The following is a 55,455-nucleotide window of genomic DNA, read 5'->3' as shown; positions in this document are numbered from 1 at the left end:
GGCTCCGCGGTCACGACGGCGTTGAGCATCGTGCTCGGACTGCTGCCCGCGGTGCTGCTGAGCCCGGTCGCGGGGATCGTCGCCGACCGGTGGGACCGCCGGGTCGTGCTGGCGGCGGTGTGCGCCGGGCAGGCGGTCGTGGTGCTGCCGTTGCTGGTCGGTTCCGAGCTGCCGGTCGCGGCGGTCTACGCGGTGATGGCGGCGCAAGCGGGGCTGGCGTCGGTGTTCGAACCGGCGCGCAGTGCGCTGGTGCCGGAGCTGGTGGGCGTCGAGGACGTCACGCCGGCGAACGGGCTGATGAGCGTGAACGGCAGCGTCGCGCGGCTCGCGGGCGGCTGGGCCGGGGGAGCGTTGCTGGGCTGGGGCGGGCTGGACCGCGTGATCGTCGGCTACCTCGTCGCGCTCGCGGTCGCGGGGATGCTGCTCGCGTTCCCCTTCCGCCGGGTGGCGGTGCGCGAGACCGCGCCCGAACAGGCGGACTGGCTCGCGGGCGTCCGGGATCTGGCGGGCAAGCGGCTCCGGGCGACGAGCGTGTCGGCGCTGCTGACCTCGCTCGCGCAGGGCATGTTCCTGGTGCTGTTCGTGGTGTTCGTGCTCGACATCCTGCGCGGCAGCGAGGCCGACGCCGGGCTGTTGCGCGGCGTGCAGGCGATCGGCGGCCTGGCCGCCGGGTTCGCGGTGGCGACGCTGGCGCGCCGGGTCGCGCCGGTGCTGCTGCAGGGCTGGGGGCTGGTCGCCGCGGGGCTGATGTCGGTGGCGATCTGGAATCTGCCGGGCGCGACCACGGCGCTCGGGGTGTACGCCGGGCTGTTCATGGCGGTCGGCGCGCCCGCCGTGGTGGCCGGGGCCGGGCTGCTGTCGCACGTGCAGGCGGAGACCGGCCCGGACCGGGCGGGACGGGTGCTGAGCACGGTGTACGCGCTGATGGCCGCGGGGACGGCGGCCGGTTCGCTGCTGGCCGGCGCGCTCGTCGCGGTGACCGGGCCGACAGTGCTGCTGAACGTGCAGGCAGGCCTCCACGTGAGCGCCGGGCTGGTCGTTCTGGGGTGGGGGAATGGGCGGTTCCGGCGCTCCCGGGCGCGGAAAGTCGTTACGGTGGACAAGTGCCGTCTCTCTTCGCCACCAGCGACCTCCACGTGACCCACGAGGGCAACGGCCCGATCGTCGACCAGGTCGTGCCCGACGATCCCGGCGACTGGCTGCTCGTCGCCGGCGACGTCGCCGAGTCCGCCAAGGTCATCCGCGAAACGCTCGCGAGACTGCGCGAGCGGTTCGCGAAAGTCGTGTGGGTCCCGGGCAACCACGAGCTGTGGACCACGCCGAACGACGCGTGCCAGCTGCGCGGCCAGGCGCGGTACGAATTCCTCGTGGAGCAGTGCCGCGAGATCGACGTTCTCACGCCCGAGGACGAGTTCCCGGTATGGGACTTCGGCCCGGAGCCGCTGACCGTCGCACCGCTGTTCGTGTTCTACGACTACAGCTGGCGCACCCCGGCGACCGAGGGCAAGACCCGCGAAGAGGCGCTCGCGCACGCTCGCGAGATCGGCGTCGTGTGCACCGACGAGTACTACTTGCATCCGGACCCGTACGCATCGCGCGCGGCCTGGTGCGAGCAGCGTTTGAAGATCAGCCGCGACCGGCTGGACGCGCTCCCGGCCGGCCGCCGCACGATCCTGATGTCGCACTGGCCGCTGCACCGGCATCCGACAAACCCGTTGTACTACCCTGATTTCGCGCTCTGGTGCGGCACCACGCAGACCGAGGACTGGCACCTGCGCTACCGAGCCGAGCTGGCCGTGTACGGGCACCTGCACATCCCGCGCACGACCTCCGCGGACGGCGTGCGGTTCGAGGAAGTCTCGCTCGGCTACCCGCGCGAGTGGCGGAAGCGGGAGCGCGGCGCGGTTCCGGTGCGGAAGCTGCTCACCGCCTGAGCGCGACCGGCTCGCCCGTCAGGGGATCAGCCGAACGAGAGGCGCTCGCCGCGACCTGCGCCGGGACACCGCGTAGTCCATGCAGACGCCAAACCATCCGCGTTCACCGGCGAGACCGAGGCCGCCGCCGCCGCGGTGGTCGCGGCGAGCACTGCCGCCACGAGAGCCTTGCCGAACACCTGGTCCGCGCGACGTCGCTCGCGCCAGGCCGGTCGACGAGACGGGCTCGGCACGGCACGGCACCAGAGCGGCGCGATCGGCGCCGTCATTCGGGCGAGCGGCCCGGTGCGTCCGCTCGCGGGGGTGGCTCGTGAGCGGGTCAGCGGAGGCCGAACCCGCCGTCCTGCCCTGGCCGGCGGCGGCGCAGGTAGCGCTCGAACTCGGCGGCGATCTTGTCGCCCGAGACCTCCTCCATGGTGAAGTCGGTCTCGGCGTCGCCGCGTTCCTCAAGGCCGCGCACGTACTCGCTGATTTCCTCGTCCTCGTCGGCCATCTCGCTGACCGTCTGCTGCCATTCCTCGGCCTGCTCCGGCAGCGCGCCCAGCGGGATCTCGACGTCGAGGACGTCCTCCAGCTTGTGCAGCAGCGCCAGCGTGGCCTTCGGCGACGGCGGGTGCGAGACGTAGTGCGGGACCGCGGCCCAGATCGACACCGCCGGAATGCCGGCCTGGACGCAGTAGTCCTGGAGGATCCCGACGATCCCGGTCGGGCCCTGGTAGTTGTTCACCTCGAGCCGGTACTTGCTCGCGGTGTCCTTGTCGTAGGCCGTTCCGGTGACCGGGACCGGCCGGGTGTGCGCGGTGTCGGCCAGCAGGGCGCCGAGCGCGACCACCATCGCCACGTCCAGCTCCTGCACGTGCTCGACGATCTCCGCGCAGAACTTCCGCCAGCGCATGTTCGGCTCCGGGCCCTGCACCAGCACCAGGTCGCGGTCGAAGCCCTCGGGACGGCACACCGACAGCCGGGTGGTCGGCCATTCGACCCGCCGGGTGATGCCGTCGACCATCTTCACCATGGGGCGGCTGACCTGGAAGTCGTAGTAGTCGTCCGGCTCGAGCTCGGCCAGCGGGGTCGCGTCCCAGGAAAGCTGGAGGTGTTCGATCGCCTGGCTGGCCGCGTCGCCCGCGTCGTTCCAGCCCTCGAAGGCCAGGATCATGATCGGGCGCTGGGCATCGGTGCGGTCCTGCTCCGGGTCGCCGGGCCGCGGGGTGTCGTCGACAGGCTCACTCACCTGACCAGCCTACGGCCTCGGCCGCCTACGCTGCGCGGCGTGTCCGCCCCCGCGTGTCACGGGACGGGTGTGGCCCCGCTCACGGCGGTCGGCGTGGGACGCTGGAGGCGAGCGCGCCCGGCCGGGGCGCCGCACCGGACAAGGAGAAACTGTGACTGCACCGTCCTCTTCGGACGGACTGGCGGCTGTCCTCTGGGACATGGACGGCACCCTCGTCGATTCCGAGAAACTGTGGGACGTCGCGCTGTACGAGGCCGCCGAGGCGCTCGGCGGCACGCTTTCGGAGGAAGTCCGGATGACGCTCGTGGGGTCCAACATGGACGCCACCGCCACCGTGCTGCTGGAGCAGACCGGCCGCCCGGTCACCCCGGAAGCGGTCGCGGAAACGGGGGAGTGGATCCGCCGCCGCACCGCCGGGCTGTTCGACGACGCGCTGCCCTGGCGGCCGGGCGCGCGCGAGGCGCTGGCCGCGGTCCGCGCGGCCGGGCTCAAGTCCGCCCTGGTCACCTCCACCGAACGGGCGCTGACCGAACTCGCGCTCGACACGATCGGGCGGGATTTCTTCGACGTCACGGTCTGCGGCGACGAGGTCGGCGGCCAGAACAAACCCCTCCCGCGGCCGTACCTGAAGGCCGCCGAACTGCTCGGCGTGGCACCGGACCGGTGCGTCGCGGTCGAGGACTCGCCGCCGGGCGCGGAATCGGCCGAAAGCGCTGGCTGCGCGGTGCTCGTCGTGCCCAACGACGTGGCCGTCCCGGACGGTCCGCGCCGGGTGTTCCGCACGTCCCTGGCCGGAGTCGGCGTGCCCGAACTGGCGGCGCTGCTGCCGTCGCTGTGACCTCGGCGGCTTCCGGGTCACCCGGAACGGCGCGGACGAGCGCGGGATGAAAGGATCCGGCCCCGTGAAGACCTTCGATGAGCTGTTCGCGGAGCTTGCCGAGCGCGCGCGTACCCGTCCCGACGGGTCCGGCACCGTCGCCGCACTGGACGCCGGAGTGCACGCACAGGGCAAGAAGGTGCTCGAAGAGGCGGGCGAGGTGTGGATCGCCGCCGAGCACGAATCCGACGACCGGCTGTCGGAGGAGATCTCGCAACTGCTGTACCGGGTGCAGGTGCTCATGCTCGGCCGGGGAATCTCGACCGAGGACGTGTACCGCTACCTGTGACGCGCTCGCGCACCGGAGACCGAGGAGAAGAGCGAATGCTGCGTGTTGCCGTGCCGAACAAGGGAGCCCTCGCCGCCGCGTCGGCGGAGATGCTTTCCGAGGCGGGCTACCGCAAGCGACATGACGGCAAGGACCTGACCGTGCTCGACCCGGTCAACGAGGTCGAGTTCTTCTTCCTCCGGCCGAAGGACATCGCCATCTACGTCGGTTCCGGCGACCTCGACCTCGGCATCACCGGCCGCGACCTCGCGCTCGATTCGGGAGCGCCGGTCGACGAGGTGCTCGCGCTCGGGTTCGGCGCCTCGACGTTCCGCTACGCCGCACCGGCCGGACGGGACTGGAAACCGGCTGACCTGCACGGCAAGCGGCTCGCGACGTCGTACCCTCGGCTGGTCCGCGACGATCTCGCGCGCCACGGGGTCGAGGCCGAGGTCATCCGGCTCGACGGCGCGGTGGAGATCTCGATCCAGCTCGGGGTCGCGGACGCGATCGCGGACGTCGTCGAGTCCGGACGATCGTTGCGGCAGCACAATCTCGTCGCGTTCGGGGAGCCGATCTGCAGGTCCGAGGCGGTCTTGCTGCAGCGGGCCGGCAGCGAAGGCTCCCGGGCCAAGGCGCAGCTCGCGGCCCGGCTGCAGGGCGTGGTTTTCGCGCAGCACTACATGATGCTCGACTACGACTGCCCGCGCGACATCCTGGAGCAGGCCATTTCGATCACGCCGGGCCTGGAGTCGCCGACGGTGGCGCCGCTGGCGGACGAGAAGTGGGTCGCGGTGCGGGCGATGGTGCCGCGCAAGGAAGTCAACCGGATCATGGACGAGCTGGCCGAAACCGGCGCGAAAGCCGTGCTGGCCTCCGACATCCGGTCCTGCCGACTCTGATAGCGGCGGCTCCGCCGCGGCGGAGCCGCCTCCGGCCCGATCCCGCGTTGGTGTTGAGTCCGAAGTGGACAGTCTTCAGCGCGGGCGGTTCGGGCGCTTCGGCATCAGGTCGTACAGCTTCTTGCGCGCGCCGTTGTCGTTGACGTTGCGGGCTACCGCGACCTCGGAGATGAAGTCCTCGAAGACGAACTCGTCGTCGGCGGGAACCTCGGTGGGGCCGGGGTTTTGCGCCAGGTAGCCGTCCAGGGTTTCGGCGATTTCCCGGAACGACACCGCCTGGATGGTTTCCGGGGCGAACGTCGTGACCGGGACGCCGTGGGCCGCTGCCTCGTTCATCACGACGCCCAGCGGGACGTGCGAGAGCATGGGGACGCCGAAGGAGTACATCTCCTGAAGCGCGGCCGCGGCGTAGTGCGAAATGGGCCGCCGGTAGAGGCCGGGGACGATGCCGAACCACGAGATCGGGGCGCGGCCGGTGGTTTGTTCGACGTAGCGGACCTGTTCCGACAGCAGGCGCAGGGCCCGGATGCTCGTTTTGTCCGGCTGGACCGGCACCAGGATCCCGTGCGAGGCCGCCAGCGCGTTGTTCGTCAGCACGTCCTGGGCGGGCGGGCAGTCGATGATCACGTGGTCGTAGTGCGCGAACTGGATCACCCGCGCCAGCTGCCAGCCGGGCACCCGGAACTGGTCCAGCCTGCGGATCAGGTCGAACATCCCCGGCGACGTCGGGATCACGTCGAGCGCGCCGCCGCGGCCCAGGTTGCTGCGCGGATGCGGCACGGCCAGCTGCTCGATCGGGCCCTTCCACAGCTTGGTCAGCGCCTTCGCCAGGCTCGGCGCGTCCGCCGGGACCTCGTCCAGGCCGAGCATCTCGGTCGTCGCGTGCCCCTGCGGGTCGAGGTCGACGAGCAGCACCCGCCTGCCGCGTTCGGCGAGGGCCGCCGCCGCGCCCACGCTCAGCGAGGTTTTGCCCACCCCGCCCTTCTGGTTGACCACCGAGGTGATCTGCATGCCGGAGCGCTCCCTTGTCGGTCGTTCCGCGAAGGCTATCGGACTTGCCCGCCGCGGCGCGCTCATCCGCCCCCGGCCTGTCGCGGACGCACCAGCAAAGCCTGCGCGCCGGTGCCGACCGGACCGGAACGATCGTGCAGCGTACTGCTCGCCGTGCCGATCCCGTGCGGCCCGACCAGCGTGACCGCGTCAAGCCCGATCCACTCGCCCTCGGGGATCCGGCGCAGGTGCACGGTGAGTTCCGAGTTGATGAACCACCACTGCGCCGCCGGCAGGAAGTGCGACACCCCGTTGCCGGAGTCGGCGATGGCGAACAGCCGCTGCAGGCCCGTCGGCTCCTCACCGTCGACCAGCGGATACCGCTGCCGCGCCCACACCGCGGCCGGGCCCGGAGCGGAGATCGCGCCGCGGACCGAACGCCATTCGATCGCGTGCAGGTAACCGCCCTGCCAGTCCTCCGGGAAGGCCGCTTCGCTGCCCGCGTCGGCCGCGGGCAGCAGCGGACCGCCGTCGGTGGCGATCTCGGCGGTGTCGGACGTCGCGATCCGCCACCCGGACGCCCGCGCGACCGCCCGGCCGTTCGCGGACAGCTCGGACTGGACCAATTCGACCGTCCGGCCCGGCCGCTCGATCCACGACCGCTGCTCCAGCTCGCCCACCGGAGCCGGGCCGAGGATTTCGACCGTGACCCGGGCCAGCTGCGCCGGACGCGTCGACTCCAGCCGTTCGAGCCCGCGCACCAGCAGCGCCGAGGGCGGGCCGAAATGCTGCGCGCCGGGACTCCACGGGCCGCTGGTGTGTTCAGTCGCCTCGTACCGCTCGCCGCCGAGCGGGAGGAAGAACGCGTCGCCCATCAGTCGGCCCGGTCCAGGGCCGTCTCCTCGCCCGGATCCGGCTCGGGCCAGCCCGGATACTCCGGCGGCGTCCCGCCGAACTCCGGGCAATGCGCCTGGTGGTCGCACCACGAGCACAGCCTGCCCTTGTTCGGCCGGAAATCGCCGGTCTTGCCCGCCTTCAGGATCGCCTGCCAGATCGCCTCCAGCGTGCGCTCGAACCGGACCAGCTCGGCCTCGTCCGGCGTGTAGGCCAGCGACTGGCCGTCGGTCAGGTACATCAGCTTCAGCTGCCGCGGGACGACCCCGCGCAACCGCCACAGCACCAGCGCGTAGAACTTCATCTGGAACAGTGCTTTGGCCTCGCCGATTTCCCGCGGGGCAGCGCCGGTTTTGTAGTCCACGACCCGGATTTCGCCGGTCGGCGCGACGTCCACCCGGTCGATGTACCCGCGCAGCAGCACACCCGAGCCCAGCTCGATCTCGACGTGCAGCTCGCACGCCTCCGGCTCCAGCCGTCGCGGATCTTCCAGCTCGAAGTACGAATCAAGCAGCTTTTCGGCCGAGGCCAGCCACTTGTCGGTCTCCCCGGGTTCGCCGCCCGCGAACAGCTCCGTCCACTCCGGACTGTCGCCGGACAGCTCGGTCCAGGTCGGCGCGAGCAGCTCTTTCGCCCGCGGCGCGACGCGTTCGGCGGCGGGCAGCGCGAAAAGCCGCTCCAGAACCGCGTGGACGAGCGTGCCGCGCAGCTGCGCCCGGGTGGGCGCCTCCGGCAGCCGGTCGACCGCGCGGAACCGGTAGAGCAGCGGGCACTGCTTGAAGTCGCTCGCCCGGGACGGCGACAACGCGGGCCGCCTCCTGGCAGGCGCGTCGGCCCCGGGAGGGGTGGTGACCGTGGCGGTGTCGGACATGGGGCAGAGCGTAACGCCGGGCACCGACAATTGTGTCGGCCCCGCCTTCGGCGGGGCGGCGGGATCGCCTTCAAGTCGGCGTGCGGAGGGGCAGCGCGCCCGGCCTGGGGGCCGGGCACGCTGCCCCTCCGCACGCCGACGCGATCCCGCGTTGGGGTCGGGTCGGGGGGTGGCTGGGTGCGGGTGGCTGGGCGGGCGGGGGGCGTGTCGTGCGTGGGTAGGGTTGGTTGGGTGGGGGAGCCGGGCGGGATGACGCCGCAGGGGGCGGGGTGGCTGCCGGGCGGGTTCCGGATGGGGAGTCATTCCCATCCGGGCGGGCAGCTGGTTTACGCGGCCAGCGGGGTGTTCGCCACCACCACCGAGTTCGGGACCTGGGTCGCGCCTGCCGACCGCGTCACGTGGACTCCGCCGGGGTTCGAGCATTCCCACCGGTTCTACGGGCGCACCGACACGCGGATCCTCGCCGTTCCCTTCGAGGAGTGCGGGGCGTTGGCCCGGCAGCCTTGCGTGTTCGCGGTGTCGCCGTTGTCGCGGGCCGGCATTCTGGCGTTGACCGGCGAAAAGGAGCGGTCGGCCGAGGCGGCGCGGCGGGTGCGGGCGGTGGTGCTCGACGAGCTGAGGGAGGTTCCGGGGGAGCCGCTGCATCTTCCGGAGCCGCGGGACGACCGGTTGCGGGCCGTCACCGAGCTGCTGCACGAGGATCCCGGGCGGGAGGAGACCCTGGCCGGGCTGGGGCGGGCGGCGGGGGCCAGCGAGCGGACGCTCAGCCGGTTGTTCCATGCCGATCTCGGCATGAGTTTTCAGCGGTGGCGCACGGTGCTGCGGATCCACCACGCGTTGTTCCGGCTCGCCGAAGGCGAATCGGTGACGGACACGGCGATCGCGTGCGGGTGGTCGAATCCGTCGGCGTTCATCGGCGCGTTCACGGCGGTGGTCGGGCAGACGCCGGGGCGATACCAGGCGGGACTGCGCGGCCGCGGCGAGTAGCGGGCGCAAGTTGGCGGGTTTTCGTGATCGGGCGCCCGATGCCTGGTGGCCGCCGCTGCGGGACCGGGAAGAAAGTGGTGATCATCCAGTTCACCAGCACTCTTTCCGGGGAAGGAAACATGACACAGGCAGACGGGAAAACCACCGTGGTCATCGTGGGCGGCGGGGTGGCCGGGCTCGCGCTCGGCACGTTTCTTCTCCGCAGCGGGATCCCTTGCACGGTCTTGGAAAAGAACAGCCGCGAGTACGTCGAGCAGCGGCAGAGAGCCGGATCCCTCGACGGCCGCGGCGTGCGGACGCTGCACGACTGGGGAGTCGGCGAGGCCGTCGAGGGACACGGCGGCGGGCCGTCCGACGTCGTCCTGCCGCTGATCGTCCACGGCGAGAAGCGCGCCTGGCGGATGGACTCCGGCGAGGACGGCGCGGGCGCGTTCGTCCCGCAGCAGGTGCTCGTCCGGAACCTCGTCCGGATCTTCCTCCGCGACGGCGGCGACCTCAGGTTCGAGGCGGCGGACGTCACGCTGGAAAAGCTCGGCACCGAACAACCCAGGGTGCGCTACCGGGACGGCGAGGGTGCCAAGGCGATCGACTGCGCGTTCGTCGCCGGCGCCGACGGCTTCCACGGCGTCAGCCGGACGGCGATCCCGGACGGATTCCTGACGTGCCACAGCCACGAGTTCGGATACGCCTGGCTGACTGTCATGGCGGAAGTGCCCGCCGATCCGCTGGCCGTGATGGCAGTGCATGCCCGGGGCTTCGCTGCGCAGATCACCCGCGGGCCGGACGCGAGCCGGATCTATCTGCAGTGTCCGGTCGACGACACCGCCGGTGACTGGCCGGACGAGCGTGTCTGGGACGAACTCGGCACCCGGCTCGCCGCGCCGGTGCCGCGCGGGCCGATCGCGACGAAGCAGGTGGTGCCGCTGCGCGGGGTCGTGTTCAGCCCGATGCGCTACGGCAGGCTGTGCCTTCTCGGGGACGCGGCGCACCTCATTTCGCCGATGAGCGCGGAGGGAATGAGCCTCGCGCTGCACGACGCGGAGGTGCTCGCGCACGCGCTCGTCCATCAGGTGGCGAAGGACGATCCGAGCTTGCTGGAGAGCTACTCGGACACCTGTCTGGCGCATGTCTGGGAACGGCAGGCGTCGGCGGTCTGGATGACTGACGCGATGCACGACTCGGGCGACGCGTCCTATCGCGGGGAGTTCCGGAAGCAGGTAGCGCTGGCGAATCTGGAAAACCTCGTCCAGCCGCGATCCGCCTGACCCGGCTGGGTCCGTGAAGGAGGCCTTGAGGGAACCTGATTCCCCGAAGGAGTCCTTCACGGACGTTCGCGGACCGAGGCCGGGGCGAGACCGACACCACCCGTCCGGGGGGACCGGGTCACCGGCTTCCCACACGCGGCCCCCTACGCTGTCCGGCATGGCCGCGACCCGTCAGCACGGCGCCGGGCCCGCCCGGCGCGCCGGCGGGGACGGCGGCCTGCTGCTGTTCCGGGTCGGCGGGGTGCCCGTTTTGCTCGCCCCGTCGTGGTGGATCGGCTCGCTGATCATCGTGGTGCTCTACGCGCCGCTGGTCGGGCGGCTCCTGCCGGACGTTTCGACGCCGACGGCGTGGCTGCTCGCCGCCGCGTTCGCGGTGCTGCTCGGGCTTTCCGTGCTCGCGCACGAACTCGGGCACTGCCTCGTCGCGCTGCGGCTGGGGATCCCGGTCCGGCGGCTGCGGCTGTTCCTTCTCGGCGGACTGTCCGAAGTGGCCCGTACGCCGCGCCGGCCGGGTCAGGAAGGGCTCGTCGCCGCGGCGGGGCCCGCGGTTTCGCTGGTGCTGGGCGGGTTCTGTTCGCTGCTGCTGTTCGCGGTGCCGCCCGACGGTGCGGTGTGGCTGCTCGTCGCGGAGTGCGCGGTGGCCAACTTCGCGGTCGGCTTCTTCAACCTGCTGCCGGGATTGCCGCTGGACGGCGGACGGCTCGTGCGCGCCGGGGTCTGGGCGATGACCGGGTTGCGGGCCAAGGGGACCCGGGCCGCGGTCGCGGGCGGGGCGCTGGTCGCGACCGGGCTGATCGTCTGGGCGCTGCTCGGGTTGGCGATGCAGAGCCCGGACCGCTGGCTCCGGCTCGGGGTGTGCGTGGTGACGGCGTGGTTCGTGATCCTCGGTGCCCGCTCCGNGCGCGGCTGGCCTGCCGGGCTGGAACTGTCCGATTTGGTGCGTCCGGTCTTGCAGCTGCCCGCGGAAAGCCCGGTATCGGACGCGTTGGCGGCCTCGGCGGGACGTGGCGTCGTGCTGGTGCGCGCGGACGGCGTCGCGGCGGGCTTGCTCGACGAGCAAGCCGCGCACCAGCTGGCGAGCGTCAGCCCGCACGCGCCCGCCGAGCAAGCGGCCGAGCCGATCCGGGCGGAGACTGTGCTGCTGGCGTCGGAGCCGGGGGAGGAGATCGCCGAGCGCGTGCGCGAGACGCCTGCCTGGCAGTTCCTCGTGGTCGACGACGAAGGCCGTCCCGCGGGCGTGTTGCGCCGGGAAGACCTGCGGACCGCGCTGATGCAGGGCCGTCGCGCTCAGTGACGGGCACCCGCGCACGACGGGCGCGGGACGACCTGCGAGGATTCGACGTCGGCGTTCCGGGTTTCGCAGTGGAGGAAGAAGTTGTCGGTCAGCGGACCGTTTCGTGCAGGTGACCGGGTTCAGCTGACGGACTCGAAAGGCAGGCACTACACCCTTACGCTCGCCGACGGCGGCGAGTACCACACGCATCGCGGCGCCCTCGCGCACGACGACCTCATCGGCCGTCCCGAGGGCAGCGTGGTCACTTCGGCCGGCGGCAGCACGTATCTCGCGCTGCGGCCGCTGCTGCCGGACTACGTGCTGTCGATGCCGCGCGGCGCGCAGGTGATCTATCCCAAGGACGCCGCGCAGATCGTGATGTGGGGCGACATTTTCCCCGGCGCCCGCGTCCTGGAAGCCGGTGCCGGTTCGGGTGCGCTCACCTGCTCGCTGCTGCGCGCGGTCGGCTCGGCGGGGCAGGTGTTCTCCTACGAAATCCGCGACGACCACGCGGAGCACGCCGAGCGCAACGTCGTGAAGTTCTTCGGCGAGAAGCCGGGCAACTGGACGCTCACCGTCGCGGATCTGGCCACGCACACCGGCGAGGTCGACCGGGTCGTGCTGGACATGCTCGCGCCGTGGGACCAGTTGCCGAACGTCGCCGAGCACCTGGTGCCCGGCGGGGTGCTGACCGTCTACGTCGCCACCGTGACCCAGCTGTCGCGCGTCACGGAATCGCTGCGGGAACAGCAGTGCTGGACCGAGCCGGAGTCGTGGGAGACGCTGATGCGGCCCTGGCACGTCGTCGGCCTCGCGGTGCGGCCGGACCACCGGATGGTCGCGCACACCGCTTTCCTGCTCACTGCCCGTCGTCTGGCGGACGGCACAGTGTCGCCGCGCGTTTCACGACGGCCCAGCAAGGGCAAAGGCTAACCAGGGACGCACCAACGGCCGTTCTCGCGCCGCAGCGGGAACGGCGTCTCCTTGTGCCCGCCGGTGCCTTCGACTCGGACGGTCACTGTGGCGTCGTCGCCCGCGATCGCCGGTTGTCCGGCCAGTGAGACGCGAAGCGGGCCGGCGGCGTCCCATGTGGCCTGGAGTTCCTTCAACGCGGCGGCAGTCTGCGGTTGGCAGGTGAGAGTGCCGAACGCGGCCGAGTCGGCGCGCGCTATCGCGTCGGCGAGAGTGCGCGCCAGCGTCGCGATCGCGGCCTGATCCGCCGCGGGCGCGGGAGCCGAGGACGTGCTGCTTCGCGACGGAGGCGGGGGAGCGGGCGGTTCCGAGGCGGTGCGGGCGGGCCCCGGCAGGCCGATCGAGACCAAGCCGAGGACGCCGCCCGCGACAACGACTGCGAGCAGGCCGAGTGCCGTGCCGAGCCGGCGTCTCACCTAGTGGTCCGTGCTGACCTTCCCGAGGCACCAGGCCCCGCCCTGGCGCAGGGCGGTCAGGGTGCCGTCGGCGGTCTTGCTGGACATGGTGACGTGGTACTTCACCGTCGCCTGGTCGCCGTTCTCCTGCGGGCTGCTGGTCAGCTCGAAGTGGATGCCCGAGGGCATCTTCTCGGTCGGTTTCTGGCCCTTGGTGAGGCTGGTGCAGAGCATCGAGTACAGCCCGTCGGTGTCGGAGCTGTTGTACGCCTCGGACGCGGCCTGGAACAGCTCGCCCGAGCTCGCCTTCGCACCGGACGCGGCCGGGTAGTCGCCGCTGCCCGAACCCGACGACGAGGTCGACGGGGACGACGACGAACTGTCGCCCGGGCCGCTGGACTGGGGGCCCGCGGCCGGAGCCGAGGACGATGCGGGCGGAGCGGCCGTCTTGTCGTCCTTCTTGCTGTCTCCGGTCAGCCAGATGACCAGGCCGGTCGCGCCGCCGAGGACGACCACCGCGGCGATCGCGATGCCGACGATCAGGCCGGTCTTCTTCTTTGTGGGCGGCTCCTCGCCGAACCCGCCGAACTGCCCGCCCGGCTGCTGCCCGAACGGCCCGCCGGGCTGGCCAGGCTGCCCGAACTGGCCGGGCTGCTGTCCGAACTGCCCGAACTGGCCCGGCTGCTGCCCGTACTGCTGGGGACCGCCCTGCTGCGGGTATCCGCCCTGGTAGGGGCCGCCCTGGCCGGGCGTGCCGGGGCCGGGCGCGGCCGGGAACCCGCCGGACTGCGGGCCCTGCGGCGGCTGCCCGCCCTGGTTCCATCCGCCCTGCTGAGGCTGCCCGTACTGCGGCTGGCCCCCGTACGGGTTCGGCTGCTGTCCGCCCTGGTCCCAGCCGCCGGGCTGCTGCGGCGGATAAGTCATCTCGGTTCCCCCTGCCGTGCTCGCGAAAGTCCAGGCCGCGCCGGAGCGCGGCCACCCGGGGATGCTAGCCAGCCGCGCGCCTTTCCGCGCAGTCAACCCGCAACTCGGGTTCGCGGACCGGCCGCGGCGGCATCCGCGGTGCGTCCAGTTCCGCGTTGCGGAAACCTGTGCGGAACGGATTCCCGTCCGCGGCACCGAATCGGCCGCTTGCGCTGCGCTCGCGGCCGTGCTTCGCCGGAAGAAAAAGCGCGACGCGCCGGTCTTGTGATGCGGAAAGGCCTTTTCTTGTCGGTGATCGCCGGTACCGTGGAATGAAAAGCACTCCGAGGAGGTGCCCGATGCATCATGACCTTCCCGGAGGTCGGCGCGAGGAGGCCGACCCTTCAGCAACCGGCGGAGCAGGGCAGACATCAGAGGAACAAGCCCGGCAGATCCGTTTTCTCGAGGAAGAAGTGGCGCTGCTGCGCCGCAGGCTCACCGATTCCCCGCGACAGAACCGCGTTCTCGAACAACGTCTCGCCGAGGCGTCGGAACGGGTGAGCCAGCTCACCGAGCGGAACACGAAACTCGTCGAAACCCTGCGCGAGGCGCGGGGTCAGCTGCTCGCCCTCCGCGAGGAGGTCGACCGGCTGGCCCAGCCGCCGAGCGGATACGGGGTGTTCGTCGAGGCGTACGAGGACAACACGGTGGACGTCTACACCGCGGGCCGCAAGATGCGCGTCTCGGTGTCGCCCGCGGTGGAGGTCTCGTCGCTGCGGCGCGGGCAGGCGTTGCGGCTCAACGAGGCGCTCACGGTCGTCGAAGGCGGCGATTTCGAGCGCACCGGCGAGGTGTGCGCGCTGCGCGAAGTGCTCGCACCGGAGGCCGAGGGCGGCGTCACGCGCGCCCTCGTGGTCGGGCACGCCGACGAGGAGCGGGTCGTCCTGCTGTCGGACCCGCTCGCCGAGCAGCCGCTCAAACCGGGCGATTCGCTCCTGGTGGACTCCAAGGCCGGCTACGCCTACGAGCGGGTGCCGAAGGCGGAGGTCGAGGACCTCGTGCTGGAGGAGGTGCCGGACGTCCGCTACGAGGACATCGGCGGCCTGACCCGGCAGATCGAGCAGATCCGCGACGCCGTGGAGCTGCCGTTCCTGCACGCGGACCTGTACGAGCAGTACCAGCTGCGCCCGCCGAAGGGCGTGCTGCTCTACGGCCCGCCGGGCTGCGGGAAGACGCTCATCGCGAAGGCGGTGGCGAACTCCCTGGCCAAGAAGGTGGCCGAGGCTCGCGGGGACAACGCGGACGGCAAGTCCTACTTCCTCAACATCAAGGGCCCGGAGCTGCTGAACAAGTTCGTCGGCGAGACCGAGCGGTCGATCCGGCTGATCTTCCAGCGGGCGCGGGAAAAGGCCTCCGAGGGCACCCCGGTCATCGTGTTCTTCGACGAGATGGACTCGATCTTCCGCACCCGCGGCTCGGGCGTGTCCTCCGACGTGGAGACCACGATCGTGCCGCAGCTGCTGTCGGAGATCGACGGCGTCGAGGGGCTGGAGAACGTCATCGTCATCGGCGCCTCCAACCGCGAGGACATGATCGACCCGGCGATCCTGCGGCCGGGGCGGCTCGACGTGAAGATCAAGATCGAGCGTCCGGACGCCGAGGGCGCGAAGGACATCTTCTCGAAGTACCTCGCCGAGGGCCTGCCGATCCACGCCGACGACCTGGCGGAGTTCGGCGGGGACCAGAAGGCGACCTTCGACGCGATGATCCAGCACACCGTCGAGCGGATGTACGAGGAGAGCGACGAGAACCGGTTCCTGGAGGTCACCTACGCCAACGGGGACAAGGAAATCCTGTACTTCCGCGACTTCAACTCGGGCGCGATGATCCAGAACATCGTGGACCGGGCGAAGAAGTCGGCGATCAAGTCGGTGCTGGAGACCCAGCAGCCCGGCCTGCGCGTGCAGCACCTGCTGGACGCGATCGTCGACGAGTTCGCGGAGAACGAGGACCTGCCCAACACCACCAACCCGGACGACTGGGCCCGGATCTCCGGCAAGAAGGGCGAGCGGATCGTCTACATCCGCACGCTCGTCACCGGCAAGAACCAGGAATCGGGGCGGGCGATCGACACCGCCACGAACACCGGTCAGTACCTGTAGGACAGTGCGAACACCGCGGGGCCGCCGGGATTCCTCCGGCGGCCCCGCGGCGCGTCTCAGACGCGTTCCAGGACCGGTTGCCGCGCCCGGGAAAGCCGACCGTGCGACGCCAGGATCCCGAGCACCACGAGCAGCGCTCCGACGGGTTCGTTCCAGTGCACCGGTTCGTCGAGGACCAGCACGCCGAGCAGCACCCCGACCACGGGAGTGAGGTAGGTCACAGCGGACGCGTTGGCGGCGCCCCAGGCGGCGGCGATGGCGGTGTTCCAGGTGTAGGCCACCCCGGTGCCGAGCACGCCGAGCGCCAGCATGGACAGCACCACGGCGAGGTTCAGGTGCACCGGTTGTGCCGCGATCACCGGCGCCGCGGCCAGCAGGACGACCGTGGCGAAACCGGTTTGCCCGAACGCGACGACGACCGGGTCCGGATCGCGGGGCGACACGAACTTCCGCAGATACACGAAAGCCAGGCCGTAGCAGGTGGTCGCGCCGAGGCAGGCCAGCTGGGCGAGGACCTCGTGACTGAGGTCGATGCCGCGCCAGACGCCGACCAGCGTGAGCACGCCGGCGAAGCCGATCAGCAGCCCGGCGGTTTTCGGCCGGGTGAGCCGTTCCGCGGGCAGGGCGGCCGCGGCGAACAGCATGGTCAGCAGGGGAGTGGTGGCGTTGAAGATGCTGGCGAGCCCGGAGGCCACGTACTGTTCGGCCCACGAGTACAACAGGAACGGGCCCACGCAGAACAGCAGCGAAACCACCGCGAGATGCGCCCACAACGCGGGATCGCGGGGGAGCGACCGTCTGCGCAGCACCAGGAACGCGCCGAGCGTCAACGCGCCCAGCGCGACCCGCGCGAGCGACACCTGAGCCGGCGACAGCCCCTCCAGGCCCACCTTGATGAACAGGAAACTCGCGCCCCACACGACGGCGAGCGCGACGAACCGGACGGCGATGCCGAACCTCACTGAACCTCCGAAACGACCAGCGGACTGCTCCGGCCAGTCAACTTTCACGCCACGCCCGGAGTCCAGCGGTTTTCGGACATCGCGTTCGACGTCGATGTATAACGCCCTATACTGCGCCGCGTGAGCACAGACACCACCCGCCCGCGCCCCCCGATCACCGAAGCCGACATCCTGGCCTGGCTCGAAACGACCGCGGCCGCCGTCCACGCCGGCGACCTCGACGCCAACGACCTGATCGACCTCCTGGGAGAACTGCGCCGCGCCTCCGCGGCCTGCGCCGACGCCTCCGACTGGGCACTCCTGGCCGCCCGCGAAGAAGGAGCCAGCCTCCGCCAGATCGCCCCGGTCTTCGGCAAAGGCTACGTCCGCGCACCCGCCGCCCGCCTCGAAAAACTCCACCGCCAAGCCCAAAACGCCAGCCAATGGCTCGCCATCCTCCGGCACAAACAAAGTGTATAACGACCTATACATCTGGCGAGGGGAAAGCACTCCACGCGGATTCGCCTGAGCTTTTCCGCTCAATTCCCGAACCCGGCACAGACAAGGGGATCCCGATGGACCGCATCGCGGTGGGGCTGGCCGCGCTCGGCCGTCCGGCATACATCAATCTGGGGCGCGACTTGCCCGCAGTGCGGGATGTGCCGTCGATGCGAGCCGCGACGCACGAGGTGCTCGACGCGGCGTACGCGGCGGGCGTCCGATGGGTCGACGTCGCGCGGTCTTACGGCCGTTCGGAGGAGTTTCTCGGCGGCTGGCTGACCGAACGCGGACACCGGGATGTCACTGTGTCCAGCAAGTGGGGTTACCGCTACGTGGGCGAGTGGCGGCTCGACGCGGACGTCCACGAGGTGAAGGAACACACGCTGCCGCGGTTTCGCGAACAGTGGGCGCAGACGCGGGACCTCCTGGCCGGGCACGTGCACCTGTACCAGGTCCATTCGCTCACTGTGGACAGTCCACTTTTCACTGATCCGGCGCTGATCGACGCGCTGGCCGGGCTTTCCGGCGACGGCGTCGAGGTCGGCTTCTCCACATCCGGACCGGCGCAGGCGGACGTGGTGCGCAGGGCGTTCGAGCTGGAATCGGCCGGGCAGCCGGTGTTCGCGTCGGTTCAGTCCACTTGGAACGTCTTCGAGCCGTCGGCGGGCCCGGCGCTGGCCGAAGCCAAAGCGGCCGGGAAACGGGTGCTGGTCAAGGAAACTCTCGCGAACGGACGGCTCGTCGCGGAGGCTCCGGAGCCGCTGCGGCGGATCGCCGGAGCACACGGTGCCGGCCCGGACGCGATCGCGGTGGCCGCGGTGCTCGGGCAGGAGTGGGCTCCGACTGCGGTGCTGGGTCCGTCGAGCCCGGTGCAGCTGGCGGCGAACCTTGCCGCGACGCGAGTGCGCCTCAGCGACGAGGACCGCGCTGTGCTGGGACAACTCGCGCAGGACGCGCGCGAGTACTGGGCGCATCGATCCCACCTCGGGTGGAGCTGAGCGATTGCATTACCCTCGGGGCCCAGCATGGCCCGGGGCGGACGGGCAACACTGAGCGCGGAGGGGCAACGTGCGTCGTCGGCAGGTGCCAGCAGTCGCGGTGCTGGTCGGGCTGGGCGCGCTGGCCGGGCTCGCCGGATGCGGCAACCGGCCCAACAATCTTGAGACCTACTACGACGATCCGGCTCCGGGCACGAGCGCTCCGGTCGCTCCGCCGGTGTCGCGGGCGGTCGCTCCGCCGGTCGTTTCCTCTTCGGCGGCACCGGACCCGCGGCGCGCGGAGGCGGCTTTGCTGTCCGATCCAGACGTTGCCGAGGAGGGTGTGGCTCCGGGTTCGGGCCGGGTTTCGGGGTGTCTGAGCGGGTTGGCCGCGGGCGAGCGCACGTCGGTGAGCTGGGTGTATCCGAGCGGTTCGGCGTTGACGCACGAGGTCACGGCGTACGCGGACCGCTCGGGCGAGGATGTCGTGGCGGGCACGCAGTGCGCGGGCGCTGAGGTGTCGCTGCCGCCGCAGCCGGGGATCGCCGTGCAGCGGGCATGGTGCGAGGGCTCGACGTGCGCGGTGCTGGTGGCAAAGGGGAATCTGGTGTCGGCGCTGAGCGTTGCGGCGAGCACGCCGGCGCGCGCACAGGACGCCGCGAAACGGTTGCTGCCGAAGGTGGTCGCGAAGCTGACCGCTCAGCCGTAGCGACGGCTTGCCTCTACTTCTTTTTGGGCACTGGACCGAAACGCGGGATCGCGTCGGCGTGCCGAGGAGCAGCGTGCCCGGCCCCCAGGCCGGGTGCGCTGCTCCTCGACACGCCGACTTAAAGGCGATCCCGCCGCGACGGCGAAGCCGACGCCATCAAACACCGTAACGCCGGAACCATTCCTGGACGCCCGCGCGGCCGTCGGGGATGAAGGGCGGTTCGGGTTCGGGAGCGAAGACCCAGGCGCGGAGTTCGTCGAGCGGGATCCAGCGTCCTTCGACGATTTCCTCGGCCTGCAGCCGGACCGGGCCGTCCCAGCGGACTTCGAAGGCGAAGTTGTGGCAGCGGATCGAGCCGTCGTCGTAGATTTTGGCGAACAGCGGTTCCGGTTCCACTCCGTGGACGCCGAGTTCTTCGGCGAGTTCGCGGCGCGCGCAGTCGGCGGGGGTTTCGCCCGCGGCGACGACTCCGCCCGCCCAGCAGTCCCAGGTGGAGGGGAAGGTGTCCTTGTCCGCCGTGCGGAGGTGCACGTAGACCGACCGGCCGTCGCCCGATCGGACGAGAACGACGCCGGCGGCGTGCCAGAGTCCCTCCGCCCGGACCCGGGAGCGGAGCGCCTCGCCGGTCGCGCGGCCCGCGTCGTCATAGAGGGCAACGAGTTCGTCACTGCCTGGCATGGGGGCATCCTCGCACGCGCCGAACCCGTAGGGTGGTGGCATGCGTCGGATCATGGGAACCGAAGTCGAGTACGGCATCGCCGTGCCCGGGGACGCCACGGCGAACCCGGTGCTCACCTCGACTCAGGTGGTGCTGGCCTACGCCGCGGCTGCGGACATCCCGAGGGCGCGCCGGGCGCGCTGGGACTACGAGGTGGAGTCGCCGTTGCGCGACGCGCGCGGGTTCGATCTCACCGGGCCGGGCGGGCCAGGGCACGACCCGGACGTCGAGGACCTCGGGGCGGCGAACGTCATCCTCACCAACGGTGCGCGGCTGTACGTGGACCACGCGCATCCGGAGTACTCCGCGCCGGAGGTCACGAACGCGCGGGATGCGGTGATCTGGGACAAAGCGGGCGAACGGGTGATGGAGGAGGCCGCGCTGAAGGCGGCCACCGTGCCGGGGCAGCCGCCGTTGCAGCTGTACAAGAACAACGTGGACGGCAAGGGCGCGAGCTACGGCACGCACGAGAACTACCTGATGCAGCGGTCGACGCCGTTCACCGCGGTGATCGGCGGGCTGACGCCGTTTTTCGCTTCGCGGCAGGTGATGTGCGGTTCGGGCCGGGTGGGGGTCGGGCAGCAGAGCGAGGAGGCGGGTTTCCAGCTTTCGCAGCGCTCGGACTACATCGAGGTCGAGGTCGGGCTGGAGACCACGCTCAAGCGCGGGATCATCAACACGCGCGACGAGCCGCACGCGGACGCGGACAAGTACCGGCGGCTGCACGTGATCATCGGGGACGCGAACCTGTCGGAGTACTCGACGTATCTGAAGGTCGGGACGACGGCGCTGGTGCTGGACCTGATCGAGGCCGGCGTGCGGTTCGACGACCTGAAGCTGGACGAGCCGGTGCGGGCGGTGCACAAGATCAGCCACGACCCGACGCTGAAGACGAAGGTCGAGCTGGCGAACGGGAAGAAGTTCACCGGGCTGGACCTGCAGTTCGCCTATCACGAGCTGGCGGCGGCGAACCTCGAGCGCACGGGCGCGGACGAGGCGTCGAAGGAAGTGCTGCGGGTGTGGGGCGAGGTGCTGGACGCGCTGGCGCGGGATCCGCAGGAGTGCGCGGACCGGCTGGACTGGCCCGCGAAGCTGCGGCTGCTGGAGGGGTACCGGGAGCGGGACCAGCTGGCCTGGGGCGCGCCGCGGCTGCGGCTGGTGGACCTGCAGTATTCGGACGTGCGGCTGGGGAAGGGCCTGTACAACCGGCTGGTGACGCGGGGTTCGATGAAGCGGCTGGTCACCGAGGAGGAGGTGCAGGCGGCGATCACGAATCCGCCGTCGGACACGCGCGCCTACTTCCGGGGCCGGGCGCTGGAGAAGTACGCGTCGTCGATCGCGGCGGCGTCGTGGGATTCGGTGATTTTCGACGTGGGCCGGGAGTCGCTGGTGCGGATCCCGACGCTGGAGCCGTTGCGGGGGACGAAGGCGCACGTCGGGAAGCTGCTGGACGCGGCGGCGACGGCGGAGGAGCTGGTGGAGGCGATCACCGGTTCGGACTAGCGCGATCCCGGCGTTTCGGGTCGAGGGAAGGCCCTTTTCGTCGGTACCGCTGGGTAGGCTAGGGAGCATCGGCCAGACCGGGAGGCGAGATGGCGCAGGAGAAGATCGAGAAGCACGGCGGCGGCGATTCCGACGAGGAGTTCGACGACGCCGGCGGGGCGGGCCAGGAGCGGCGGGAGAAGCTCGGCGAGGACGTGGACACGATCCTCGACGAGATCGACGACGTGCTGGAAGAGAACGCCGAGGACTTCGTCCGCGCTTACGTGCAGAAGGGCGGCGAGTAGCCGCCTGCCCGTCGCGGCCGCCCCGGGTGCGGGGCGGCGCGGCGGGCGCGCTGGGCCGGAGGTTTCGCGCGGTGGCGCCGGGGGCAGGTTGTGCTCGGCGTTGCCGGGCACGGGATGAGATGGGAACCGAGAGCACGTATGGACAACACCTCCTCTGGGGCGGGTTTTTCCGGGCCCGGACTGCCGTCGGCCTACTTTTCGCCGACGACGTCGTCGTTCGCGGATTTCGTGCGCGCGACCGCGCCGGAGCTGCTGCCCGCGCGGCGGGTGCCCGCGGGTGAGCTGGACGTGCCGCACGGCACGACGATCGTGGCGGTCGCGTTCGCCGGCGGGGTGCTGATCGCCGGCGACCGGCGGGCGACGTCGGGGAACCTGATCGCGAGCCGGGACATCGAGAAGGTGCACGTCACGGACGAGTACTCGGCGGTGGGCATCGCGGGGACCGCGGGGCTGGCCGTGGAGATGGTCCGGCTGTACGCGGTGGAGCTGGCGCATTACGAGAAGATCGAGGGCGTTTCGCTTTCGCTGGACGGCAAGACGAACAAGCTGGCCGGGATGGTGAAGGCGAACCTGGAGATGGCGATGGCGGGGCTCGCGGTCGTGCCGTTGTTCGTCGGGTACGACCTGGAGGCCGAGGACGCGAAGCACGCGGGCCGGATCGTGTCGTACGACGCGGCGGGCGGGCGGTACGAGGAGCACGCCGGGTATGCCAGCGTCGGTTCGGGTTCGCTGTTCGCGAAGTCGTCGCTGAAGAAGCTTTACGACCCGGACGCGGATGCGGACGCGGCGGTGCGGACGGCGCTGGAGGCGTTGTACGACGCGGCGGACGACGACACCGCGAGCGGCGGGCCGGATCTGGTGCGGCGGATTTTCCCGAACGTCATCACCATCACCGCGGAGGACGGCGCGGTGGTGCTTCCCGCGGAGCGGACGGGTGCGGTGGCCGAGGCGGTGGTGGCCGGGCGCGCGGAGCGCAATCACCACCGGCCGGTCTGAGGCCGCCGATGTCCGCTGAATCAATGATTGCCGAGTTTTCGGAGAACGTGGAGCCGACACCGTGACGATGCCGTTGTATGCCTCTCCCGAGCAGCTGATGCGGGAGCGTTCCGAGCTGGCGCGCAAGGGGATCGCGCGGGGCCGGAGCGTGGTGGTGCTGAAGTACGCGGGCGGCGTGCTGTTCGTGGCGGAGAATCCGTCGGCGACGCTGCACAAGGTGTCCGAGATCTACGACCGGATCGGGTTCGCCGCGGTGGGCCGGTATTCGGAGTTCGAGAATCTGCGGGTGGCCGGGATCCGGCACGCGGATCTGAAGGGCTACCAGTACGACCGGCGGGATGTGAGTGCGCGGGCGCTGGCGAACGCTTACGCGGCGACGCTGGGCAGCATTTTCACCGAGCAGCTCAAGCCGTTCGAGGTCGAGGTGTGCGTGGCCGAGGTCGGGGCGACCGCCGCGGAGGACCAGCTGTACCGGTTGACCTTCGACGGGTCGATTTTCGACGAGTCGCCGTTCGTGGTGATGGGCGGGACGACGGAGCCGATCAGCACGAAGCTGAAGGATGTCGTGGACCCGGAGCACGATCTGCGGACGGCGCTGGCGACCGCGATCGAGGGGTTGCGGGCGACCGCGGCGTCGTCGAACGGGAATGGGGCGGCGGCCGAGGCGGAGATCAAGCTCGAGGTCGCGGTGCTGGACCGGGCGAGGCCGCGGCGGGCGTTCCGGCGGTTGTCGGGGGCGGCGCTGGAGGCGTTGCTGCCGGAGAAGGAGGAGCCTGCCGAGAAGCCGGACGACTCCGGCGAGGGCAAGGACTCGGACAAGGGTTCCGGCGAGGGTTCGGCCGAGAAGGAATGACGTGCCGCGCTGAGGTTTCTCAGTAGCTGCCGCGCGCGGTCGACCGGCTGGGCTGCACCAGGTCGCGTCGCACTTCGCTCCCGCCAAGGTGCGTGAGGGCCGCCCTGGGGGAATCTGATTCCCTCAGGGTTCCCCTCACGCACAGCAGTTCACGGTGGGCGGCCGGATGAACCGGCGGCCCAGGGTTGTTTTTCGCGGATACTGGCGTGGTGACGTGTGCGCTGGTGTCGCCGGGGCCGGTTCCGCCGCGGGTGCCGGCGGCGATTCTCTACTTGGCGCGATCCGTGCGTGCAGCCGTTGGTGCGGGCGACCGCGTCCGAGGACCGGTTTGGCGGGTCGCGGGTGATCGGCGGCGCGGTGCGGCCGGTGTATCCGGTGCGGGAGCGGCAGCCGATCTCGCGGACGTTGCGCCGCGGGCGGGGTTCGTGCAGCCAGCGGCTGGCGATTCTGGCGGGAGTCGCGCGGGCGCAGGGGATTCCGGCTCGGGTGCGGGGTCGGCCGGTTCTGGTATCCGAGGTTTCCGCGGCTGAAGTTCCTGGTGCCGTCACGGGTGCTGGTGGCGCGGCTGGAGTTCGAGATCGGCAGGTGGGTCCCGGTCGGGGAGCGCTGTTCGGACAGCGGACCGAGCTGGCGGCGAGTCCGGGGTTTTCCGGCGACAGCGGGGAGACGCTGTTCGAAGCGGTGTCCCGCACGGCGATCGGCTGGGACGGCGTCGTCTGCGAGACCGGCGGGAGCGTGCGACCTGTCCGCGACCGTGCTGGCGGAGCTAGGCCGGTTCGATTCCCGCGCCGGCTTGTTCCGGCGGCACGGCCAGACGCTTTCCGGACCGCTGACGAGGCTCGTCGACCCGGTGCTGGGCCGGCGGGCACCGAGTCAGAGCGACTCCAGCCGCTGACGCAAATGCGCGCGTTCCGGCTCGGTTCCGGCGCTGGCCAACGCTTCCTGGTACGCCGTTGCTGCTTCGTCGTCGCGGCCGAGGCGGTGCAGCAGGTCTCCGCGAGCGGCGGCGTACGGGTGGTAGCCCCGCAGCCGAGGCTCGTCGGCTAACCCGTCCAGAAGGTCCAGTCCGGCTTCGGGTCCGTCGCGCATCGCCACCGCGGCCGCCCGGTTGAGCGCGACCACCGGCGTCGGTGTGAGAGTCAGCAGAATGTCGTACAGCGCGACGATCTGCGGCCAGTCGGTGCGCGCGACGTCCGGTGCTTCGGCATGGAGGGCGGCAATCGCTGCCTGCACCCCGTACGGCCCGGGCGGGCCGCCGGTCAGCGCGACCGGCACCAGCGTGCGCCCTTCGTCGATCAGCGCCGCGTCCCAGGCGGTCCGGTCCTGGTCTTCGAGCAGGACGAACTCGCCCGCCGGCCCGGTGCGGGCGGCACGGCGGGCGTGCGCCAGCAGCAGAAGCGCCAGCAGTCCGGTGATTTCGCGCTCGTCGGGCAGGAGACGGTGCAGGATGCGGGCCAGCCGGATGGCTTCCTCGGCCAGGTCCGGACGCTGGATGTCCGGGCCGGAACGGGCCGCGTAGCCCTCGGTGAACAGCGAGTACAGCACCTGCAGCACGCCGGGCAGCCGGGCGCGCAGCTCGTCGCCGGACGGGACGCGGAACGGGATGCGGTGGTCGCGGATCCGGTTCTTGGCCCGCGCGATCCGCTTCGCCGTCGTCGCGGTCGGCACCAGGAACGCCCGCGCCACCTCGGGCGTGGTGAGCCCGGCGAGGCAGCGCAGCGTGAGCGCGAGGCGGTCCTCGGCGGCCAGCGCGGGGTGGGCGCAGGTGAAGAACAGCTGGAGCCGGTCGTCGGGCAGGTCGCCGTCGGCCCCGGGCAGCGGGGGAGGGTCGCCGCGGTCGGATTCCGCTTGCAGGACGGCCAGTTTCGCCGCGTACGCCTGGTCGCGGCGGAGCCGGTCGACGGCCTTGCGGCGCGCGGTCGTCATCAGCCACGCGCCGGGTTTCGGCGGGACGCCGTCGACCGGCCAGCGCACCAGCGCGGCCTCCACCGCTTCGGCGGCGACCTCCTCGGCCAGGTCGAGGTCGCCGAAACGGCGGACGAGCGCGCCGAGCAGGCGGCCGTGCTCCTCGCGGAACACGGCCGCCACGGACGCTCGGGCGTCAGGCATCGAAGTCGGCGATCGGGCGCACCACGACCGAACCGTCCCGGGAACCCGGGCAGCGGGCGGCCCAGTCGAGCGCCGCGTCGAGGTCGGGCACGTCCAGCACGTAGAACCCGCCGAGCAGCTCGCGGGTCTCGGCGAACGGGCCGTCGGTCGTGATCGACCGCTCGCCGTCGGCGCCCACCTGGACCTTGGTCGCGGTCACGAGATCGGCGAGCGACTCCCCGCTGACGAACACCCCCGCGTCGCGGACTTCCTGGTCGTAGGCCATCCAGTCGGCGGGCTCGCAGCCGGCGGCCCCGCCCTGCTCGGTGGCCGCGGAAGCGTGGATCAGCAGCAGGTACTTCATGGTCGGGCTCCTTCGTCGGTCAGCGCGGCCGGAGTGCCGCACTGACCTCACCACGAACGGCGCTCGCCCGGATGGACAGGGCCCGGAAGATATTTTTCCGGAGGATCCGCTCAGGAGGCGGCAGGCGCGGTGCGGAAGTTCTGATCGGCGAAGGCGAGCATGTAGGGGAGCGTCGCGCGGGCGGTGTGCCAGGTGTGGTTGAAGCCGCGTTCGGCGTGCACCACGACCTCCTGGCCGCGCCGCTGGAGCGAACCGGCGATGCGGTGCGCGGTCGCGACGTCGGTCGGCGCGCCGGTGCCGACCGTGAGCATCACGGCGATCTTCTGCGGGAACGGCATCGTCGGGATGTAGCGGCGCGGGGTGTTCGCCGCGATCGCCGCCTGGTTGCCGCCGAGGACGCCGACCGAGTCGTTCAGGTCGTCATACGGCAGCGAGATCAGCAGCGTGCCGAACTCGCCGAGGTGGTGCAGCCCGATGTTCAGCGCGCCGAATCCGCCGCCGGACATGCCGCCGAGCGCGCGGTGGCCGCGGTCGGCGAAGGTGCGGTAGTGCTTGTCGACCGACGGGACGATGCTGCTGGCGAGATACGTCTCCAGCTGCGGTCCGCCCGGGACGTTCAGGCATTCCCAGTCGGTGCTCGGCCGGTTGGCGGTGAGGTCGACGCTCACGATGATCATCGGCTGGATCACGTTCGCGTCTTCGAGGCTCTTCAGCGTCTGCGGCGCGGAGCCGGAGGTGAGCCAGTCGCGCGGCCCGCCGTAGGGGTAGCCGTGGATGAGGTAGACGACCGGGTAGCGCTTGGCCGCGCTCGCCGGATCGTGGTAGCCGGCCGGGAGGACGACGTAGTTCTCGCCGTTCCGCACGCCGTGCGCCGGGTCGGGGACGTTCAGCACCTCGATGCTGCCGTTGGCGTTGGACGGAGCCGCCGGGCGGGCGGCGGGGGAGCCGCCGCTGGAGCTGCCGGCGGTGCTGGGGTCGGAGTCTTCGGCCGGATCGTCGCTGGTGCCGCGCAGGAGGGTGCCCGCGACGTTCATCGCGCCGGAACCGCGCTGCAGCAGCCTGCCGAGGTCGCTGGGCGTGCGGACGTAGCCGACGTAGCTGTTCACCGCGGTGATCGCGGCGATCAGGAACAGCGCGATCGACCCGCTGACGCCCCAGCGGCGCGCGCGGCGGCGGTGCGCGAGCGCGATGGTGACGGCCAGCACCGCCGTCGCGGCACCGGCGAACGCGAGCCACAGCAAGGGGGATTCGAGCGGCCCGAGGTCCCTGGCCTGGGAGGTGACCGACGGGGGCAGGACGGGGTCGACAGCCTGCGGGAGCAGCCTGGTCATCCGCGGCCTGCCGGAGACGGGCAGCTGCGACCGCGGGAGGAAAAACGCACTGAAGAGACCCCTGCCGTGAACTGGCGCGGACAGGGCAGTCCGCACCTCGAAGATCACGCTATTGAGGGCTGGCTGTGGATTCGTTGAGAAAAGGTAAAGAAATAGTCAAGGGTCGCTCTCCGGTGCGGCGAGCTGACGGCAAACGCGCAGGTCAGTGCCGGAGAGCCGGGCACTGCGGTGAAGCACACGGTACCCGCCCGAACGCCGCCGGACGGACCTGAGGGCACGACGCGGTCAGGAGTCGCTGTCCGGATTGCGGTAGACGGTCAGCGCGCTGGGCCGCGACCGGAACCGGAACTCCCGCCCGAGCGGCCCGACCTCGCCGTCGGTGGCGACCCGGCGGTTCCCGTCGAGCAGCCGCACGTGCAGTTCCGGCAGGTCCCGCTGCCGGTAGACGTGGCTCGCGTGCAGGCTGTCGGTGAGGCTCGCGAGCACGAATCTGATCCGCGACCAGCGCACGTCGGCCCGCACGTACCGGACGTCGAGCAGGCCGGTGTCGAGCGCCGGGCGCCGCGAGGGCGCGAACCCCTTCGGCGCGTAGGTGCCGTTGCCGATGAAGATCAGCCACACCTGGGCCGGCTTCCCGTTCAGCTCCACCCGCAGCGGTTTCGCGCGCCGCATCGCGCGCACCAGCGCGATCGCCGCGGACGGCCACTTCGGGAACCGGGTCTGGAGCTTTTCCCGCAGCCGCACCATTTCCGGGTACCCGCCTAGGCTGGCGGTGTTGACGAACCAGCGATGCTCGGGTTCGCCGGAGCCGTCGATCTCGACCTCGGCCAGGTCGATGCCGACCGCGTGCCCGCCCTCGGTCGCCTCGTCCGCGTCCGGCATCGACCGGACCCCGACGTCGCGGGCGAAGTGGTTGAGCGTCCCGGCCGGGATGAGCGCCAGCGGCAGCCCGCGTTCGGCGGCGACCGACGCCACGGCCGCGACCGTCCCGTCCCCGCCCGCCACACCGAGCGCGCGGACCGAGCCGTGCGCCTCGATCTCGTCGGCGAGCTGCTCGCGCAGATCCCGCGACGGGTCCGGGTAGATCAGCGACGCCTTCGGCCACGCGTGGCGGACGTCCTCGGCCGGGTCCTGGCCGTTGACCCCCGAATGCGGGTTCACCAGCGCCAGCATGTCCTCGCCGTCGCGCATCTCCGGTGCCTCCGCCGCATGGGCGGTGCGGGCGCGGACGTCGGGGTGCAACGGCCACCAGTGCCGGGTCAGCACGGCGACGCCGGTCCCGATCGCGAGCCCCGCGGCGACGTCGCTCGGCCAGTGCACGCCGGTGTGCACCCGCGAGTACGCGACCGCCCCGGCGAGCGGCACGATCGCCAGCCCGGCCCGCGGCGACTCCATCGCGACCGCGGTCGCGAACGCGGCGGCCGAAGCCGAATGCCCGGACGGGAACGACGACGACGTCGGCCGTTTGCGCAGCTGACGGTGTGCGGGAACCTCTTCCTCGGCCGGACGGCGGCGGGGGAACAACGGCTTCGCGACCAGGTTCGCCGCGGCGCTCGCCCCCGCGACGGCGGCGATCCCGCGCAGCGCGCCCCGCCGCGCCGGGCCCTTCCGGACTGCCAGCACGGCCGCCACGCCCCACCAGAGCCGCGATTTGTCCGCACTTCGGGACAACGCGGTCAGCACGTCGTCGGCCCGGGTGCGGGGGAGCGCCGCACTGCGCCGCATCAGGGCCCGGTCCCGCCGCCCTACCTGCCGGAACGCCCGGCCGACCTGCTGGAACACTGTCGTCCACCTCCGCTGGCCGCGCCGGCTCCGCACCCGGTCCCGACGACCGGTTTCCGCCGCAATGTCACCACTTGCAACGTACCGACCGCGTGTCGCCGCCCGAACGGCGCACCTTCCGCGGGGGTCCAGCGCCTACTCTGGTGGGATGCAGCGGCGGATCTTTGGCATCGAGACCGAGTTCGGGGTCACGTGCACCTTTCACGGCCAGCGCAGGCTCTCGCCCGACGAGGTCGCGCGCTACCTCTTCCGGCGGGTCGTCTCGTGGGGACGCTCCTCCAACGTGTTCCTGTCCAACGGCTCCAGGCTCTACCTCGACGTGGGCTCGCACCCGGAGTACGCGACGGCCGAGTGCGACGACCTGACCCAGCTCGTCACGCACGACAAAGCAGGCGAGCGGATCCTTGAGGACCTCCTCGTGGACGCCGAGCGCAGGCTCGCCGACGAGGGCATCGGCGGCGACATCTTCCTGTTCAAGAACAACACCGACTCCGCGGGCAACTCCTACGGCTGCCACGAGAACTACTTGGTGACCCGTGCCGGGGAGTTCTCCCGGATCGCCGACGTGCTGCTGCCCTTCCTCGTCACCCGCCAGCTCATCTGCGGCGCGGGCAAGGTCCTGCAGACCCCGCGCGGCGCGGTGTACTGCCTCTCCCAGCGCGCCGAGCACATCTGGGAAGGCGTCTCCAGCGCCACCACCCGGTCCCGGCCGATCATCAACACCCGCGACGAACCCCACGCCGACGCCGAGCGCTACCGGCGCCTGCACGTCATCGTCGGCGACTCCAACATGGCCGAGCCCACCACGATGCTGAAGGTCGGATCGGCGCACCTGGTGCTGGAAATGATCGAGGCCGGGGTCCAGTTCCGCGACTTCACCCTCGACAACCCGATCCGCGCGATCCGGGAGATCAGCCACGACCTCACCGGACGCCGCCAGGTCCGGCTCGCCGGCGGGCGCGAGGCGTCCGCGCTGGACATCCAGCGGGAGTACCACGCCCGCGCTGTCCAGCATCTGAAGGAGAACGGGTCCACGCCCGCCAACGAGCGCGTGGTGGAGCTGTGGGGCCGGGCGCTGGAGGCGGTCGAGGAGCAGGACTTCAGCAAGATCGACACCGAGATCGACTGGGCGATCAAGCACCGCCTGGTCGAGCGGTACCGGGCCAAGCACGACCTGGACCTGTCCAGCCCGCGGGTGGCCCAGCTCGACCTGGCCTACCACGACATCCGCCGCGGCCGGGGCATCTTCGACCTGCTGCAGCGCAAGGGACTCGTCCGGCGCGTCACCGACGACGGCGAGATCGAGGCGGCCAAGGACACCCCGCCGCAGACCACCCGGGCGAAACTCCGCGGCGACTTCATCGCGGCGGCGCAGGCGGCCGGGCGGGACTTCACGGTCGACTGGGTGCATCTGAAGCTGAACGACCAGGCGCAGCGGACCGTGTTGTGCAAGGACCCGTTCCGGTCGGTCGACGAGCGGGTCGAGCGGCTCATCGGCTCGCTGTGATTGTCGGCGCGGACTTCCTCGTCGCGGGCGGATCGCCGTTCAGCCCGGCGTCCGGAGGCGCGATGCGGCCCCGGCCCGCGGTCGCCGACGCCAGGACCTTCAGCCGGTGTCGCAGGTGCGTCGTGAGATGCACCTGCCCGGGTCAGCGGTGCCCTTGGGCCTGAACGCGGCGTTCGGACCTGAAGACATGGTCATCCGGGCAGCCCGCGGACGGTCATGAGCTGAATCGAGGCGGTCAAGTTTCGGCATGGGCCCGGTGGCCGCGCCGAAACTTGCCCTCCGCACGCCGCCGCGTTTCCGCGTCGTGGTGCGAGCGGTTCGGGCACCGGAAACCGTTGCCGCGGGCGGAGAACCCGACGAAAGTCGTCACCCGGCTGCGGCAAGATCTCCGCATGCGTGCGTTCCGGAGCGTCCTGGTCCTCGTCGCGGTGCTGTCGATGTCCTTGGGCGGGGTCGCCGCGGCCTCCTCGCTGCCGTCGTGGCGGCTCCTGCTCGCGGACACCGCCGCGCAGTTCCGCGGCCTGTCCGCGGTGAGCGAGCGGGTCGCGTGGGTCAGCGGCACTCAGGGCACCGTGCTGCGGACGGTCGACGGCGGTAGCACTTGGCAGCCGGTCGGGCCGCCGGATACCGGGAAGCTCGAGTTCCGCGACATCGAGGCCTTCGACGCCGACCACGCGGTCGTGCTGTCGATCGGGCCCGGACCGGATTCCCGCATCTACCGCACCGACGACGGCGGGAAGCACTGGCGGCAGACGTTCGGCAATCCCGATTCCGCCGCGTTCTACGACTGCCTCGCCTTCTTCGACCCGTGGCGCGGTCTCGCGATGAGCGACCCGGTAAACGGGAAGTTCCGCGTGCAGGCGACCTTCGACGGCGGCCGCAGCTGGAAGCAGATCCCGGACAACGCGTTCCCGCCCGCGGAACCTGGCGAAGCCGGGTTCGCTGCCAGCGGCCAGTGCATCACCACGTCCGGGCCGTTCGACGCGTGGCTTGCCACCGGCGGCGGAGCGCATGCACGCGTCCTGCACTCCGGCGACGGCGGGCGGCACTGGACCGCGGCCGAGACTCCGTTGCCGAGCAGTGCGTCGGCCGGAGTGTTCGCGGTTGCGTTCCGCACGCCGTGGCAGGGCGTCGCGATCGGGGGCGACTACGCCAATCCGACCGCGCCCGGTCCGGCTGTCGCGGTGAGCCGCGACAGCGGGCGCAGCTGGCGCACCCCGCCGGAGCATCCTGCCGGGTATCGATCCGGGCTTGCCTGGCGCGGCGGCACGGTGCTGGCTGTCGGACCTGGCGGGAGCGATCTGAGCCGCGACGGGGGACGGCACTGGGCGTCGTTCGACAGCGGCAGTTTCGACACTGTCGACTGCACGCGGTCGGGTGCGTGCTGGGCCAGCGGGACCCAGGGACGAGTGGCGAAGCTGGTTCCGTAAGAGCGAACCCGTTCCGGGCAGGGAAGCCGCCCGCAACGGCGGTGCGTGACGGCGCGGGCGCGGAGGGTCCCGCCGCCGCACGCGGGCTGACCAGGCGCGACGCGCGAGGGCCGGACCTCGCGATCGCGCGCGGCGGGGAGAGCTAGAGTCGTCTGGTGTCCACCGCACGCGCCGAACGGCTGGTCAACCTCGTGCTGGCCCTGCTCTCCACCCGGCAGTACCTCACCGCCGAGCGGATCCGCGGGATCGTGCCCGGGTACGCCGACGCGGCCAGCGACGACGCCTTCTTCCGCACCTTCGAGCGGGACAAGACCGAACTGCGGGAACTCGGCATCCCGCTCGAAACCGGCCGCAACTCCGTCTTCGACCCGGTCGAGGGCTACCGCATCGCCCGCCGCGACTACGAACTCGGCGAGATCGACCTCGCCCCGGACGAGGCCGCGGCCGTCGGGCTCGCCGTCCGGCTCTGGGACTCGCCCGAACTCACCGGACAGGCCCAGGGCGCACTGGTGAAACTGCGCGCGGCCGGCGTCGAGGTCGACGACCAGGCACCCACCGTGATCGAGCCGCGGGTGCGCGCGGAACCGGCGTTCGCGCCGATGCTCGCCGCCGTCCAGGCCGGGCAGGCGGTTCGCTTCGAATACCGGCGCAGCGGCTCGCCCGAACGCCGCATCCGCACGCTCGAACCGTGGGGCGTCGTGTCCTGGCGCGCCCGCTGGTATGTCGTCGGGCACGACCGCGACCGCGACGCGCCCCGCTGCTTCCGGCTCTCCCGCGTCACCGGAAAGGTCGCCGCGATCGGGAAACCGGGCGCGGTCGTCCGGCCCGAGGGCGTCAACCTGATGCAGCTGGTCTCGGTCACCGGCGGCGGCGAAGACCCGGCCCCGGTCACCACCGCCCGGATGTGGATCGCCGACGGCCGCGCCGCCGGAGTCCGCCGCCGCGGCGACGTCGTGGGCCGCGAGACCGTCGCGGGCGAGGAAGGNCGAGGAAGGCGACGTGATCGAGATCGGCCTGTACTTCCCGGAATCGGCCGCCGACTGGATCGCCGCCCAAGGACCGGACGTGCTCGTCCTCGAACCGGACGTGCTGGCCAAATCCGTGCAGCACCGGCTTGAGGCCGTGCTCGCCCGCGCCGGGCGGGGCAGCGTCCGATGAGCGCCTCCGGCGAACGCATGCCGAGACTGCTCGCGCTCGTGCCCTACCTGCTGGCGCGCCCCGGCATCCGGATCGACGAGGCCGCGCAGGACTTCGACGTCACCCCGCGCCAGCTGCGCAAGGACCTCGAACTGCTGTGGATGTGCGGGCTGCCCGGCTACGGCCCCGGCGACCTCATCGACCTGTCCTTCGAGGGCGACACCATCGTCGTCACCCACGACGCCGGGATGAGCCGCCCGCTGCGCCTCACCGGCGGCGAAGCCACCGCACTGCTGGTCGCGCTGCGCGCGCTCGCCGAAACGCCGGGCGTGGCCGACGGCGACGCGGTCCGCCGCGCCATCGCCAAAATCGAGGACGCCGCCGGGCAGGCCCGCCCGGCCGGAGTCGTCGTCGGGGGAGGAGTGCGCGAAGGAGCCCGCGCCGCCCGCACCCGCGAGACCGTCTCCGGCGCGCTCCAGGACGGCCGCGCGCTGCGGATGCGCTACTACACCGCCTCGCGCGACCAGATCACCGAACGCACCGTCGACCCGATGCGGCTGGTCATCGTCCAAGGCGTCGGCTACCTCGAAGCGTGGTGCCGTCGCGTCGAAGGCGTCCGGCTCTTCCGCCTCGATCGGGTGGACGCGCTCACCGTATTGGCCGAACCCGCGGCTCCGCCCGCCCATGCGCGGCCCACCGACCTGTCCGACGGAGTCTTCTCCGCCCGTCCCGATCAGCGGGTCGCCCATCTCGTGCTCGACCCCGACGCCCGCTGGGTCGCCGAGTACTACCCGTGCGAGGAACTGGCCGAACTCGACGGCGGGCGCCTGCGCATCGCCATGCGCTACAGCGACGAGCCCTGGATGGTCCGCCTCGTGCTCAGCCTCGGCGGGGACGCCCAGGTGGAGAGCCCCGCCACACTCGCCGAGGCGGTCGGTCGCCGGGCCGCCGACGCCGTGGCGCGTGCCCGTCACCTCATGTCCATCTCCGACCGATAAGGTGGTTTCAGTGCCGTACCTGCCCGTCTATGTGCTGCTCGCGGCCGGCCTGCTCGTCCTGGCCCTGCTGCTGGTACGGACCGCCGGAGTCTTGCGCCGCTTCCGCCGCACCATGAGCATGGTCAGTGCGGACACCCACGACCGGACCGGACTCCTCCGGGCCCGGTCCGCGGCACTCCGTGTGGCCGTGGCCGAACGCCGCCCGGCGCCCGGCAACAAGTAACATCGGCACAGACCCCAGACAAGGAGGGCAGCCGACCATGAACGCGCTGCAGCCGTGGCACATCATCGTTCTGGTGCTCGTGGTGGTTCTGCTGTTCGGAGCGAAGCGGCTCCCGGACGCGGCCCGGTCCATCGGCAAGTCCATGAAGATCTTCAAGGCCGAGACCAAGGACCTGACCGGCGAACAGAAGGCCGAAGCCGAGGCCGAGTCCGCCGACACCCGGCACATCGCCCCTCCCGCGCCGGCGCAGACCGCGCAGGACCAGCAGGTCGCCGACCTCCAGCGCCAGCTCGACGAACTGAAGAAGCAGCAGGCGGCCCCGGCCGACCAGCCGCAGAAGAACGCGAGCTGACCCTCCGCGCGCACCACCCGGTCCCCGGTCCACGGCGGCGCGCCGGTGCGGCGCGCCCCGGCGGGCTCTGACGAGAACGGAACGACCAGTGGCGGAAGCCGCCAACGGCAACGGCAGCCGGCCCAGCAAGCGGAGCCGGCGCAGCCGTCGGAAAAACCCCGACGGCACGATGACGCTCATCGAGCACATCTACGAGTTCCGCCGCCGCCTCGGCTGGGCGGTCGTTTTCGTCGTGATCGGCGCGATCTTCGGGTTCATCTGGTTCGGCCAGCGATTCGGGCCGATCCCGTCGCTCGGCGACATCATGACGCACCCGTACTGCGCCATCCCCGCCTCGCAGCGGTTCGGCGGCGAAACCGGCTGCCGCCTGCTGCAGACCGTCCCGTTCGAAGTCTTCATGCTCCGCCTGAAGGTCGGCGTCGCCGCGGGCGCGGTGCTGCTGTCCCCGGCCTGGCTCTACCAGCTGTGGGCGTTCATCGCCCCCGGCCTCTACGCCAAGGAACGCAAGTACGCGCTGACCTTCGTCGGCTTCGCCTCGGTGCTCTTCGCCGCCGGCGCGGTGCTGGCCTACCTGCTCGTCCCGCACGCGCTCGCGCTGCTCGCCGGGTTCGGCCAGGACCAGTTCGTCACCGCCCTCACCGGCGACAAGTACATCTCGTTCATCCTGTCGCTGCTGGTGATCTTCGGCGTCAGCTTCGAACTGCCGCTGCTCGTCGTGATGCTCAACCGCGTCGGCGTGCTCAAGTACCAGCAGCTCAAGAAGTGGCGCCGCGGCATCGTGTTCGCGCTGTTCGTGTTCGCCGCGTTCGCCACCCCCGGATCGGACCCGTTCTCGATGCTCGGCCTCGCCGCCGCGCTCACCCTGCTGTTCGAGATCTCGATCCAGCTCGCCCGCTTCCACGACCGCAAGCTCGACCGCGTCCGCCACGACGAGGGCTGGGACCAGCTCGCCGACGACGAGGCCGCGCCGTTCACCTACACGCCGACCAGCGCCGACGGCGAGGAACCGGCCGCGCGGAAACCGGCGTCCGGCCGCTCCGGCTCCACCGACGACATCACCTGATCGTGGGCCTGAACGCAGCACTGGCGGTGCACCCGGCCTCCGGTCGCGGCGCGGCCGCCCGCCTGGCCGAAGCGGTCGCGGCGCGGCTCCGGCCCGCCGTCGACCGGCTCGACCTCCTCAGCGCCACCAGCGTCGAGGAGTCCCGCGCACTCATGCGGTCCTCGCACGCCGAAGGCCTCGACGTGCTGATCGTCCTCGGCGGCGACGGAGCGGCCCACCAGGGCGTCCAGTTCTGTGCCGACCACGGCGTCGCGCTCGGCCTCGTCCCCTCCGGCACCGGCAACGACTTCGCCCGCGCCCTCGGCGTCCCCGCCGACCCGCGCGCCGCGACCGACGCCCTCGCCAAAGCCCTGCAAACCGGGCACCGCCGCAGCGTCGACCTCGGCCGCGTCGGCGGCACCTGGTTCGCCACCGTGCTGTGCGCCGGATTCGACGCCGCCGTCAACGCCCGCGCGAACGCGATGCGCTGGCCCGCCGGACCCCGCCGCTACGACCTGGCGATCCTCGCCGAACTCGCCGCGTTCCGGCCCAGCCCGATCGTCGTGCACACCGACCACGGCGTCCTGTCCGGGGACACGAGCCTCATCGCCGTCGGCAACACCCCGTACTACGGCGGCGGCATCCCGATCTGCCCGGACGCCGACCCCGGCGACGGCCTCTTCGACGTCACCGTCATCGGCGCACCCGGCCGCGTCCGCCTGCTCCGGATGCTGCCGCAGCTGCGCACCGGCGAACACGTGCACAAGCCCAGCGTCGAAACCTTCCGCACCCGCACCCTGCGCATCGAAGCACCCGGCTGGCCCGTCTACGCCGACGGCGAAGACCAAGGCCAGGCACCGGTCGAGCTGGCCTGCGTGCCCTCCGCGCTCACAGTGGTGTCGTGAGTGCTGACCACGGTTAGTACCGGAATCGCCACTCACGACCTGCCCGCGCGCGGCCCATGCGACGGTGGCCCGGCCACGGCGGCGCTGCGGTGGTGCCGTGAGTGGCGGCGCCGGTTCTCACCGGGATCGCCACTCACGAGGGCCTTGCCCACACCGCGTGCGGAATGTCGGGGGCGTGTGGAACCCTGACGGGGTGGCCACTAGCCCTTCACCATCGCCGGCCGAGGCCTACGCTGCCTCCCGTCGCCGCGCCAAGCACCCCCAGCTGACCCGGTTTTCCGCCGAATCGGCCTTCGAATTCGACGATTTCCAGATCCGCGGCTGCGAAGCGCTCGAAGAGGGCCACGGCGTCCTGGTCTGCGCCCCCACCGGGGCGGGCAAGACCGTGGTCGGCGAGTTCGCCGTCCACCTCGCCCTCGCCGAGGGCCGCAAATGCTTCTACACCACGCCGATCAAGGCGCTGTCGAACCAGAAGTACGCCGACCTCGTCGAACGCTACGGCAACGACGCCGTCGGCCTGCTCACCGGCGACACCTCGATCAACGGCAACGCCCAGGTGGTCGTCATGACCACCGAGGTGCTGCGCAACATGCTCTACGCGGGCAGCTCCGCCATCCCCGAACTCGGCTACGTCGTCATGGACGAGGTCCACTACCTCGCCGACCGCTTCCGCGGCGCGGTCTGGGAGGAAGTGATCCTCCACCTGCCCGGCCACGTCCGCGTCGTCGGCCTGTCCGCCACGGTCAGCAACGCCGAGGAATTCGGCGAATGGCTCGTCGAGGTCCGCGGCGACACCACCGTCGTCGTCGACGAGCACCGCCCGGTCCCGCTGTGGCAGCACATGCTGGTCGGCAACCAGCTGCTCGACCTGTTCGCCGGCCAGAACGAGGCCGACCCGGGGGAGCAGCTGCGGATCAACCCCACGCTGCTGCGCAAAACCGACGACATGGGCCGGTTCGCCCCTAACTTCCGCGGCCCGCGCGGCGGCCGCCGGGGAGGCCCGCCACGCGGCCCGAGGTTCCGGCCGCCCTCGCGCGTCGACGTGGTCGAACGGCTCGACCACGCCGGGCTGCTGCCCGCGATCGTGTTCATCTTCTCCCGCGCCGGCTGCGACGCCGCGGTCGCCCAGTGCGTCCGCTCCGGCCTGCGGCTCAACGGCCCCGACCAGGTCGAGGAGATCCGCCGGATCGTCGACGAGCGCACCGCCGAGCTGCCCGAGGGCGACCTCGGCGTCCTCGGCTACTGGGAATGGCGCGAGGCGCTCGAACGCGGCTTCGCGGGCCACCACGCGGGGCTGCTGCCCGCGTTCAAGGAAACCGTCGAGGAACTGTTCGTCCGCGGCCTGGTCAAGGTCGTGTTCGCGACCGAAACCCTGGCGCTGGGCATCAACATGCCCGCCCGCACCGTCGTGCTCGAACGGCTCGTGAAATACAACGGCGAGGCGCACGTCGACCTCACCCCGGGCGAGTACACCCAGCTGACCGGCCGCGCCGGCCGCCGGGGCATCGACATCGAAGGCCACGCCGTCGTCGCCTGGCAGCCCGGGGTCGACCCGAAGGCCGTCGCCGGGCTCGCGTCCACCCGCACGTACCCGCTGCGCTCCTCGTTCCGCCCCGGCTACAACATGGCGGTCAACCTCGTCGCCCAGGTCGGCGCGGACGCTGCCCGCGACCTGCTGGAACAGTCGTTCGCGCAGTTCCAGGCCGACCGGTCGGTCGTCGGCACCGCACGGCGGATCGAACGCAACAAGGAAGCCCTCAAGGGCTACACCGCCGCGATCTCCGGCGACTTCGAGCAGATGCTGGAGTACGTCGAGCTCCGCGCGCAGATCTCCGCCCGCGAGAAGATCCTGTCGCGGCAGAACACCTCCTCCCGCCGCGCCGAGACCGCCCAGTCGCTGGAGAAACTGCGCAAGGGCGACGTCATCCCGGTCCCGGCGGGCCGCCGCGCCGGGCTCGCCGTGGTCGTCGACCCCGGCCTCGACCCGATCCGCGAACCGCGGCCGGTCGTCGTCACCGAGGACCGCTGGTCTGGGCCGCTGTCGGTCGCCGACTTCCCGGCCCCGGTCGAAGCGCTCGGCCGGATCAAGCTGCCCAAGCACCTCGAACTGCGCTCGCCCAAGACCCGCCGCGACATCGCCTCGTCGCTGCGCAACGCCGGCATCGCCCTGCCCGGCCGCCAGCGCCGCCGCACCGCGGCCGCCGACGACGCCGAACTCGCCTCGCTGCGCCGCGCCCTGCGCGCCCACCCGTGCCACGGCCTCGCCGAACGCGAGGCCAACCTCCGCTGGGTCGAGCGCTACCAGCGCCTCTCCGCCGAAACCGAACAGCTCGAACGCAAGGTCGCGGCCACCACGCACTCGCTGGCCCGCGCGTTCGACCGGATCCTGCGGCTGCTCGGCGAACGCGGCTACGTCCGCCCCGGCGACGGCGAGGACCGCGTCACCGAACACGGCCGCCGCCTCACCCGCCTCTACAGCGAATCCGACCTGCTCGCCGCCGAATGCATCCGGCACGGCGTCTGGAACGGCCTCGGCCCGGCCGAACTCGCGGCCGTCGTGTCCACGCTCGTGTTCGAGGCCCGCCGCGACACGGCGGGCGAACCCCGCCTGCCCGGCGGCGCGGTACCCGGCGCGTGGCAGGAAACCAGCAGGCTGTGGGTCGAGCTGACCGAGGACGAACGCCGCCACCGCCTCGACCGCACCCGCGAACCCGACGCCGGATTCGCGTGGCCGGTCTACCGCTGGGCGCGCGGCGAATCACTGGAGAAAGTCCTCACCGCGGCCGAGACCAACGGACAGGAGCTGTCCGCGGGCGACTTCGTCCGCTGGTGCCGCCAGGTCATCGACCTGCTCGACCAGGTCCGCGACGTCCTCGGCAAACAGGACCCGGTCGGTTCGGCCGCCGCGCAGGCGGTCCGGGCGCTGCGCCGCGGCGTCGTGGCCGCGGGCGCGGCGTGACCGCGAGGGCACACGTTAGTAGCGACTGCGCGCGGACACGTGTGCCAGGTCCAGACCTGTGGTTGGATCGCGCACGACACCCGCGGCCCGGCCGGCGGATGCGGACACACGAAGGCGGAGGCTAACGATGAGCACGCCGTATGGCGGCAACGACCCGCGGCAGCAGCCCCAGTACGGGCAACAGCCCTACGGCCAGGACCCCAACTACGGGCAGCAGCCAGGCGGCGCGTACCCGCAGAGCGGGCCGCAGCAGCAGCCGTACCCGCCCCAGCAGTACGGCCAGCAGCCCTACGGTCAGGACCCGCAGTACGGCCAGCAGCCCGGCGGCTACCCGCAACAGCAGCAACCGCCGCAGCAGCCGCAGTGGGGCCAGCAGCCGCCGCAGTACGGGCAGCAACCGCCCTCCTACGGCCAGCAACAGCCCTACGGCGAGCCGCAGCAGCAGTACGGCGGCCAGCAGCCCGGGCAGTACGACTACGGCCAGCCCGGCGGGGCAGCCCCGGAATCCTCGGGCGGGTCGAAGAAGGGCCTGTTCATCGGGATCGGCGCGCTTGTCGTCGTGGTGGCCGTCGTGGCGATCCTCGGCTTCGTCGCGCCCGGCTTCTTCAAGACCCAGGTCTTCAACAACAACCAGATGCAGACCGACGTCGCGAAGCTGCTCACCGGCACCTACAAGATCCAGGGCGTCAGCGGGGTCACCTGCCCGGCCGAGCAGAAGGTGGAGGACGGCGCGAAATTCGAGTGCACCGCCACCATCAACGGCAAACCGCAGCAGGTCCCGATCACGGTCAAGGGCTCCGACGGCAACTACGAGGTCTCGCCGCCCGCGGCGAAGTGACGCCGGGCAAATCGGTGGCGGTCGCGTGGCCGCCCCGGCGATGATCGGGGCATGAGCGACCACACCGTCCGGACCCTCCGCCCCGACGAGCACCGCGCGGCCTGGGACCTGTTCCGGGCCGCGCTGCACGTCCAGCCCGGCACCGACGAGGAATGGGAACCGGCCGCCCGGGCGCACCAGGACGGCCGCGTCCTGGGCGTGTTCGGCCCGGAGCTGATCGGCACCACCCGATCGTTCGACTCGGAAATGGTCGTGCCCGGCGGAGCGCGGCTTCCGCTGGCCGCGGTCACCGGCGTCGGCGTGCGCGCCGGACGCACCCGCCGCGGCGTGCTCAGCGCGCTGCAGGCCGCGCAGCTGGCGGACTTCGCCGAACGAGGTGTCGCGCTCGCGCTGCTGCACGCGTCCGAAGGCGCCATCTACGGCCGCTACGGCTACGGAATCGCGACCCTCGCGAACCGGGTCGTGGTGGACAAGCACCGGGCACAGCTGCGCCCGGACGTGCCGGACGGGGGAGAGGTCACCGTCCTCGGCATCGACGAGGCCGCCCCGAAATGGCCGGAACTGTACGCCGCGACCGCGATGGGCCGCGTCGCCGCGATGACCCGGTCGGAGATCTACTGGCCGGGTTACGAGGCCCAGCTGCGCCGCCGCGCGAAACTGGTCCAGACCGCCGTGCACCGGGGCCCGGACGGCGTCGACGGCTACCTGACCTACTACGTCGAGGAAGACTCCCACGAGCACGGGAAGCTGCAGGTGATGGCGTTCCACTACGCCAACCCGGCCGCGTTCGCCGGACTGTGGCGGTTCCTGCTCTCGGTCGACCTGGTCGACGAGATCGTCCTCCCGCTGCGCCCGCTCGACGAACCGCACGCGCTGCTGTTCGCCGACCCCCGGACGGCGAAAACCGAAAGCACCGACGACGAGAGCTGGCTCCGGCTGGTCGACGTGCCTGCCGCGCTCGCCGCCCGCGCCTACGGCCCGGCCGAACCGGTCGTCATCGAAGTGTCCGACCGGTCGCTGCCCGCCAACGACGGCCGCTACCTCGTCGGCCCCGGCGGCGCCTCCCGCACGGACGCGGAACCCGCGCTGCGGCTCACGGCGGACACCCTCGCGATGCTCTACTTCGGAACCTGGCGTGCGTCCGCGCTCGCGGACACCGGCCGGATCGAGGTGCTCGACGCGGCCGCGCCCGAAGCCGCCGACGTGCTCTTCGGCACGCGCGAATCGGTGTGGTGCGGTACGTTCTTCTGACCGTTGACCAGACGTTTCGCGCAGAGGAGCGGGTTTGATGCGCGCCGTGCGGGTGCTGCTGTTGTGCGGCTGGGGAATGCTCGCCGCCGCGGGCTGCGACAGCGGGACGCCGCCGCCCCCCGTCCACACCGTCACCGTCACGCCGAACAGCCCCACGCAGCCGGGCGTCGCGTCGTCGTCGGCGCCCAGCTCTTCCTCGGCGATGCGCGTGTTCGACTCCCGGGCGATGGCCTCGGCCGTCACCCGGCTCCTCACCACCGACTACAAAGTGGCGAACGTCGGCACGGTGTCCTGCCCGGACCGGCAGCCCGTCGCCGACGGCTCGCGCTTCCAGTGCACTGTGGACGTCGCGGGCACGACGAAACACGTCCCCATCACGGTGACCGGCGCGGACGGCAACTACCGCGTCGACCCGCCCCAGTAGATCCGCCGGGCTAAATCCGATAGCCGCGCATCGGCGGAAGTTGGTTCAATCGGGGCATGAGCGACTACGTGGTACGCCCGATCACCGACTCCGAAAGCCGCGCGACTTTCGACCTTCTGGTGCGGTCCCTGCACGGAAACCCGCCCTCGGACGAGCGCTGGGCACGGGTCGCGGATTCCTGGAAGGCGGACGGCCGGACCGGAGCGTTCCACGACAGCGAACCCATCGGCATCGCCAGCTCGTTCGCCGCCACGCTCACCGTCCCCGGCGGCGCCGCGGTGCCGATGGCGGCGGTCGACGGCGTCGGCGTCCGCGCCGACTGGACCCGCCGCGGCGTGCTCACCGCGATGATGGACCGGCAGCTGCACGACTTCGTGCGGCGCGGCCACGTCGTCGCCGCACTGCACGCCAGCGAAGCGCTGATCTACGGCCGCTTCGGCTACGGCGTCGCGACCCGCATGGCCACCATGCAGGTCAAGCAACCGGCTCCGCTGCGCGAAACGGTCGTCGCCCCCGGCCGGGTCCGGCTGCTTTCCACCGACGAGGCGATCGCGACGATTCCCTCGCTGTACCAACGGATCGACACCGGACGCCCCGGCCGGATCGCGCGTCCGGAACTCTGGTGGCCGATCGCGTTCACCTGGCACCTCCGCCCAGACGGCGGCAACCACCGCGTCGCTGTCCACAGTGGACCGGACGGCGACGACGGCTTCGCGGTCTTCCACGTCGTGCCGCAGAACACCTACCTCGACCCGGAACGCGGCGCCGCGCTCGAAGTCCACGAACTGCACGCGGCGACGCCGGAAGCGCTGGCCGGGCTGTGGCGGTTCCTGCTGTCGGTCGACCTGATCGAGGTCGTGCACGCGCGCGGCCGTCCGGTGGACGATCCGGTCGGGCTGCTGCTCGTCGACCCGCGCCGGGCGCAGACCGTCGGCGTCGACGACGAGCTGTGGCTGCGGCTGATCGATGTCGAAGCGGCTCTCGCCGCCCGCGCGTACGGCTCCGCGGAACCCGTTGTGCTGGAAGTGAACGACCGGATGCTGCCGGACAACCAGGGCCGGTACCGGGTCGGCGGCAGCGGGGTCGAGCGCACCGAGGCCGACGCCGATCTCCAGCTCGACGTCGACACTCTGGCGATGCTGTACCTCGGCGCCTGGGAAGCCGGTCCGCTCGCGCTGTCCGGCCGGATCACCGGTGCGAGCGGGGAAACGCTGGCGCGAGTGGACGCGCTGTTCCGGACCGGGACGCCACCCTGGACCGGCACGCACTTCTGATCCACCGGGAGGGTTCCGGCACGGGAACCCTCCCCGACGGTCAAGCTCCGGGCAGCGCCGCCAGCAGCCGCTCCACCGAACGGCCCAGATTCCACCGCTCGGCCAGCTCCGCCACCCGGTCCGGATCGGCGGGCGCGGTCGGCACCGCGTCCGGCCCGGACTGCACGACCGGCGCGTCCACCGCGACCCGCACCACGGCGGGTGCGACGGCCAGATAATCCGCGGCGTCGGAGAGGCGAAGCCGGGTCTTCAACGGCACCCGCGAATCCCCGGCCGAGGCCGCGGCGACGAGTTCCTCCAGCGAACCGAACTGCGTGATCAGCTTCGCCGCGGTCTTCTCGCCGATCCCCGCCACGCCCGGCAGCCCGTCCGACGGGTCGCCGCGCAACGCGGCCATGTCCGCGTACGCGGGCCCGGCGTGCTCGGCCGGAACGCCGTACTTCTCGGCGATTTCGCGCTGCCCCAGCACTTCCGCCTTCGCCCAGCCCTTCCCGACGTACACGACCGACGTCGGCGTCGGCTCCTCGCGCACCAGCTGGAACAGGTCGCGGTCGCCGGTGATCACCTCGACCGGCGCGTCCTTCTCCCGCGTCGCGAGCGCGCCGATGACGTCGTCCGCCTCGTACCCCTCGGCCTCCGCGACGGCGAACCCGAACGCCTCCAGCACTTCCAGGATGACCGGCACCTGCGGGGTCAGCGTGTCGGGCACCTCTTCGACGTCCGCCCCGCCGTCTCCGGGCTCCGCGACCCGGTGCGCCTTGTAGCTCGGCAGCAGATCGGTGCGGAACTTCGGCCGCCAGTCCGCGTCGAGACAGGCGACCAGCCGAGACGGGCGGCGGTCGGTCAGGATGCGCGCGATCGTGTCGGTGAACCCGCGCACGGCGTTGACCGGCGTCCCGTCGGGCGCGGTCATCGAATCGGGCAGCGCGTAGAACGAGCGGAAGTAGAGGCTCGCGGAATCGAGGAGGGCGAGTGGTCCGGTCACCCGGACAGCCTGCCACGCCGGGCCCGTCCGCTCATCCGACGCGCCGGTCCAGCCGGGACGGCCACCAGATCCGCCGGCCGAGATCCACGGTCAGCGCGGGCACCAGCAGCGACCTGACCAGCAGCGTGTCCACCAGCACGCCGAACGCGACGATGAACGCGATCTGGGCGAGGAACAGGATCGGGATCACCGCCAGCGCGGAGAACGTCGCCGCCAGCACCACCCCGGCCGAGGTGATCACGCCGCCGGTCACCGCGAGCCCGTGCAGCGTGCCGTCCCGGGTGCCGCGTCGTTTCGTCTCCTCGCGCACCCGGGTCATCAGGAAGATGTTGTAGTCGATTCCGAGCGCCACGAGGAACACGAACCCGAACAACGGCACCACCGGATCCGCGCCGGGGAAGTGCAGCAGGTGGTTGAACACCAGCGCCGAGACCCCCATCGTGGCGGCGAACGACAGCACCACCGTCGCGATCAGCAGCAGCGGAGCCAGCAACGCGCGCAGCAGCAGGGCCAGCACGGCGAAGATCACCACCAGCACGATCGGGATGATCACCGCCCGGTCCCGTTGCGAGGTCCGCTGCGTGTCGAGCTGGATCGCGGTCTGCCCGCCGACCTTCGCCTCCGCGGACGGCACCGCGTGCACCGCGTCGCGCATCTTGCCGACGGTCGCGACCGCGTCCTCGGAATCGGCAGGCGCGGAAAGAACCGCGAGCAATTGGACCCGTCCGGCGACTTCGAGCGGACGCCGGTCGGGCCCGGCGAGCGGGAAGACCGTCGCGACGCCCGGCACGCGCGCGGCTTCGGCCACCTCGCCGGCGGCTCCGGCGTTGGCGACGATCACCGCGGGCGAGCCCGACCCGGCGGCGAAATGCCTGCCCAGCACTTCCTGGCCGGTCACCGAATCCACGGTGGCGAGGAACACGTCTGACTGCGCGGTGCCGGACGCCTTGAGCTGCGGGAGGAACACCGCCCCGGCGACGAGCACCAGCGCCGACAGCACCCAGACCGCGCGCGGGCGGGCGCCGACCATGCGGGAGACCCGGCCCCAGAGCCCGGACGTCTCCGGATGCGGCGAACCGTGCCGCGGCCGGAACGGCCAGAACGCGCCCCGTCCGCACAGCACGAGCATCGCGGGCAGGAAGGTGGTCGAGGCGAGCAGCGCGGCGCCGATCCCGATCGCGGCGACCGGGCCGAGCCCCTTGTTCGAATTGAGATCGCTGAACAGCAGGCACAGGACGCCGAGGACGACCGTGCCCGCCGAAGCCGCCACCGGTTCCAGCGTCGCCCGCCAGGCCAGCCGCATCGCCTCGAACCGGCTCGGGGTGTCGCGCAGCTGCTCCCGGAAGCGGGCGACCAGCAGGAGCGCGTAGTCGGTCGCGGCGCCGAACACGAGAATCGAGAGGATGCCCTGGCTCTGCCCGTTGAGCGCGAGGACGTCGTTTTTCGCCAGCAGGTACACCACAAGGCTCGCCAGGGCCAGCGCGAACACCGCCGACACCAGGACGAGCAACGGCAGCAGCGGGCTGCGGTAGACCACGAGCAGGATCAGCGCGACGACCGCGCCCGCGACGATCAGCAGCACCCCGTCGATCCCGCCGAAAGCGGTCACCAGGTCCGCGATCTGCCCGCCCGGCCCGGTGACCAGCACGGTCAGCCCGTCCGGGCCGCTGCCGAGCTTCGCCCGGACCTCCTTGACGACCTCCGCCGGATTCCCGCCCGCGTCGACCGGCACCGAGAGCTGCGCCGCCTTGCCGTCCTCGGAGAACGTCGCGGGCTTCACCGGACCGGCGACCCCGGCCACCGCGGCGGTGCGGGCGGGCAGCGCGCCGAGGTACGCGCGGTCGGCGGCGCTCAGCCCGGACTCGCGCTCGGCGACGACGACCGCGGGCAGCGTCGGACGCGGAGCGAACGCCTTCTGCTCGTCCTGCACCTGCGTCGCCTCGGCCGAGCGCGGCAGGAACGCGGCGTTGTCGTTTTTCGAGACGGTGCTCAGTTTTCCGGCGAACGGCCCGCCGGCTCCGCCGACGGCGAGCCAGACGACGACGAGCAGCGCCGGCAGCATCCAGCGGATCCGGCGGCGGCTCGACGCGGGCGGAAAACCGGGCTCGGCCATGGCGGATACAGTCCTTCAGGCGGACGACGGGGCAAAACGTTCAGTACGCTGAACATATCGCCCGGAAGAGGCCCGATGGACCCAGGGAAGACTGCGCCGGACACCGGCGAGCTGGCGTCCTGGCCGACCGGGCGGCTGCTCGCCGTCGCGGCACGGCTGGTCGAACAGCGGTGGACCGCGGTGCTCGCGGAGCTGGGACTGACCCACACGGGGCTGATCGTGCTCCACCTGCTCGGCGAAGGCCCGCTCGCGCAGCGCGCGCTCGCCCGCCGCTGCGAGGTGACCGACCAGACGATGAGCCGCACCCTCGAACGGCTTTCCCGGGAAGAGTTCGTCGCCCGCGCGCCTGACCCCGCCGGCTCGTCGCGGTCACCGCGGCCGGGCGCGAAGTGCACGCGCGCGCGATCCACGCCGAGCGGCACGGCATCGGCGCGTTCGGCGCCGCGGTCGCCGACGAACAGTTCCGCGAACAGCTGGTGCAGTTGATCTCCGGCCTGCGAGAAGACCGTCCCGCCGCATCCTCGGCCGGTCGGGACTGACGCGGCGGCGCCGGGTACTAGGCTCGGCGTCATGTCGAGCCGATCCCTCCACACGCCCGCTCCCGACGCCGCCGCGCTCCGCGCCCGTCTCGACCGCGCCGCGAAAGCGGCGGCCGCCGCGAACACCGACGCGCTGCTCGTCGCGCCCGGATCCGACCTGCGGTACCTGCTCGGCCAAGCGGGCGGTTCGTTCGAGCGGTTGACCACTCTCGTCATTCCCGCCGACGGCACCCCCGCGCTCGTGGTGCCGAAGCTCGAAGCCCCCGGCTACGCCGACGTGCCCACCGACGCCCTCGGCGTCGAGGTGCTCACCTGGGTCGACGGCGACGACCCCTACCGGCTCGTCGCCGACCGGCTCGGCAAGCCCGGCCGGATCGCGGTCAGCGACTTCACCCCGGCGCTGCACGTGCTGTCCCTGCGCGCCGCGTTCGGCGACGCCGAGCAGGCCCTCGCCGGGCCGATCGTGCGCGAACTGCGGATGCGCAAGGACGCCGCCGAGATCGAAGCCCTCCGCAAGGCGGGCGCGGCGATCGACCGCGTGCACGCGCGGATGGGCGAATGGCTGCGCGCCGGCCGCACCGAGGCCGAGGTCGGCGCGGACATCACCGCCGCCATCGTCGAAGAGGGCCACACGCACGCCGACTTCGTCATCGTCGGCTCCGGCCCCAACGGCGCCAGCCCGCACCACGACGTGTCCGAGCGCGTCATCGAACGCGGCGACGTCGTCGTGATCGACATCGGCGGCCCGGTGCCCGAGGGCTACAACTCCGACTCCACCCGCACTTACTCGATCGGCGAACCCCGCGACGCCGACGTCGCCGAGACCTACGCCGTGCTGCAGCGCGCGCAGCAGGCCGCCGTCGACGCGGTCCGCCCCGGCGCCAGCGCCGAGAGCATCGACAAGGCCGCGCGCGACGTCATCGACGCCGCCGGATTCGGCGAGTACTTCATCCACCGCACAGGCCACGGCATCGGCCTCGACGTGCACGAGGAGCCCTACATCATCAACGGCAACGCGCTGCCGCTTGAGGAGGGCATGGCCTTCAGCGTCGAGCCCGGCATTTACCAGCCGGGCCGCTGGGGCGCCCGGATCGAGGACATCGTGCTCGTCACCGGCTCGGGCGTCGAGCTGGTGAACACGCGGCCGCACGAACTGGTCGTGCTGGACGCATGAGCGGGCCGCTGGAACCGCTCGACCAGGCGATCGTGCAGGAGCTCGCCGCCGACGGGCGGCGCAGCTTCACCGATCTCGCCGAACGGGTCGGGCTGTCGGTCTCGGCGGTGCACCAGCGGGTGCGTCGTCTCGAACAGCGCGGCGTCATCCTGGGCTACACCGCCCGGCTCGACGGCGAGCAGATCGGCCTTCCGCTCACCGCGCTGATCTCGCTCACCCCGAACGACCCGGCCGCGCCCGACGACTACCCGCAGCGGATCCAGCACATCACCGAGATCGAGTCCTGCTACTCGGTGGCCGGCGACGAGTCCTACATCCTGCTGGTGCGCGTCGCTTCGCCGCTCGGCCTCGAAGACCTGCTCCGGCGGATCCGCGAGGCCGCGAAGGTGTCCACCCGGACCACCGTCGTACTGTCCACCCCGTTCGAGGGCAGGTCGCCGACGCTGTGAGAGTGGTACGGTAAAAGGTATGGCAACACGTAAGGTGACACTCTCGCTCGACACCGGTGCGCTCGAGTACGCCGAGCGGGCCGCGAAAGCGCACGGAATCTCGGTCTCGTCCTGGCTGTCGAAGGCGGCCCGGCGCGAGGCGGTTCGGACTGGGTACACCCCGCAGCGGGCTCCGGTCGCGCCTGCCGCTTCGTCGGCTGAAGCGGACGAAGCGGAGCGGGCGGCTGCGGAGAAGGAGATGCGTGCGCAGGGGTGAGGTTTGGACTTACCACCCGCCTACTGATCCTGCCCGGCAGCGGACTGTCGTGCTCCTGTCTTCGGACGGGGTGAACGAGTCCGAGCGGCCTTGGCTGCTGGGGACCGAGCTGCTGGATCGGGACCCGCAGGACATTCTCGGGGTGGCGGTGGATGCCCGGTATTGGGTGTCCACGTTGAATCTCACGCGGTTGTACCGGCCTTGGCTGGCTGAGCGGATCGCGGAGGTGGACGGGGATGTGCAGGAGCAGATCGATGTGGCTTTGAGGGCTGCGTTGGATTTGTGAGTTCCTGCTGGGGGCGGCTCGTCGCCTGGGGGCGACATTGCGCCCGGGGTGGGTGGGGCACCCCGAAGGGNTGCTTGTCAAGGCGGGAAAGATGCCTTGACAAGCACCCCCGCGCCGTGTTTTTGGCTTCGTATCGGGGGCGGGGGGAGTGTGGCTGCCTGGGTGGGCGGGTGCGTTGGCTGCGGTGGGGAGTGGGTGCGCGCGGGTGGGGTGCGTGGTCGCGGTGAGTTGTACGGGTCTGGGTTGGGGTGGGGTTAGCGCGCCGATGGGGCATGGGGGCGCATCCCAGGCGGCGGGCGGGGTGGTCTGTGAAGGTCCCCTCACGCCCGGTGGCGGGGTCGTGAGGGGAACCCTGAGGGATGAGGGCGGCCCTCACGCAACGCTGGGGTGGGGTTGTTAGCTCGCTGGTTCGGGGATGGCGTGGAGTTTTCCGTCTGGGCCTGCCAGGCAGGAGGCGTTTCCTCGTTGCGTCGTCAGGAAGTCCGTGAGGCAGTCGGCGATGGCGGCGTGTCCGGCGGCGTTGGGGTGGAAGGATTCCTGCAGTGCGTGCGTCGCCCGGTCGACCTGGGTCAGGTCGTTCAGGTGCAGGGTGAGGCGGGTGAACCATTCTGTCGCCGGGTTCGGGCCGCCGGAGCAGGCTTCGTGGTTTTCGCCTGCTCGGGCCAGGTCAAGGAAACGGGCGCCGGACTGGGCGGCTGCTTGTTTGATTCCCGCGGAGAGGGTGCTGATTCCCGTGGTCGAAATCCACTGCAGGTCGTCGGTGCGGAAGGGGCAGCCGTTGAGGCTTTGCAGATCCGCTGGGATGTCCGGGCCGACTGGGGTGGCGTAGGACTGGAGCACCAGTTGGTAATCGGCGGGGACGTATCCGGCTTCGGCCAGTACCTTTTTCACGTCGCCTACTGCGTTCGCCACCTTGGGGACCATGGCGTCCACTTTGGACTTCCAGGTCTCCTTCAGCGCGACGTTGCAGGACGGGCCGTCGGCGGAGAACCAGGCCTTGAAGCATTCGCTGACCTGCGCGGAGAACTTCGGGTCGTCGTTCGCGCCCACGGCGATCACCACCGCCGCTACCCGGTGGTTCTTCACCACGTCGGCCAGTTGCGCGGCTTGGGAGCGTTCGCCCCACTGTTTGGCGTCGCCGAGGGCGACCTGGGCGGCGGGGGCTCCGGAGCAGGCCAGGTTGACTCGGGCGGCGACGCCGGGGATGCGGACCTTCTGCACGAACGCCGCCGACGAGCGGTGGCACCAGTCGCCGTTCCTGCCGTCGGTGTCGGGGCTGTAGGCGCCGGCTCCTTCGCCGGAGACGGTGCTGTCGCCGATCGACACGATGGTCAGCGGGCCGCGGCCGGGCGGGCCCTGCCGCGGGAAAGGCTGGCCTGTCCTGCTCTCGGTGCCGAAAAAGACGAAGAAGCCCACGAGCACAGCTACGCAGGCGAGGACCAGCGCCCCCCACCACCACCGGAATCGTCGCATCGCTCGCCCAGTCTAGCGAGAACCCGGGCGTCGTCGTCAGGGTCGGTGAGGGGTGGGACGCGGGTCACCGGCAGCTGGGAATCCACTGTGGACTCCGGGGGTTGGCCGGCTGCCCAGACCGGGGGCTTGCGGTGGGTCCACGGGGCAGCCTGTTCCAGCTGCCCGGCCAGGCGGAACAGCAGGTCTTCGCGGCCGAAGGCGGCGGTGAACTGCATGCCGATCGGGAGTCCTTCGTCCTCGGCCAGCGGGACGGACATCGACGGAGCCCCGGAAACGTTCGCCGCCGCGGTGTAGGGGGAGCGGTCCAGGATGCGCTCCAGCCAGCCGAGGCCGTCCAGGTGGTCCGCGCCTTCGCCGTAGACGCCGAGCGGGACCGGCGGCTCCGGCAGGGTGGGGGAGAGCAGCAGGTCGTGGCGGGCGAAGTGCTGGGCGAAAGTTCGGGACACCTGGTTGCGGATCGCCAGGGCGCGGACGAGTTCGTCGGCGGTGACCTGGTGGCCGTAGCGGTAGCTGGCGAGAGTGACTGGTTCCAGGGTGGTCTCATCGACCGGGCGGCCGGTCGCGGCGGCGATGCCGTCGATCCACGGGGCGAGGTTGGCGGTCCACATTCGTGCGTTGCCGAGGACGAATTCCTCCCAGGAGACGCCTAGGGCCAGCGGGGTCTCTTCGATTGCGTGGCCAAGGGATTCCAGCAGTCCCACGACCTCGGACAGGGCGGCGGAGACTGCCTCGGCCGGCCGGCGGCCGCCCCATGGCTGGCGCAGGACTGCGATGCGCAGGCGGCCTGGGGCGAGTCGGGCTTCTTCGGCGTACGGGCGAGCGGGACGGGCGGCGAAGTAGGGATCGCCGGGTTCGGGGCCTTCGATCAGGTCCAGCAGGACGGCGCTGTCGCGGACGGTTCGGCTGAGGCTGCCTTGCACGGCCAGGCCGCTGAAGACCTCGTCGGCGCCGGGGCCGTGCGAAACCCGGCCGCGGGTGGGCTTCAGGCCGAACAATCCGTTGCTGGAGGCGGGGACGCGGATGGAACCCGCGGCGTCGGTGGCGTGGGCGAGCGGGACGATCCCGGCGGCGACCGCCGCGCCGGAGCCGCCGCTGGAGCCGCCTGCGCTTCGGGCGGGAGACCACGGATTGCGGGTCGCGCCGTAGAACTCCGGTTCGGTGGTGGTGCTGTAGGCCATTTCCGGTGTGGTGGTGCGGCCGATGGTCACCAGGCCTGCCTGACGGAAGCGGCGCATCAGGAACGAGTCTTCGGGCGACACGATGCCGGCGGCCAAGCGGCTGCCCAGTTCGCTGCGTTTGCCCGCCATGGTGACGCCGAGGTCCTTGATCAGGAACGGCACGCCCGCCAGCGGAGCGGAGCCGGGAGCGGGAGTGTCTTCGGGCGGCCAGGTTTCCGCTACTGCGTTGATGTGCGGGTTCGCTGCTTCGACCGCTCGTGCGGCCGCGTCGGCGACCTCGGCCGCGGTCACCTCGCCGCGGGCGATCAGGTTCGCCAGGCCGACCGCGTCGCAGCTCGTGTATTCGGAGATTTTCACCAGCACGTCCTTCAAGATACTTATCCGTATTGCATGATACCGAGTGGTATCACGGGGGACGGTTGTGTACCGTAGCTCGTGCCGAACCGCATTGCCAACCCCCTGGGAAGAACCGATGACGAGCACCTCCGCCCGGCGGCCGACGCGGGTCGCGACCTTGCCGCCTCGCGAGCGCATCCTCGACGCGGCCGAGGAGCTGTTCCTCAACGAGGGCGTCGTGCGGGTCGGGGTCCAGGCGATCGCGGACCGCGCCGGGACCACGAAGATGGCGATCTACCGGCACTTCGGCACGAAGGACGCGCTGATCGCGGAATGGCTGCGGATCGTGGTGCACGACTACTCGGCCGCGTTCGACGCGGCCGAACGGGCGCATCCGGGCGATTGCGCGGAGCAGATCCGCGCGGTGGGACGGTTCATCGTCGACGGGCTCCCGGACTTTTCCCACCGGGGCTGCCCGTTCACGAACTCGGTCGCCGAGCTGCCCGATCCGGACCATCCCGCGCGGCGGTTGATCAGCGAGTACAAGACTCGTCAGTTCGGCAGGCTCCGGGCGATGTGCGAGGGGCTCGGGCTGCCCGACCCGGAGCTCGGCGCGGCGGAGCTGACGTTCGCGATGGAGGGGGCGCAGATCGCGGTGCAGAACGGCGGTGTCGAGAACGTCGGCGCGCATCTGACGAGGATCGTCGAAGGCGTGATCAGCCGAGGGAAGCCGGACTGAGGGCAGCGCGTTTTCGTTGCAGTAAAAGGCGTTCTGCCTCGTTGGCGACCAGGCGGAGAGCTTCGTCGTAAGCCTCGACGGCTTCGGCGGTCCGGCCAAGGCGGGCCAGCAGGTCGGCTCGGACGGCGTGGAAGAGGTGCCGGTTGCCGAGGCCCAGGCCGTCCACAATGGTCAGTGCGGCGGCCGGGCCGTCGACCTCGGCGACCGCGACGGCGCGGTTCAGGGCCACGATCGGGGTCGGCGCGACGGCCAGCAGCCGGTCGTGGAGGGCGAGGATCTGGACCCAGTCGGTGCCGTCGCTGTGCACGGCGTTGATCGCGGCTTGGAGCTGGTACGGGCCTGGGCGGTCGAGTCGCAGGCAGCGGCGGACGAGGTCTTGGCCTTCGGCGATCAGCGGCCGGTCCCAGCGAGCGCGGTCCTGGTCAGGCAGCAGCACCGGGACCCCGTCGGCGTCGAGCCGGGCCGCGCGCCGTGATTCGGTGAGCAGCTGCAGTGCGAGCAGGCCCAGTGTTTCGGGTTCGCCGGGCAGCAGCGCGGCCAGGATCCGGGTCAGGCGGATCGCTTCGGACGCCAGGTCCGGCCGGGTGAGGTCGGCGCCGCTGCTGGCGGTGTGGCCTTCGGTGAAGATCAGATAGAGCACCGCGAGGACGGCGTTGAGCCGGTCTGGGAGGTCGGCCGCGTCAGGCACGCGGTAGGGAATCCGGGCGTCGCGGATCTTGGCTTTGGCGCGCACTAGCCGTTGTGCCAGCGTCGATTCCGGTATCAGGAACGCGTGCGCGATCTCGGCGGTGGTGAGGCCGCCCAGCAGGCGCAGGGTGAGGGCGACTCGGGCGGCGGTGCCGAGGGCCGGGTGGCAGCAGGTGAAGATCAGCCGCAACCGGTCGTCGGGCACTGCGCCTTCGTCGGACGGTTCGCTCGCGTGCAGGAGCGCGGCCTGCGCGTGGCGGTCGGCGCGGGTGGATTCGCGGCGGAGGCGGTCGACGCCGCGGTTGCGGGCAGTGGTGACGAGCCAGCCGGCGGGACTCGGCGGGAGGCCTTCCGCGCGCCATTTCACGGTGGCGATCGCGCAGGCCTCCTGGACCGCGTCCTCGGCGAGATCGAGGTCGCCGAAGACTCGGGCCAGCACGGCGACCGCGCGGCCGTGCTCGGCGCGGAAGATCCGCCCGAGCCCGGCCGTCGAGGTCAATGGAACTGCCGGAGTTCCACCGGCAGCGTGGTGATCTCCGAGATCCGCCGCGCCCACTCGGTCGCGGCCTCCGCGCCGGGCGCGGTCACGACGGTGAAGCCGCCCAGGTGTTCCTTGCCCTCGGCGAACGGGCCGTCGGTGCACAGGACGCCGTCGCCGGAGGCCCGGACCACCTTCGCCGCGGCCGCCGGGTGCAGTCCGCCCGAGAAGACCCAGACGCCTTTCGCCTTCATCTCCTCGGTCACCGCTTCGAGGCGCGCCGCGATGTCCGCCAGCACCTCCGGATCCGGGGTTCCGCCGTCGGGCTGGCAGATCCCGAGCAGGTACTGCGGCACGGCCTCCTCCTTGGCTCAGCGTTGCCGGGCCGGCCGCACGATCATCTCGCTGACGTCCACGTCGGCCGGCTGGTCGAGAGCGTAGGCGATGGCGTCGCCGATCGCTCGCGGTTCGAGGGCGTCCTTGCGGTAGATCCGCATGAACTCCCGCGTTTCCGGATCGCTGATCGTGTCCGCCAGCTCCGAGGTCACGACGCCGGGGGAGACCGTGGTGACGCGGATCGAGGGGTCGCATTCCAGCCGCAGGCCCTCGGTGATCGCCCACGCCGCGTATTTCGTGCCGCAGTACACCGCGGCGGTCGGCGTGACCTGGTAGGCGCCGATCGACGCGATGGTGACGAAGTGGCCTCGGCGCTGGCGGGTGAAGTGCGGCAATGCCGCGGCGATGCTGTGCAGCAGGCCCCGGACGTTGACGTCGATCATCCGGTCCCATTCCTCGACCAGCCCGGCGTCCAGCCGGGACAACGGCATCACCCCGGCGTTCGCGACGAACGCGTCGATCTCGCCGTGGTCGCGCACCGCGCGGTCGACGAACTCGGCGACGCCGGCCCGGTCGGTCACGTCGAGGCGGTGGACTTCGATGCCGTCGGCGCTGGCGGCGAGTTCGGCGAGCCGGTCTTCGCGGCGCGCTCCGGCGATCACGCGCCAGCCGTCCGCGGCGAGCCTGCGGGCGGTGGCCTCGCCGATTCCGCTGCTGGCACCGGTGATCAGGGCGGTCTTGCTCATTGAGACTCCTTCGGGAAGTCGGCGGACAGGGTGACCTCGCGCCAGTCGCCGAACGTCGTGCGGAGGGTGTCGAGGCGGGCGGTGGCGAGGTCGTAGGCCGCTTGGCCGAGAAGCAGGCGCAGCGGCGGTTCGGCGGAGGAGACGGCGTCGATGACCGCGGTCGCGGCGCGGGCCGGGTCGCCGGGCTGCTTGCCGTAGGTGGCGAGCGTCGAGGTGCGGCGTGCGCCCGCGGTCTCGGCGTAGTCGTCGATGCGGATGGCGGATTCCCGCATGGACGGGCCTGACCAGTTGGTGCGGAACGCGGCCGGTTCGACGATCGTGACGCCGATGCCGAGCGGCCCCACCTCGGCGGCGAGCGATTCGCTGAAG

At 71.5% G+C, this 55,455-nt stretch carries 56 protein-coding genes and 2 pseudogenes (2 of these 58 cut by a window edge); 37 read left to right on the top strand and 21 right to left on the bottom strand.

Going from position 1 to position 55,455, the window contains the following annotated elements; translation table 11 throughout:
* A protein-coding gene (locus A4R44_RS25330; protein ID WP_067585638.1) for an MFS transporter crosses the window boundary here: on the top strand, positions 1 to 1,140 show its 3' portion. The gene continues 117 nt to the left of window position 1, outside the view; the window shows 1,140 of its 1,257 coding nt (coding positions 118-1,257); its start codon lies off the left edge, out of view; it ends in the stop codon at positions 1,138 to 1,140.
* On the top strand, positions 1,104 to 1,934 hold the full coding sequence (locus tag A4R44_RS25325; protein ID WP_067585635.1) for a metallophosphoesterase: 831 nt from the start codon (positions 1,104 to 1,106) through the stop codon (positions 1,932 to 1,934). The genes A4R44_RS25330 and A4R44_RS25325 overlap by 37 nt, the downstream gene beginning before the upstream one ends.
* Before the next feature lie 26 nt (positions 1,935 to 1,960).
* Here A4R44_RS25325 and A4R44_RS48275 read toward each other — a convergent pair whose 3' ends face one another.
* Positions 1,961 to 2,203 carry a hypothetical protein gene (locus tag A4R44_RS48275; RefSeq protein WP_157905002.1) on the bottom strand — a complete coding sequence of 81 codons (243 nt, stop codon included), beginning with the start codon at positions 2,201 to 2,203 and terminating at the stop codon, positions 1,961 to 1,963.
* A 50-nt stretch (positions 2,204 to 2,253) separates the two neighbouring features.
* Complete coding sequence (locus A4R44_RS25320) at positions 2,254 to 3,165, bottom strand: PAC2 family protein (protein WP_067585632.1); 912 nt, start codon at positions 3,163 to 3,165, stop codon at positions 2,254 to 2,256.
* A 151-nt stretch (positions 3,166 to 3,316) separates the two neighbouring features.
* On the opposite strand from A4R44_RS25320, the gene A4R44_RS25315 reads away from it, so the two are divergent.
* From A4R44_RS25315 to hisG, 3 genes are all read left to right on the top strand, one after another.
* Positions 3,317 to 4,003, top strand: a complete 687-nt coding sequence (locus A4R44_RS25315) for an HAD family phosphatase (protein ID WP_255366189.1) — start codon at positions 3,317 to 3,319, stop codon at positions 4,001 to 4,003.
* A 64-nt stretch (positions 4,004 to 4,067) separates the two neighbouring features.
* Complete coding sequence (locus tag A4R44_RS25310) at positions 4,068 to 4,331, top strand: phosphoribosyl-ATP diphosphatase (protein WP_027927607.1); 264 nt, start codon at positions 4,068 to 4,070, stop codon at positions 4,329 to 4,331.
* A 35-nt stretch (positions 4,332 to 4,366) separates the two neighbouring features.
* Complete coding sequence (gene hisG, locus A4R44_RS25305; RefSeq protein WP_067585629.1) at positions 4,367 to 5,212, top strand: ATP phosphoribosyltransferase; 846 nt, start codon at positions 4,367 to 4,369, stop codon at positions 5,210 to 5,212.
* A 75-nt stretch (positions 5,213 to 5,287) separates the two neighbouring features.
* On the opposite strand, the gene A4R44_RS25300 is transcribed toward hisG, so the two are convergent.
* From A4R44_RS25300 to A4R44_RS25290, 3 genes are all read right to left on the bottom strand, one after another.
* Positions 5,288 to 6,223 carry a ParA family protein gene (locus tag A4R44_RS25300; protein WP_067585626.1) on the bottom strand — a complete coding sequence of 312 codons (936 nt, stop codon included), beginning with the start codon at positions 6,221 to 6,223 and terminating at the stop codon, positions 5,288 to 5,290.
* A 62-nt stretch (positions 6,224 to 6,285) separates the two neighbouring features.
* Positions 6,286 to 7,077 (bottom strand): thioesterase family protein, encoded by a 792-nt coding sequence (locus A4R44_RS25295; protein ID WP_067585623.1) that lies wholly within the window; start codon positions 7,075 to 7,077, stop codon positions 6,286 to 6,288.
* The gene (locus tag A4R44_RS25290) at positions 7,077 to 7,967 is read right to left on the bottom strand and encodes a RecB family exonuclease (RefSeq protein ID WP_067585620.1); all 891 of its coding nucleotides are present in this window, start codon (positions 7,965 to 7,967) and stop codon (positions 7,077 to 7,079) included. Before A4R44_RS25290 ends, A4R44_RS25295 begins: the two co-directional genes overlap by 1 nt.
* 249 nt (positions 7,968 to 8,216) lie before the next feature.
* Between A4R44_RS25290 and A4R44_RS25285 the strand changes: the two genes are divergently transcribed.
* The 4 genes from A4R44_RS25285 (at position 8,217) to A4R44_RS25270 (ending at position 12,425) form a co-directional block, all read left to right on the top strand.
* Positions 8,217 to 8,954 carry a helix-turn-helix domain-containing protein gene (locus A4R44_RS25285; RefSeq protein ID WP_067585617.1) on the top strand — a complete coding sequence of 246 codons (738 nt, stop codon included), beginning with the start codon at positions 8,217 to 8,219 and terminating at the stop codon, positions 8,952 to 8,954.
* A 119-nt stretch (positions 8,955 to 9,073) separates the two neighbouring features.
* Entirely contained in the window at positions 9,074 to 10,219 is a 1,146-nt protein-coding gene (locus A4R44_RS25280) for a 4-hydroxybenzoate 3-monooxygenase (protein ID WP_067585706.1), read from the top strand.
* A gap of 157 nt (positions 10,220 to 10,376) precedes the next feature.
* A complete protein-coding gene (locus A4R44_RS25275) occupies positions 10,377 to 11,513 on the top strand; it encodes a M50 family metallopeptidase (protein WP_067585615.1) in 1,137 nt (378 codons plus the stop codon).
* Between the two features lie 81 nt (positions 11,514 to 11,594).
* Positions 11,595 to 12,425, top strand: coding sequence for a tRNA (adenine-N1)-methyltransferase (locus A4R44_RS25270; RefSeq protein WP_067585613.1), 831 nt, complete (start codon positions 11,595 to 11,597; stop codon positions 12,423 to 12,425).
* On the opposite strand, the gene A4R44_RS25265 is transcribed toward A4R44_RS25270, so the two are convergent.
* Together A4R44_RS25265 and A4R44_RS25260 are read right to left on the bottom strand one after the other, a co-directional pair.
* Positions 12,422 to 12,880 (bottom strand): hypothetical protein, encoded by a 459-nt coding sequence (locus A4R44_RS25265; protein WP_067585610.1) that lies wholly within the window; start codon positions 12,878 to 12,880, stop codon positions 12,422 to 12,424. The two genes, A4R44_RS25270 and A4R44_RS25265, sit on opposite strands and share 4 nt — an antisense overlap.
* Entirely contained in the window at positions 12,881 to 13,783 is a 903-nt protein-coding gene (locus A4R44_RS25260) for a hypothetical protein (protein WP_067585606.1), read from the bottom strand.
* A gap of 338 nt (positions 13,784 to 14,121) precedes the next feature.
* Here A4R44_RS25260 and arc point away from each other — a divergent pair, with 338 nt between their 5' ends.
* Positions 14,122 to 15,924 carry a proteasome ATPase gene (gene arc / locus A4R44_RS25250; RefSeq protein ID WP_067585601.1) on the top strand — a complete coding sequence of 601 codons (1,803 nt, stop codon included), beginning with the start codon at positions 14,122 to 14,124 and terminating at the stop codon, positions 15,922 to 15,924.
* A gap of 56 nt (positions 15,925 to 15,980) precedes the next feature.
* Here arc and A4R44_RS25245 read toward each other — a convergent pair whose 3' ends face one another.
* Positions 15,981 to 16,886, bottom strand: coding sequence for a DMT family transporter (locus tag A4R44_RS25245; protein WP_067585598.1), 906 nt, complete (start codon positions 16,884 to 16,886; stop codon positions 15,981 to 15,983).
* Positions 16,887 to 17,006: 120 nt separating this feature from the next.
* On the opposite strand from A4R44_RS25245, the gene A4R44_RS25240 reads away from it, so the two are divergent.
* From A4R44_RS25240 to A4R44_RS25230, 3 genes are all read left to right on the top strand, one after another.
* Positions 17,007 to 17,345, top strand: coding sequence for a hypothetical protein (locus A4R44_RS25240; protein ID WP_067585595.1), 339 nt, complete (start codon positions 17,007 to 17,009; stop codon positions 17,343 to 17,345).
* Between the two features lie 95 nt (positions 17,346 to 17,440).
* Positions 17,441 to 18,364: an aldo/keto reductase gene (locus tag A4R44_RS25235; RefSeq protein WP_095213592.1), complete on the top strand. Its 924-nt coding sequence runs from the start codon at positions 17,441 to 17,443 to the stop codon at positions 18,362 to 18,364.
* Between the two features lie 70 nt (positions 18,365 to 18,434).
* The gene (locus A4R44_RS25230; protein ID WP_067585592.1) at positions 18,435 to 19,052 is read left to right on the top strand and encodes a hypothetical protein; all 618 of its coding nucleotides are present in this window, start codon (positions 18,435 to 18,437) and stop codon (positions 19,050 to 19,052) included.
* Between the two features lie 156 nt (positions 19,053 to 19,208).
* On the opposite strand, the gene A4R44_RS25225 is transcribed toward A4R44_RS25230, so the two are convergent.
* A complete protein-coding gene (locus A4R44_RS25225; protein ID WP_067585588.1) occupies positions 19,209 to 19,730 on the bottom strand; it encodes an NUDIX domain-containing protein in 522 nt (173 codons plus the stop codon).
* Between the two features lie 40 nt (positions 19,731 to 19,770).
* Between A4R44_RS25225 and dop the strand changes: the two genes are divergently transcribed.
* The 5 genes and pseudogenes from dop to A4R44_RS52580 all read left to right on the top strand — a co-directional run.
* The gene (dop, locus tag A4R44_RS25220; RefSeq protein ID WP_067585586.1) at positions 19,771 to 21,273 is read left to right on the top strand and encodes a depupylase/deamidase Dop; all 1,503 of its coding nucleotides are present in this window, start codon (positions 19,771 to 19,773) and stop codon (positions 21,271 to 21,273) included.
* Between the two features lie 89 nt (positions 21,274 to 21,362).
* Positions 21,363 to 21,557, top strand: coding sequence for a ubiquitin-like protein Pup (locus tag A4R44_RS25215; protein ID WP_037806475.1), 195 nt, complete (start codon positions 21,363 to 21,365; stop codon positions 21,555 to 21,557).
* A 138-nt stretch (positions 21,558 to 21,695) separates the two neighbouring features.
* The gene (prcB, locus tag A4R44_RS25210) at positions 21,696 to 22,553 is read left to right on the top strand and encodes a proteasome subunit beta (RefSeq protein WP_067585583.1); all 858 of its coding nucleotides are present in this window, start codon (positions 21,696 to 21,698) and stop codon (positions 22,551 to 22,553) included.
* A gap of 61 nt (positions 22,554 to 22,614) precedes the next feature.
* Positions 22,615 to 23,406, top strand: a complete 792-nt coding sequence (gene prcA, locus A4R44_RS25205; RefSeq protein WP_093576514.1) for a proteasome subunit alpha — start codon at positions 22,615 to 22,617, stop codon at positions 23,404 to 23,406.
* Positions 23,407 to 23,622: 216 nt separating this feature from the next.
* Positions 23,623 to 23,889 (top strand): annotated as a pseudogene (locus A4R44_RS52580) (hypothetical protein); the annotation flags it as partial.
* A 390-nt stretch (positions 23,890 to 24,279) separates the two neighbouring features.
* Here the strand turns inward: A4R44_RS52580 and A4R44_RS25200 are convergent.
* The 4 genes from A4R44_RS25200 to A4R44_RS25185 form a co-directional block, all read right to left on the bottom strand.
* Positions 24,280 to 25,515 carry an RNA polymerase sigma factor gene (locus A4R44_RS25200; RefSeq protein WP_067585580.1) on the bottom strand — a complete coding sequence of 412 codons (1,236 nt, stop codon included), beginning with the start codon at positions 25,513 to 25,515 and terminating at the stop codon, positions 24,280 to 24,282.
* On the bottom strand, positions 25,508 to 25,858 hold the full coding sequence (locus A4R44_RS25195) for a YciI family protein (protein ID WP_067585577.1): 351 nt from the start codon (positions 25,856 to 25,858) through the stop codon (positions 25,508 to 25,510). The genes A4R44_RS25200 and A4R44_RS25195 overlap by 8 nt, the downstream gene beginning before the upstream one ends.
* A 110-nt stretch (positions 25,859 to 25,968) precedes the next feature.
* Positions 25,969 to 27,189, bottom strand: a complete 1,221-nt coding sequence (locus A4R44_RS25190) for an esterase family protein (RefSeq protein WP_067585697.1) — start codon at positions 27,187 to 27,189, stop codon at positions 25,969 to 25,971.
* 285 nt (positions 27,190 to 27,474) lie between these two features.
* The gene (locus tag A4R44_RS25185) at positions 27,475 to 28,914 is read right to left on the bottom strand and encodes a bifunctional phosphatase PAP2/diacylglycerol kinase family protein (RefSeq protein WP_202505912.1); all 1,440 of its coding nucleotides are present in this window, start codon (positions 28,912 to 28,914) and stop codon (positions 27,475 to 27,477) included.
* A 205-nt stretch (positions 28,915 to 29,119) separates the two neighbouring features.
* On the opposite strand from A4R44_RS25185, the gene pafA reads away from it, so the two are divergent.
* From pafA to A4R44_RS25120, 13 genes and pseudogenes are all read left to right on the top strand, one after another.
* The gene (pafA, locus tag A4R44_RS25180; RefSeq protein WP_037806466.1) at positions 29,120 to 30,478 is read left to right on the top strand and encodes a Pup--protein ligase; all 1,359 of its coding nucleotides are present in this window, start codon (positions 29,120 to 29,122) and stop codon (positions 30,476 to 30,478) included.
* A 392-nt stretch (positions 30,479 to 30,870) separates the two neighbouring features.
* The gene (locus A4R44_RS25175; protein WP_067585695.1) at positions 30,871 to 31,908 is read left to right on the top strand and encodes an oxidoreductase; all 1,038 of its coding nucleotides are present in this window, start codon (positions 30,871 to 30,873) and stop codon (positions 31,906 to 31,908) included.
* A 155-nt stretch (positions 31,909 to 32,063) separates the two neighbouring features.
* Positions 32,064 to 33,066, top strand: a pseudogene (locus A4R44_RS25170) (helix-turn-helix transcriptional regulator).
* On the top strand, positions 33,063 to 34,043 hold the full coding sequence (locus tag A4R44_RS25165) for a YafY family protein (RefSeq protein WP_067585571.1): 981 nt from the start codon (positions 33,063 to 33,065) through the stop codon (positions 34,041 to 34,043). The pseudogene A4R44_RS25170 and the gene A4R44_RS25165 overlap by 4 nt, the downstream one beginning before the upstream one ends.
* Positions 34,044 to 34,053: 10 nt before the next feature.
* A complete protein-coding gene (locus tag A4R44_RS25160) occupies positions 34,054 to 34,266 on the top strand; it encodes a bacteriophage holin (RefSeq protein WP_037370413.1) in 213 nt (70 codons plus the stop codon).
* 37 nt (positions 34,267 to 34,303) lie between these two features.
* A complete protein-coding gene (gene tatA, locus A4R44_RS25155; RefSeq protein ID WP_067585568.1) occupies positions 34,304 to 34,618 on the top strand; it encodes a Sec-independent protein translocase subunit TatA in 315 nt (104 codons plus the stop codon).
* A gap of 88 nt (positions 34,619 to 34,706) precedes the next feature.
* Positions 34,707 to 35,681 (top strand): twin-arginine translocase subunit TatC, encoded by a 975-nt coding sequence (gene tatC, locus A4R44_RS25150; RefSeq protein WP_067585565.1) that lies wholly within the window; start codon positions 34,707 to 34,709, stop codon positions 35,679 to 35,681.
* A 2-nt stretch (positions 35,682 to 35,683) separates the two neighbouring features.
* Positions 35,684 to 36,565, top strand: coding sequence for a diacylglycerol kinase family protein (locus A4R44_RS25145; RefSeq protein ID WP_067585562.1), 882 nt, complete (start codon positions 35,684 to 35,686; stop codon positions 36,563 to 36,565).
* A 193-nt stretch (positions 36,566 to 36,758) separates the two neighbouring features.
* Entirely contained in the window at positions 36,759 to 39,524 is a 2,766-nt protein-coding gene (locus A4R44_RS25140; protein WP_067585559.1) for an RNA helicase, read from the top strand.
* Between the two features lie 127 nt (positions 39,525 to 39,651).
* Positions 39,652 to 40,362, top strand: a complete 711-nt coding sequence (locus A4R44_RS25135; RefSeq protein WP_067585556.1) for a DUF4333 domain-containing protein — start codon at positions 39,652 to 39,654, stop codon at positions 40,360 to 40,362.
* A gap of 51 nt (positions 40,363 to 40,413) precedes the next feature.
* Positions 40,414 to 41,613: a GNAT family N-acetyltransferase gene (locus tag A4R44_RS25130; protein WP_067585553.1), complete on the top strand. Its 1,200-nt coding sequence runs from the start codon at positions 40,414 to 40,416 to the stop codon at positions 41,611 to 41,613.
* 37 nt (positions 41,614 to 41,650) lie between these two features.
* Positions 41,651 to 42,037, top strand: coding sequence for a DUF4333 domain-containing protein (locus A4R44_RS25125; protein WP_067585550.1), 387 nt, complete (start codon positions 41,651 to 41,653; stop codon positions 42,035 to 42,037).
* A 56-nt stretch (positions 42,038 to 42,093) separates the two neighbouring features.
* Complete coding sequence (locus tag A4R44_RS25120; protein ID WP_067585548.1) at positions 42,094 to 43,311, top strand: GNAT family N-acetyltransferase; 1,218 nt, start codon at positions 42,094 to 42,096, stop codon at positions 43,309 to 43,311.
* 40 nt (positions 43,312 to 43,351) lie between these two features.
* On the opposite strand, the gene A4R44_RS25115 is transcribed toward A4R44_RS25120, so the two are convergent.
* Positions 43,352 to 44,296 carry a 5'-3' exonuclease gene (locus tag A4R44_RS25115; protein WP_067585545.1) on the bottom strand — a complete coding sequence of 315 codons (945 nt, stop codon included), beginning with the start codon at positions 44,294 to 44,296 and terminating at the stop codon, positions 43,352 to 43,354.
* 31 nt (positions 44,297 to 44,327) lie between these two features.
* Positions 44,328 to 46,409, bottom strand: coding sequence for an MMPL family transporter (locus A4R44_RS25110; RefSeq protein ID WP_067585541.1), 2,082 nt, complete (start codon positions 46,407 to 46,409; stop codon positions 44,328 to 44,330).
* Between the two features lie 75 nt (positions 46,410 to 46,484).
* Between A4R44_RS25110 and A4R44_RS25105 the strand changes: the two genes are divergently transcribed.
* From A4R44_RS25105 to A4R44_RS25085, 5 genes are all read left to right on the top strand, one after another.
* The gene (locus tag A4R44_RS25105) at positions 46,485 to 46,895 is read left to right on the top strand and encodes a MarR family winged helix-turn-helix transcriptional regulator (RefSeq protein ID WP_067585538.1); all 411 of its coding nucleotides are present in this window, start codon (positions 46,485 to 46,487) and stop codon (positions 46,893 to 46,895) included.
* An 84-nt stretch (positions 46,896 to 46,979) separates the two neighbouring features.
* Positions 46,980 to 48,122 carry a Xaa-Pro peptidase family protein gene (locus A4R44_RS25100; protein ID WP_067585535.1) on the top strand — a complete coding sequence of 381 codons (1,143 nt, stop codon included), beginning with the start codon at positions 46,980 to 46,982 and terminating at the stop codon, positions 48,120 to 48,122.
* Positions 48,119 to 48,571 carry an Lrp/AsnC family transcriptional regulator gene (locus A4R44_RS25095; protein WP_009078207.1) on the top strand — a complete coding sequence of 151 codons (453 nt, stop codon included), beginning with the start codon at positions 48,119 to 48,121 and terminating at the stop codon, positions 48,569 to 48,571. Before A4R44_RS25100 ends, A4R44_RS25095 begins: the two co-directional genes overlap by 4 nt.
* Before the next feature lie 19 nt (positions 48,572 to 48,590).
* The gene (locus A4R44_RS25090) at positions 48,591 to 48,827 is read left to right on the top strand and encodes a hypothetical protein (protein WP_037806448.1); all 237 of its coding nucleotides are present in this window, start codon (positions 48,591 to 48,593) and stop codon (positions 48,825 to 48,827) included.
* Positions 48,814 to 49,113, top strand: a complete 300-nt coding sequence (locus tag A4R44_RS25085; protein WP_067585532.1) for a hypothetical protein — start codon at positions 48,814 to 48,816, stop codon at positions 49,111 to 49,113. Before A4R44_RS25090 ends, A4R44_RS25085 begins: the two co-directional genes overlap by 14 nt.
* A 396-nt stretch (positions 49,114 to 49,509) precedes the next feature.
* On the opposite strand, the gene A4R44_RS25080 is transcribed toward A4R44_RS25085, so the two are convergent.
* Complete coding sequence (locus A4R44_RS25080; RefSeq protein WP_067585529.1) at positions 49,510 to 50,586, bottom strand: GDSL-type esterase/lipase family protein; 1,077 nt, start codon at positions 50,584 to 50,586, stop codon at positions 49,510 to 49,512.
* Positions 50,538 to 52,121, bottom strand: coding sequence for an amidase (locus A4R44_RS25075; RefSeq protein ID WP_095213594.1), 1,584 nt, complete (start codon positions 52,119 to 52,121; stop codon positions 50,538 to 50,540). The genes A4R44_RS25080 and A4R44_RS25075 overlap by 49 nt, the downstream gene beginning before the upstream one ends.
* A 115-nt stretch (positions 52,122 to 52,236) precedes the next feature.
* On the opposite strand from A4R44_RS25075, the gene A4R44_RS25070 reads away from it, so the two are divergent.
* A complete protein-coding gene (locus A4R44_RS25070; RefSeq protein WP_067585526.1) occupies positions 52,237 to 52,839 on the top strand; it encodes a TetR/AcrR family transcriptional regulator in 603 nt (200 codons plus the stop codon).
* Here the strand turns inward: A4R44_RS25070 and A4R44_RS25065 are convergent.
* The 4 genes in view from A4R44_RS25065 to A4R44_RS25050 are tightly spaced (at most 15 nt apart) and all read right to left on the bottom strand, a layout consistent with a single transcriptional unit that may run on beyond the window.
* Positions 52,817 to 54,025: an RNA polymerase sigma factor gene (locus A4R44_RS25065; protein ID WP_067585523.1), complete on the bottom strand. Its 1,209-nt coding sequence runs from the start codon at positions 54,023 to 54,025 to the stop codon at positions 52,817 to 52,819. The two genes, A4R44_RS25070 and A4R44_RS25065, sit on opposite strands and share 23 nt — an antisense overlap.
* Positions 54,022 to 54,360: a YciI family protein gene (locus A4R44_RS25060; RefSeq protein WP_067585520.1), complete on the bottom strand. Its 339-nt coding sequence runs from the start codon at positions 54,358 to 54,360 to the stop codon at positions 54,022 to 54,024. The genes A4R44_RS25065 and A4R44_RS25060 overlap by 4 nt, the downstream gene beginning before the upstream one ends.
* Before the next feature lie 15 nt (positions 54,361 to 54,375).
* Entirely contained in the window at positions 54,376 to 55,086 is a 711-nt protein-coding gene (locus A4R44_RS25055) for an SDR family oxidoreductase (protein ID WP_067585517.1), read from the bottom strand.
* Positions 55,083 to 55,455 carry the end of an oxidoreductase gene (locus tag A4R44_RS25050; protein WP_067585514.1) on the bottom strand. The gene runs 482 nt beyond the window's last position, so only the last 373 of its 855 coding nucleotides appear in the window; its start codon lies off the right edge, out of view — the gene reads right to left on this strand; it ends in the stop codon at positions 55,083 to 55,085. Before A4R44_RS25050 ends, A4R44_RS25055 begins: the two co-directional genes overlap by 4 nt.

Source organism: Amycolatopsis sp. M39 (genome assembly GCF_001651785.1).
In the GTDB taxonomy this organism is placed as follows: domain Bacteria; phylum Actinomycetota; class Actinomycetes; order Mycobacteriales; family Pseudonocardiaceae; genus Amycolatopsis; species Amycolatopsis rubida.
The sequence above is the reverse complement of the archived record's forward strand: the minus strand, read 5'-3'. Positions and strand labels throughout refer to the sequence as shown.

What these genes read in the sequence shown, in the direction of transcription:
- A4R44_RS48275 (WP_157905002.1), bottom strand. Translation starts at nt 2,203, where the DNA reads ATGACGGCGCCGATCGCGCCGCTCTGGTGCCGTGCCGTGCCGAGCCCG.
- hisG (WP_067585629.1), top strand. Translation starts at nt 4,367, where the DNA reads ATGCTGCGTGTTGCCGTGCCGAACAAGGGAGCCCTCGCCGCCGCGTCG.
- A4R44_RS25300 (WP_067585626.1), bottom strand. Translation starts at nt 6,223, where the DNA reads ATGCAGATCACCTCGGTGGTCAACCAGAAGGGCGGGGTGGGCAAAACC.
- A4R44_RS25295 (WP_067585623.1), bottom strand. Translation starts at nt 7,077, where the DNA reads ATGGGCGACGCGTTCTTCCTCCCGCTCGGCGGCGAGCGGTACGAGGCG.
- A4R44_RS25290 (WP_067585620.1), bottom strand. Translation starts at nt 7,967, where the DNA reads ATGTCCGACACCGCCACGGTCACCACCCCTCCCGGGGCCGACGCGCCT.
- A4R44_RS25285 (WP_067585617.1), top strand. Translation starts at nt 8,217, where the DNA reads ATGACGCCGCAGGGGGCGGGGTGGCTGCCGGGCGGGTTCCGGATGGGG.
- A4R44_RS25280 (WP_067585706.1), top strand. Translation starts at nt 9,074, where the DNA reads ATGACACAGGCAGACGGGAAAACCACCGTGGTCATCGTGGGCGGCGGG.
- A4R44_RS25260 (WP_067585606.1), bottom strand. Translation starts at nt 13,783, where the DNA reads ATGACTTATCCGCCGCAGCAGCCCGGCGGCTGGGACCAGGGCGGACAG.
- arc (WP_067585601.1), top strand. Translation starts at nt 14,122, where the DNA reads ATGCATCATGACCTTCCCGGAGGTCGGCGCGAGGAGGCCGACCCTTCA.
- A4R44_RS25235 (WP_095213592.1), top strand. Translation starts at nt 17,441, where the DNA reads ATGGACCGCATCGCGGTGGGGCTGGCCGCGCTCGGCCGTCCGGCATAC.
- A4R44_RS25225 (WP_067585588.1), bottom strand. Translation starts at nt 19,730, where the DNA reads ATGCCAGGCAGTGACGAACTCGTTGCCCTCTATGACGACGCGGGCCGC.
- dop (WP_067585586.1), top strand. Translation starts at nt 19,771, where the DNA reads ATGCGTCGGATCATGGGAACCGAAGTCGAGTACGGCATCGCCGTGCCC.
- A4R44_RS25215 (WP_037806475.1), top strand. Translation starts at nt 21,363, where the DNA reads ATGGCGCAGGAGAAGATCGAGAAGCACGGCGGCGGCGATTCCGACGAG.
- prcB (WP_067585583.1), top strand. Translation starts at nt 21,696, where the DNA reads ATGGACAACACCTCCTCTGGGGCGGGTTTTTCCGGGCCCGGACTGCCG.
- A4R44_RS25200 (WP_067585580.1), bottom strand. Translation starts at nt 25,515, where the DNA reads ATGCCTGACGCCCGAGCGTCCGTGGCGGCCGTGTTCCGCGAGGAGCAC.
- A4R44_RS25195 (WP_067585577.1), bottom strand. Translation starts at nt 25,858, where the DNA reads ATGAAGTACCTGCTGCTGATCCACGCTTCCGCGGCCACCGAGCAGGGC.
- A4R44_RS25190 (WP_067585697.1), bottom strand. Translation starts at nt 27,189, where the DNA reads ATGACCAGGCTGCTCCCGCAGGCTGTCGACCCCGTCCTGCCCCCGTCG.
- A4R44_RS25185 (WP_202505912.1), bottom strand. Translation starts at nt 28,914, where the DNA reads ATGCGGCGCAGTGCGGCGCTCCCCCGCACCCGGGCCGACGACGTGCTG.
- pafA (WP_037806466.1), top strand. Translation starts at nt 29,120, where the DNA reads ATGCAGCGGCGGATCTTTGGCATCGAGACCGAGTTCGGGGTCACGTGC.
- A4R44_RS25175 (WP_067585695.1), top strand. Translation starts at nt 30,871, where the DNA reads ATGCGTGCGTTCCGGAGCGTCCTGGTCCTCGTCGCGGTGCTGTCGATG.
- A4R44_RS25165 (WP_067585571.1), top strand. Translation starts at nt 33,063, where the DNA reads ATGAGCGCCTCCGGCGAACGCATGCCGAGACTGCTCGCGCTCGTGCCC.
- tatA (WP_067585568.1), top strand. Translation starts at nt 34,304, where the DNA reads ATGAACGCGCTGCAGCCGTGGCACATCATCGTTCTGGTGCTCGTGGTG.
- A4R44_RS25135 (WP_067585556.1), top strand. Translation starts at nt 39,652, where the DNA reads ATGAGCACGCCGTATGGCGGCAACGACCCGCGGCAGCAGCCCCAGTAC.
- A4R44_RS25130 (WP_067585553.1), top strand. Translation starts at nt 40,414, where the DNA reads ATGAGCGACCACACCGTCCGGACCCTCCGCCCCGACGAGCACCGCGCG.
- A4R44_RS25125 (WP_067585550.1), top strand. Translation starts at nt 41,651, where the DNA reads ATGCGCGCCGTGCGGGTGCTGCTGTTGTGCGGCTGGGGAATGCTCGCC.
- A4R44_RS25120 (WP_067585548.1), top strand. Translation starts at nt 42,094, where the DNA reads ATGAGCGACTACGTGGTACGCCCGATCACCGACTCCGAAAGCCGCGCG.
- A4R44_RS25110 (WP_067585541.1), bottom strand. Translation starts at nt 46,409, where the DNA reads ATGGCCGAGCCCGGTTTTCCGCCCGCGTCGAGCCGCCGCCGGATCCGC.
- A4R44_RS25105 (WP_067585538.1), top strand. Translation starts at nt 46,485, where the DNA reads ATGGACCCAGGGAAGACTGCGCCGGACACCGGCGAGCTGGCGTCCTGG.
- A4R44_RS25100 (WP_067585535.1), top strand. Translation starts at nt 46,980, where the DNA reads ATGTCGAGCCGATCCCTCCACACGCCCGCTCCCGACGCCGCCGCGCTC.
- A4R44_RS25095 (WP_009078207.1), top strand. Translation starts at nt 48,119, where the DNA reads ATGAGCGGGCCGCTGGAACCGCTCGACCAGGCGATCGTGCAGGAGCTC.
- A4R44_RS25090 (WP_037806448.1), top strand. Translation starts at nt 48,591, where the DNA reads ATGGCAACACGTAAGGTGACACTCTCGCTCGACACCGGTGCGCTCGAG.
- A4R44_RS25080 (WP_067585529.1), bottom strand. Translation starts at nt 50,586, where the DNA reads ATGCGACGATTCCGGTGGTGGTGGGGGGCGCTGGTCCTCGCCTGCGTA.
- A4R44_RS25070 (WP_067585526.1), top strand. Translation starts at nt 52,237, where the DNA reads ATGACGAGCACCTCCGCCCGGCGGCCGACGCGGGTCGCGACCTTGCCG.
- A4R44_RS25055 (WP_067585517.1), bottom strand. Translation starts at nt 55,086, where the DNA reads ATGAGCAAGACCGCCCTGATCACCGGTGCCAGCAGCGGAATCGGCGAG.